The sequence below is a fragment of the Allobosea sp. GW822-FHT03F07 genome, from assembly GCF_058801345.1.
Genome location: NZ_JBXAND010000003.1, coordinates 222,159 through 277,524, shown reverse-complemented (window position 1 = coordinate 277,524; position 55,366 = coordinate 222,159). Strand labels below are relative to the sequence as shown.

The 55,366-nt window shown below is 67.2% G+C and carries 52 protein-coding genes and 1 tRNA gene (2 of these 53 only partly in view); 23 read left to right on the top strand and 30 right to left on the bottom strand.

Annotated elements, in window-relative coordinates:
• The 6 genes from AC1RMY_RS12695 to pheS all read right to left on the bottom strand — a co-directional run.
• Positions 1-454: the 5' portion of a TerC family protein gene (locus AC1RMY_RS12695; RefSeq protein WP_492864906.1), read on the bottom strand. The gene continues 251 nt to the left of window position 1, outside the view; the window shows 454 of its 705 coding nt (coding positions 1-454); its start codon is at positions 452-454; its stop codon lies off the left edge, out of view.
• A gap of 134 nt (positions 455-588) precedes the next feature.
• Positions 589-1,665 (bottom strand): tartrate dehydrogenase, encoded by a 1,077-nt coding sequence (locus AC1RMY_RS12690; protein WP_492864904.1) that lies wholly within the window; start codon positions 1,663-1,665, stop codon positions 589-591.
• Positions 1,662-2,573, bottom strand: coding sequence for an alpha/beta fold hydrolase (locus AC1RMY_RS12685; RefSeq protein ID WP_492864902.1), 912 nt, complete (start codon positions 2,571-2,573; stop codon positions 1,662-1,664). Before AC1RMY_RS12685 ends, AC1RMY_RS12690 begins: the two co-directional genes overlap by 4 nt.
• A 262-nt stretch (positions 2,574-2,835) precedes the next feature.
• Entirely contained in the window at positions 2,836-5,259 is a 2,424-nt protein-coding gene (gene pheT / locus AC1RMY_RS12680) for a phenylalanine--tRNA ligase subunit beta (protein ID WP_492864900.1), read from the bottom strand.
• A 96-nt stretch (positions 5,260-5,355) separates the two neighbouring features.
• The gene (locus AC1RMY_RS12675) at positions 5,356-6,489 is read right to left on the bottom strand and encodes a ceramide glucosyltransferase (RefSeq protein WP_492865314.1); all 1,134 of its coding nucleotides are present in this window, start codon (positions 6,487-6,489) and stop codon (positions 5,356-5,358) included.
• Between the two features lie 76 nt (positions 6,490-6,565).
• The gene (gene pheS / locus AC1RMY_RS12670; RefSeq protein ID WP_492864898.1) at positions 6,566-7,648 is read right to left on the bottom strand and encodes a phenylalanine--tRNA ligase subunit alpha; all 1,083 of its coding nucleotides are present in this window, start codon (positions 7,646-7,648) and stop codon (positions 6,566-6,568) included.
• Between the two features lie 136 nt (positions 7,649-7,784).
• Between pheS and AC1RMY_RS12665 the strand changes: the two genes are divergently transcribed.
• Positions 7,785-8,546, top strand: a complete 762-nt coding sequence (locus AC1RMY_RS12665) for an LOG family protein (RefSeq protein WP_492864896.1) — start codon at positions 7,785-7,787, stop codon at positions 8,544-8,546.
• Between the two features lie 74 nt (positions 8,547-8,620).
• Here AC1RMY_RS12665 and rplT read toward each other — a convergent pair whose 3' ends face one another.
• The 3 genes from rplT to pdxR all read right to left on the bottom strand — a co-directional run bounded on the left by rplT (position 8,621) and on the right by pdxR (position 10,820).
• On the bottom strand, positions 8,621-8,995 hold the full coding sequence (gene rplT / locus AC1RMY_RS12660; protein WP_492864894.1) for a 50S ribosomal protein L20: 375 nt from the start codon (positions 8,993-8,995) through the stop codon (positions 8,621-8,623).
• 28 nt (positions 8,996-9,023) lie between these two features.
• Positions 9,024-9,224 (bottom strand): 50S ribosomal protein L35, encoded by a 201-nt coding sequence (gene rpmI / locus AC1RMY_RS12655; protein ID WP_108044779.1) that lies wholly within the window; start codon positions 9,222-9,224, stop codon positions 9,024-9,026.
• Positions 9,225-9,398: 174 nt separating this feature from the next.
• Positions 9,399-10,820 carry a MocR-like pyridoxine biosynthesis transcription factor PdxR gene (gene pdxR / locus AC1RMY_RS12650; RefSeq protein WP_492864891.1) on the bottom strand — a complete coding sequence of 474 codons (1,422 nt, stop codon included), beginning with the start codon at positions 10,818-10,820 and terminating at the stop codon, positions 9,399-9,401.
• Positions 10,821-10,896: 76 nt separating this feature from the next.
• On the opposite strand from pdxR, the gene AC1RMY_RS12645 reads away from it, so the two are divergent.
• Together AC1RMY_RS12645 and AC1RMY_RS12640 are read left to right on the top strand one after the other, a co-directional pair.
• Complete coding sequence (locus tag AC1RMY_RS12645; RefSeq protein ID WP_492864889.1) at positions 10,897-11,523, top strand: FMN-binding negative transcriptional regulator; 627 nt, start codon at positions 10,897-10,899, stop codon at positions 11,521-11,523.
• Between the two features lie 41 nt (positions 11,524-11,564).
• Positions 11,565-12,212, top strand: coding sequence for a LysE family translocator (locus AC1RMY_RS12640; protein WP_492864887.1), 648 nt, complete (start codon positions 11,565-11,567; stop codon positions 12,210-12,212).
• Between the two features lie 109 nt (positions 12,213-12,321).
• Here the strand turns inward: AC1RMY_RS12640 and AC1RMY_RS12635 are convergent, their stop codons facing one another.
• Complete coding sequence (locus AC1RMY_RS12635) at positions 12,322-12,576, bottom strand: hypothetical protein (RefSeq protein WP_492864885.1); 255 nt, start codon at positions 12,574-12,576, stop codon at positions 12,322-12,324.
• Positions 12,577-13,067: 491 nt separating this feature from the next.
• The gene (locus AC1RMY_RS12630; protein WP_492864883.1) at positions 13,068-15,650 is read right to left on the bottom strand and encodes a chemotaxis protein CheW; all 2,583 of its coding nucleotides are present in this window, start codon (positions 15,648-15,650) and stop codon (positions 13,068-13,070) included.
• 369 nt (positions 15,651-16,019) lie between these two features.
• Here AC1RMY_RS12630 and AC1RMY_RS12625 point away from each other — a divergent pair, with 369 nt between their 5' ends.
• The 4 genes from AC1RMY_RS12625 (at position 16,020) to AC1RMY_RS12610 (ending at position 19,807) form a co-directional block, all read left to right on the top strand.
• Positions 16,020-16,913, top strand: a complete 894-nt coding sequence (locus AC1RMY_RS12625; RefSeq protein WP_492864881.1) for a MurR/RpiR family transcriptional regulator — start codon at positions 16,020-16,022, stop codon at positions 16,911-16,913.
• A complete protein-coding gene (locus AC1RMY_RS12620; protein WP_492864879.1) occupies positions 16,910-18,241 on the top strand; it encodes an aspartate aminotransferase family protein in 1,332 nt (443 codons plus the stop codon). Before AC1RMY_RS12625 ends, AC1RMY_RS12620 begins: the two co-directional genes overlap by 4 nt.
• A gap of 43 nt (positions 18,242-18,284) precedes the next feature.
• On the top strand, positions 18,285-19,313 hold the full coding sequence (locus tag AC1RMY_RS12615) for an amino acid ABC transporter substrate-binding protein (protein WP_492864877.1): 1,029 nt from the start codon (positions 18,285-18,287) through the stop codon (positions 19,311-19,313).
• 200 nt (positions 19,314-19,513) lie between these two features.
• A complete protein-coding gene (locus tag AC1RMY_RS12610; RefSeq protein WP_492864875.1) occupies positions 19,514-19,807 on the top strand; it encodes a GYD domain-containing protein in 294 nt (97 codons plus the stop codon).
• A 248-nt stretch (positions 19,808-20,055) separates the two neighbouring features.
• On the opposite strand, the gene infC is transcribed toward AC1RMY_RS12610, so the two are convergent.
• Together infC and AC1RMY_RS12600 are read right to left on the bottom strand one after the other, a co-directional pair.
• Positions 20,056-20,598, bottom strand: coding sequence for a translation initiation factor IF-3 (gene infC, locus AC1RMY_RS12605; RefSeq protein ID WP_327529183.1), 543 nt, complete (start codon positions 20,596-20,598; stop codon positions 20,056-20,058).
• A gap of 99 nt (positions 20,599-20,697) precedes the next feature.
• The gene (locus AC1RMY_RS12600; RefSeq protein ID WP_492864873.1) at positions 20,698-21,915 is read right to left on the bottom strand and encodes a glycosyltransferase family 4 protein; all 1,218 of its coding nucleotides are present in this window, start codon (positions 21,913-21,915) and stop codon (positions 20,698-20,700) included.
• 166 nt (positions 21,916-22,081) lie between these two features.
• On the opposite strand from AC1RMY_RS12600, the gene AC1RMY_RS12595 reads away from it, so the two are divergent.
• Positions 22,082-22,876, top strand: coding sequence for an alpha/beta hydrolase (locus AC1RMY_RS12595; RefSeq protein WP_492864871.1), 795 nt, complete (start codon positions 22,082-22,084; stop codon positions 22,874-22,876).
• Positions 22,877-22,883: 7 nt separating this feature from the next.
• On the opposite strand, the gene AC1RMY_RS12590 is transcribed toward AC1RMY_RS12595, so the two are convergent.
• The 5 genes from AC1RMY_RS12590 to AC1RMY_RS12570 form a co-directional block, all read right to left on the bottom strand.
• Positions 22,884-23,150 (bottom strand): BQ00720 family protein, encoded by a 267-nt coding sequence (locus AC1RMY_RS12590; protein ID WP_492864869.1) that lies wholly within the window; start codon positions 23,148-23,150, stop codon positions 22,884-22,886.
• A gap of 106 nt (positions 23,151-23,256) precedes the next feature.
• Complete coding sequence (locus tag AC1RMY_RS12585; RefSeq protein ID WP_492864867.1) at positions 23,257-23,685, bottom strand: Hsp20 family protein; 429 nt, start codon at positions 23,683-23,685, stop codon at positions 23,257-23,259.
• A gap of 188 nt (positions 23,686-23,873) precedes the next feature.
• A tRNA-His gene (locus tag AC1RMY_RS12580) sits at positions 23,874-23,950 on the bottom strand.
• 136 nt (positions 23,951-24,086) lie between these two features.
• Positions 24,087-25,148 (bottom strand): phasin family protein, encoded by a 1,062-nt coding sequence (locus AC1RMY_RS12575; RefSeq protein WP_492864865.1) that lies wholly within the window; start codon positions 25,146-25,148, stop codon positions 24,087-24,089.
• Between the two features lie 286 nt (positions 25,149-25,434).
• Positions 25,435-25,830, bottom strand: coding sequence for a phasin (locus AC1RMY_RS12570; protein WP_492864863.1), 396 nt, complete (start codon positions 25,828-25,830; stop codon positions 25,435-25,437).
• A 274-nt stretch (positions 25,831-26,104) separates the two neighbouring features.
• On the opposite strand from AC1RMY_RS12570, the gene AC1RMY_RS12565 reads away from it, so the two are divergent.
• Both AC1RMY_RS12565 and AC1RMY_RS12560 read left to right on the top strand, forming a co-directional pair.
• A complete protein-coding gene (locus AC1RMY_RS12565) occupies positions 26,105-29,056 on the top strand; it encodes an ATP-binding protein (protein ID WP_492864862.1) in 2,952 nt (983 codons plus the stop codon).
• 304 nt (positions 29,057-29,360) lie between these two features.
• Positions 29,361-31,022, top strand: a complete 1,662-nt coding sequence (locus tag AC1RMY_RS12560; protein WP_492864860.1) for a GGDEF domain-containing protein — start codon at positions 29,361-29,363, stop codon at positions 31,020-31,022.
• A 10-nt stretch (positions 31,023-31,032) separates the two neighbouring features.
• Here AC1RMY_RS12560 and mgtE read toward each other — a convergent pair whose 3' ends face one another.
• A complete protein-coding gene (mgtE, locus tag AC1RMY_RS12555; protein ID WP_492864859.1) occupies positions 31,033-32,433 on the bottom strand; it encodes a magnesium transporter in 1,401 nt (466 codons plus the stop codon).
• 390 nt (positions 32,434-32,823) lie between these two features.
• Here mgtE and AC1RMY_RS12550 point away from each other — a divergent pair, with 390 nt between their 5' ends.
• The 9 genes from AC1RMY_RS12550 to AC1RMY_RS12510 all read left to right on the top strand — a co-directional run bounded on the left by AC1RMY_RS12550 (position 32,824) and on the right by AC1RMY_RS12510 (position 40,573).
• Positions 32,824-33,486, top strand: a complete 663-nt coding sequence (locus AC1RMY_RS12550; protein ID WP_492864858.1) for a glutathione S-transferase family protein — start codon at positions 32,824-32,826, stop codon at positions 33,484-33,486.
• An 80-nt stretch (positions 33,487-33,566) separates the two neighbouring features.
• Positions 33,567-34,496, top strand: coding sequence for a DMT family transporter (locus tag AC1RMY_RS12545; protein WP_492864857.1), 930 nt, complete (start codon positions 33,567-33,569; stop codon positions 34,494-34,496).
• 150 nt (positions 34,497-34,646) lie between these two features.
• Complete coding sequence (locus AC1RMY_RS12540) at positions 34,647-35,636, top strand: LysR family transcriptional regulator (protein WP_492864856.1); 990 nt, start codon at positions 34,647-34,649, stop codon at positions 35,634-35,636.
• Complete coding sequence (locus tag AC1RMY_RS12535) at positions 35,636-36,154, top strand: tripartite tricarboxylate transporter TctB family protein (RefSeq protein WP_492864855.1); 519 nt, start codon at positions 35,636-35,638, stop codon at positions 36,152-36,154. The genes AC1RMY_RS12540 and AC1RMY_RS12535 overlap by 1 nt, the downstream gene beginning before the upstream one ends.
• Positions 36,155-36,158: 4 nt before the next feature.
• A complete protein-coding gene (locus AC1RMY_RS12530; RefSeq protein ID WP_492865312.1) occupies positions 36,159-37,712 on the top strand; it encodes a tripartite tricarboxylate transporter permease in 1,554 nt (517 codons plus the stop codon).
• Between the two features lie 65 nt (positions 37,713-37,777).
• Complete coding sequence (locus AC1RMY_RS12525) at positions 37,778-38,749, top strand: tripartite tricarboxylate transporter substrate-binding protein (RefSeq protein WP_492864854.1); 972 nt, start codon at positions 37,778-37,780, stop codon at positions 38,747-38,749.
• Positions 38,750-38,971: 222 nt separating this feature from the next.
• Positions 38,972-39,418: a DUF1236 domain-containing protein gene (locus AC1RMY_RS12520; RefSeq protein WP_492864853.1), complete on the top strand. Its 447-nt coding sequence runs from the start codon at positions 38,972-38,974 to the stop codon at positions 39,416-39,418.
• A 149-nt stretch (positions 39,419-39,567) separates the two neighbouring features.
• Positions 39,568-39,966 carry a DUF1236 domain-containing protein gene (locus AC1RMY_RS12515; protein ID WP_492864851.1) on the top strand — a complete coding sequence of 133 codons (399 nt, stop codon included), beginning with the start codon at positions 39,568-39,570 and terminating at the stop codon, positions 39,964-39,966.
• Between the two features lie 169 nt (positions 39,967-40,135).
• Positions 40,136-40,573 (top strand): DUF1236 domain-containing protein, encoded by a 438-nt coding sequence (locus AC1RMY_RS12510; RefSeq protein ID WP_492864850.1) that lies wholly within the window; start codon positions 40,136-40,138, stop codon positions 40,571-40,573.
• 82 nt (positions 40,574-40,655) lie between these two features.
• Here AC1RMY_RS12510 and upp read toward each other — a convergent pair whose 3' ends face one another.
• The 6 genes from upp to AC1RMY_RS12480 form a co-directional block, all read right to left on the bottom strand.
• Entirely contained in the window at positions 40,656-41,297 is a 642-nt protein-coding gene (gene upp, locus AC1RMY_RS12505) for a uracil phosphoribosyltransferase (RefSeq protein WP_492864849.1), read from the bottom strand.
• A 158-nt stretch (positions 41,298-41,455) separates the two neighbouring features.
• The gene (locus AC1RMY_RS12500; protein WP_492864847.1) at positions 41,456-42,673 is read right to left on the bottom strand and encodes a URC4/urg3 family protein; all 1,218 of its coding nucleotides are present in this window, start codon (positions 42,671-42,673) and stop codon (positions 41,456-41,458) included.
• A gap of 11 nt (positions 42,674-42,684) precedes the next feature.
• The gene (locus AC1RMY_RS12495) at positions 42,685-43,947 is read right to left on the bottom strand and encodes a GTP cyclohydrolase II (protein ID WP_492864846.1); all 1,263 of its coding nucleotides are present in this window, start codon (positions 43,945-43,947) and stop codon (positions 42,685-42,687) included.
• Positions 43,948-44,142: 195 nt separating this feature from the next.
• Complete coding sequence (locus AC1RMY_RS12490; RefSeq protein WP_492864844.1) at positions 44,143-44,304, bottom strand: Thivi_2564 family membrane protein; 162 nt, start codon at positions 44,302-44,304, stop codon at positions 44,143-44,145.
• Positions 44,305-44,522: 218 nt separating this feature from the next.
• Positions 44,523-46,844 (bottom strand): glycine--tRNA ligase subunit beta, encoded by a 2,322-nt coding sequence (gene glyS, locus AC1RMY_RS12485; protein ID WP_492864843.1) that lies wholly within the window; start codon positions 46,842-46,844, stop codon positions 44,523-44,525.
• The gene (locus tag AC1RMY_RS12480) at positions 46,844-47,746 is read right to left on the bottom strand and encodes a glycine--tRNA ligase subunit alpha (RefSeq protein ID WP_492865310.1); all 903 of its coding nucleotides are present in this window, start codon (positions 47,744-47,746) and stop codon (positions 46,844-46,846) included. Before AC1RMY_RS12480 ends, glyS begins: the two co-directional genes overlap by 1 nt.
• 245 nt (positions 47,747-47,991) lie before the next feature.
• Between AC1RMY_RS12480 and AC1RMY_RS12475 the strand changes: the two genes are divergently transcribed.
• Together AC1RMY_RS12475 and AC1RMY_RS12470 are read left to right on the top strand one after the other, a co-directional pair.
• On the top strand, positions 47,992-48,279 hold the full coding sequence (locus AC1RMY_RS12475; protein WP_492864841.1) for a hypothetical protein: 288 nt from the start codon (positions 47,992-47,994) through the stop codon (positions 48,277-48,279).
• 156 nt (positions 48,280-48,435) lie between these two features.
• A complete protein-coding gene (locus AC1RMY_RS12470; RefSeq protein ID WP_492864840.1) occupies positions 48,436-48,744 on the top strand; it encodes a hypothetical protein in 309 nt (102 codons plus the stop codon).
• A 30-nt stretch (positions 48,745-48,774) separates the two neighbouring features.
• On the opposite strand, the gene AC1RMY_RS12465 is transcribed toward AC1RMY_RS12470, so the two are convergent.
• Together AC1RMY_RS12465 and AC1RMY_RS12460 are read right to left on the bottom strand one after the other, a co-directional pair.
• Positions 48,775-49,530, bottom strand: coding sequence for a tRNA1(Val) (adenine(37)-N6)-methyltransferase (locus AC1RMY_RS12465; protein WP_492864838.1), 756 nt, complete (start codon positions 49,528-49,530; stop codon positions 48,775-48,777).
• On the bottom strand, positions 49,523-49,747 hold the full coding sequence (locus AC1RMY_RS12460) for a putative signal transducing protein (protein ID WP_492864836.1): 225 nt from the start codon (positions 49,745-49,747) through the stop codon (positions 49,523-49,525). Before AC1RMY_RS12460 ends, AC1RMY_RS12465 begins: the two co-directional genes overlap by 8 nt.
• A 150-nt stretch (positions 49,748-49,897) precedes the next feature.
• On the opposite strand from AC1RMY_RS12460, the gene AC1RMY_RS12455 reads away from it, so the two are divergent.
• A complete protein-coding gene (locus AC1RMY_RS12455; RefSeq protein WP_492864834.1) occupies positions 49,898-50,938 on the top strand; it encodes a polyprenyl synthetase family protein in 1,041 nt (346 codons plus the stop codon).
• A 172-nt stretch (positions 50,939-51,110) separates the two neighbouring features.
• On the top strand, positions 51,111-51,512 hold the full coding sequence (locus AC1RMY_RS12450) for a GFA family protein (RefSeq protein WP_492864832.1): 402 nt from the start codon (positions 51,111-51,113) through the stop codon (positions 51,510-51,512).
• A 12-nt stretch (positions 51,513-51,524) separates the two neighbouring features.
• Here the strand turns inward: AC1RMY_RS12450 and AC1RMY_RS12445 are convergent, their stop codons facing one another.
• The 3 genes from AC1RMY_RS12445 to AC1RMY_RS12435 form a co-directional block, all read right to left on the bottom strand.
• Positions 51,525-52,412: a 4-(cytidine 5'-diphospho)-2-C-methyl-D-erythritol kinase gene (locus AC1RMY_RS12445; protein ID WP_492864830.1), complete on the bottom strand. Its 888-nt coding sequence runs from the start codon at positions 52,410-52,412 to the stop codon at positions 51,525-51,527.
• 20 nt (positions 52,413-52,432) lie between these two features.
• Positions 52,433-54,187, bottom strand: coding sequence for a tetratricopeptide repeat protein (locus AC1RMY_RS12440; RefSeq protein WP_492864828.1), 1,755 nt, complete (start codon positions 54,185-54,187; stop codon positions 52,433-52,435).
• Between the two features lie 352 nt (positions 54,188-54,539).
• Positions 54,540-55,366, bottom strand: the 3' end of a protein-coding gene (locus AC1RMY_RS12435; protein WP_492864826.1) for an electron transfer flavoprotein-ubiquinone oxidoreductase. 853 nt of this gene lie beyond the right edge of the window; the window shows 827 of its 1,680 coding nt (coding positions 854-1,680); its start codon lies off the right edge, out of view; it ends in the stop codon at positions 54,540-54,542.

Sequence of the window (55,366 nt, the reverse complement as noted above, 5' to 3'; positions counted from 1 at the left end):
TCGAAATGACGAGCCCGCCGACTAGCAGGGGAATCGAATCCTTCGCGACGGCGGCGATCGCCAGCACGTTGTCGAGGCTCATGACGATGTCGGCGATGGCGACCGTCTGGACGGCCCTCCAGAGCTTGCTGCTGGCGGCGATCGAATCCTCGTCGCTCTCGCCATCCTCGACGATCAGCTTGACCGCGATCCAGACCAGCAACAGCGCGCCTACGATGTGCAGGAACGGCATGTTCAGAAGCGAGGCGATCAGCACGGTGAACACCACGCGCAGCACGACCGCGACGCCGGCCCCGAGCGCGATGCCCTTCGCCCGCTGGTCTGGCGCAAGCGCACGGCAGGCGAGCGCGATCACCACCGCATTATCACCCGACAGCACGATGTTGAGCGCGATGATCTCGACCAGCTTGCCCCAGAGAGCCGGATCGAACAGCGGCAGCGACGACAGGTCCATTCCAGCCCCTTGCTTGCTCCCCCGCCACCCGGCAGCCCAGCGCCGCGAATGGAGCCGCGTTCTCGCGCGGCGGAGGATCGATGCCCCAATATGTGCGGCTTGTCACGGTGATGCCGCGAAAAGCCGGGAATTAATCACAGAGCCTGCTCGACGGCCTTGCCGGCGGCTTCCGTGCCGAGCGAGCCGCCGAGATCGCGGGTGCGGGTGCGGGCATCGCCCAGCGCCCGCTCGATCGCGGCCTCGATGCCCTTGGCGGCTTCGGTCTCGCCGAGATGGTCGAGCATCATCGCCGCCGACCAGATCTGGCCGATCGGGTTGGCGATACCCTGGCCGGCGATGTCGGGCGCCGAGCCGTGGACCGGTTCGAACAGCGAGGGATGATCGCCGGTCGGGTTGATGTTGCCGGAGGGCGCGATGCCGATCGTCCCCGTGCATGCCGGGCCGAGGTCGGAGAGGATGTCGCCGAACAGGTTCGAGGCGACGACGACGTCGAAACGGTCCGGATTCAGCACGAAATGGGCGGTCAGGATGTCGATATGGTACTGGTCGACGGCGACGCCGGGGTAGTTCTTCGACATCTCCTTCACGCGCTCGTCCCAGTAGGGCATCGTGATGGCGATGCCGTTCGACTTGGTGGCCGAGGTCAGCTTCTTGCGCGGGCGGCGCTGGGCCAGCTCGAAGGCGTATTTCAGCACGCGATCGACGCCGACACGGCTCATCACCGTCTCCTGCATGACGATCTCGCGCTCGGTACCGGCGAACATCTTGCCGCCGACCGAGGAGTATTCGCCCTCGGTGTTTTCGCGCACGACGAAGAAGTCGATGTCGCCGGGCTTGCGGCCGGCGAGCGGGCCGGGCACGCCGGGCATCAGGCGGACAGGGCGCAGGTTGACATACTGGTCGAATTCGCGCCGGAACAGCAGCAGCGAGCCCCAGAGCGAGATGTGGTCCGGCACCTGGGCGGGCATGCCGACGGCGCCGAAGAAGATCGCGTCATGGCCGCCGATCTGGTCCTTCCAGTCGTCGGGCAGCATCTTGCCGTGCTTGGCGTAATAGTCGCAGGAGGAGAAATCGAACTCGTCCAGGCGCAGCTCGAAGCCGTACTTCTTCGAGGCGGCCTCGAGGATGCGCAGGCCCTCGGGCATGACTTCCTTGCCGATGCCGTCCCCGGCGATGGCGGCGATGCGATAGACGCGATTGGTCCGGCTCATGACTTCTCTCCGAAGAATGCGGTGAATTCGGCTGCGACGAGATCGGGAAGCTCCTCGGCCAGATAATGCCCGCCCGGCAGGCCGCGGCCTTGGACGTTCTCCGCGCGCCGGCGCCAGAGTTCCAGCGGGTCGAAGCATTTGCCGATGATGCCGTTTTCGCCCCAGAGCGCCAGAAGCGGCTGGGTCAGCCTGCGCTCGCCATCCTCGTCGTCATGGCGGATGTCGATGGTCGCGGCGGCGCGATAATCCTCGCACGAGCCATGGATCGTCGCCGGATCGGAGAAGCAGCGGATGTATTCGGCCATGGCGTCGGCCGTGAAGGGCGTCAGCCCGGCGGAACCCGAGCCGCATTTCTTGCGCCAATAGGCTTCCGGATCGGCCCCGATCATCCGCTCCGGGAAGGGGGCAGGCTGGATCAGGAAGAACCAGTGCCAGTAGGCGCGGGCGAAGGCGTCGGTGGTGCCGGCATACATCTCGCGCGTCGGCGCGATGTCGAGGGTCGCAAGCCGCGTCACCCGGTCGGCATGGTCGAGCGCGAGGCGGTGCGCGACGCGGGCGCCGCGGTCATGCGCGCCGACCATGAAGCTGTGATGGCCGAGTGCCGTCATGACCTGCGCCATGTCGAGCGCCATGGCGCGCTTGGAGTAAGGGGAGTGCTCGGCATCCGTCGCCGGCTTGTCGCTGTCGCCATAGCCACGGAGATCGGCGCAGACGAGCGTGAAACGGTGCTTCAGGCGCTGCGCCAGCTTGTGCCAGAGCACATGCGTCTGCGGATAGCCGTGCAGCAGCAGGAGCGCCGGCCCCTCCCCGCCTGTCCGCACACGGATGCGCGCACCCGACGTCGCGACGTCGAGCAGGCGGAAGCCGGGGAAGAGGGTATCGCTGACAGGAAGCTCGGTGACGGACATCACGACCGGATCATGGAGAGAGTGTCAGGCCGATAGCCCGAAACGCGGGCGATTGCGTGCTCGGATTATTACACAATTCACATCAATAACATGCTGCACTGCAGCAATAATAAGACACAGCAGGCGCCGTGCTCCGTTATGCTCGCCCTTGTGGCGAGCATCCGCGTCTTGAACGCCGCCCTGCCCGGAGGAAGACGTGGATGGTCGGGACGAGCCCGACCATGACCGTTGGCCCACCCGCGGGGATGCCCCTGCGTCGGGATCAGCCGCGTAGCGCCGCCCCATACCGCTTGGCCATCTCCGCCACGATCTTGGCACCGACCGCCTCGATCTCGGCTTCCGTCAGCGTCTTCTCGAACGGCTGGAGCGTGACCGCGAGCGCGACCGACTTCTTGCCCGCCTCGACGCCCGGCCCTTCATAGAGGTCGAAGACCGAGACGTCCGAGATCAGGGCGCGGTCGGCGTTCTGGGCCGATTTGACCATCTCGCCGGCGGCCGTCGCCTTGTCGACGATGAAGGCGAAGTCGCGCGTCACCGGCTGGAAGCCGGAAAGGGCCAGCTTCGGCTTGACCTTGGTCGGCTTGAATTTCGGCAGCGGGAGCGCATCAAGATGGATCTCGAAGGCGACCAGCGGGCCCTTGACGTCGAGCGCCTTGAGCACGCGGGGATGGATTTCGCCGAAGGCGCCGATGACGCCCTTGGGGCCGAAGCGCAGCGTGGCCGAGCGGCCGGGATGCGCCCAGTCCGGCCCGCCCGGAACGACCTGCAGGCCGCCGACCGGCACGCCGAGCCCGGCGAGCAGCGCCATCACGTCCGCCTTGGCGTCGAAGGCGTCGACGGCTTTTGCCGCGCCGTCCCAGTGGCGGCCGGCCCCCTCGAGACGGGCAGTGCCGCGACGCAGGCCGGCGGCGGCGATGAGCTGGCCTTCCGGCTCGTCGCTCTGGAAGACTTGCCCGACCTCAAAGAGCGCGACATCGGGATAGCCGCGATCGGCATTGGCCTGGCCGGAGCGGATCAGCCCGGGCAACAGCGAGGGCCGCATGTCCGAAAGATCGGCCGCGATCGGATTGGCGAGCGCGAGCTGGCGCGAGCCGCCGCCGAAGAGCTTGGCCGCCTCCTGCGAGATGAAGGACCAAGTCACCGCCTCGACCATGCCGCGGCTGGCGAGCTGGCGCTTGGCGGCGCGGGTGCGCTTCTGGAGTACAGTCAGGACCGGCTTGATGACCTCGCCCTTGATCCGCGGCAGCGGCGTCGAGACGACGCGGTCGAGCCCGACGATGCGCAGGATCTCCTCGACGAGATCGGCCTTGCCACCGACATCGGCGCGCCAGGACGGCGCCGCCACCTTGACGCGATCGCCGGTGCCCGAAACGTGGAAGCCGAGCGAGGTCAGCGCCAGCTTCATCTCCACTACAGGCAGTTCGAGCCCGGTCAGTCGCTTGACCTCCGTCCAGGGGAAGTCGATGGCCGGAGCACTCTCGGGGAGTTCGCCCGCGAAGACCATTTCCGAGGCCTCGCCGCCGCAGAGTTCAAGGATCATCGCGGTGGCGAGATCCAGGCCCGGCCGGCAGAAATCGGGATCGACGCCGCGCTCGAAGCGATAGCGCGCATCCGAGGTGATGCCGAGTGCCCGGCCCGAGCGGGCGATGTTGAGCGGGTCCCAGAGGGCGCTCTCGACCAGCACGTCAGTGGTGCCCTCGTCGCAGCCCGAGGCCTCGCCGCCCATGATGCCGGCCAGCGATTCGACGCCGTGCTCGTCGGCGATGACGACCTGCTCGTCGGTGAGAGTATAGGTCTTGCCGTCGAGGGCGAGGATCGTCTCGCCGGCCTTGGCGCGGCGGACGGTGAGGTCGCCAGAGACCTTGGCCGCGTCGAAGACGTGCAGCGGCCGGTTGCGGTCGAGCGTCATGAAATTGGTGATGTCGACCAGCGCATTGATCGGACGCAAGCCCACGGCGCGCAGGCGCGCCTGGAGCCATTCCGGCGAGGGGCCGTTCCTGACGCCGCGCACCAGCCTGAGCGCAAAGGCCGGGCAGAGCGCCTTGTCCTCGGGAGCGAAGTCGAGCTTCACATCGACCGGGCAGGGATAGGCACCGCGCACCGGCTGAATTGCCGGCGACTTGACCTTGCCGAGGCCGGCGGCCGCGAGATCGCGCGCGATGCCGGCGACACCCAGCGCATCGGCTCGGTTGGGAGTCACCGCGATTTCGATCACCGGATCGCCGAGGCCGGCATAGGCCGTGTAGGACTGGCCAACGGGCGCATCCGCCGGCAGATCGATAATGCCGTCGTGATCCTCGGAGAGCTGCAGTTCGGCGGCCGAGCAGAGCATGCCGTTGGATTCGACGCCGCGGATCACGCCCTTGCCGAGCGTCATGTCCTTGCCGGGAATGTAGCTGCCGGGCGGCGAGAACACGCTCTTCATGCCGGTGCGGGCATTGGGCGCGCCGCAGACGACCTGCACCGGCTCGCCCGAGCCGGTATCGACCATGCAGACGCGCAGCCGGTCGGCATTGGGGTGCTGCTTGGCCTCGATGACATAGGCGATGGTGAAGGCGGCGAGCGCCTTGGCCTTGTCCTCGACGCCCTCGACCTCGAGCCCGACGCGGGTCAGAGCCTCAGAGATGGCATCGACGGAAGCGTCGGTGTCGAGATGGTCCTTGAGCCAGGAAAGCGTGAATTTCATCGTTCGTCGTCCATCAGGCACCATGCTGGCGGGGATAGCCGGCAGGCGCACATCGTCATCATGATCATGTCGGAAGGGGTCGGGCCGGAAGGCATGTCAGCCGCCATCCCGCGCGACCTGGGAGGACATGGCCGGCACGGCATCGTTCAGTTCGCTGACGCCGTCCGTCTTGATCTTCATGGCATTGCCGCGCCAGCTCACTTCGCCGCCGACGAAGGCATAGGCCCAGACACCGGGGAAGGCGATGTCGCGCACCAGCAGGGCGAGCGGCGTGCGCCAGTTCGCGAACCAGCCGACACCGTGCGACACGGCGATGTCACCGGCATACCAGATCGCGAGCGCCAAAACGGGGCCCAGCCAAAACGGCAAGCCGAGAGCCGGCGCCCCCAGGCCAGCGAGCACCGCCGGCAGGATCGGGGCGGCCAGGATCTCCAGCGCGAAGAAGGGCAGGAAGGTGACGCGACGCAGCCGCGCCCAGCGGAACTGGCGCTGCACCGCGTCCGCCAGACGACGTGGCCCGAGCGGCTGCTCGAAGGGTTGCCCCACCAGGTGGACATGCTTGCCGGCCCGGCGCACCAGCTTGGTCGCCGCCGCATCCTCGGCGATTTCCTGCCCCAGCGCGGCGATGCCGCCATTCGCGTCGAGGAAAGGCTTGTTCCAGAGCATCGACTTGCCCTGCGCGAAGCCGAGGCCGAGCGCCTCGCCGACATATTGCCAGCGCGCCTGGAACGGATTGAGGAAGGCACATTCGACCTCGGCGCCGAAGCTCTCCGGCCGCGATCCGGCCGGCGTCGAGCAGACCAGCCCGGTGTCGGGCCGCCACACCGCCAGCATGCGCTGGATATAGTCCTTCGGCATCAGCACGTTGGAATCGGCGAGGATGACCCAGTCGGTCTCCGCCGCCTCCCAGCCGCGCACGCAGTTGTTGAGCTTCGGATTGGCGCTGACGGCGACATCGCCCACGATTAGCCTAACCTTGTCGGCGCCGTAGACGCCCGCCAGTTCCTCGATCAGCGGAATGATCGGGTCATCGGCATCGGCGACGCAGAAGATCGTGCTGTAGCGCGGGTAATCGAGCTCGAGCCCGGAGATCGTCGTCTCGCGGCTGAAGGCTTCGATGCCGCGCACCGGGCGCACGATCGTGACCGGCGGCAGCGCGTCGAGCAGCGCCGAGCGCGCGAACGTCTTGCGAAAGCGCCAGAAGGCGATCGCCTGGCTGAGCAGGTTCATCGCGAGCAGCAACCCGGCGAAGAGGGCAGCCCAATGCGCCGGCGTCACGCCGCCCTCCCTTTTGCGAGACCAAGACTCACGACGACAGCCCGCCGGTCAGCGTCGGCAGGTCGAGCGGGCGGAAGCCGTAATGCGAGAGCCAGCGCACATCCGCCTCGAAGAAGGGGCGCAGGTCCGGCATGCCGTATTTCAGCATGGCGATGCGGTCGATGCCCATGCCCCAGGCGAAGCCCTGATAGACCTCCGGGTCGAGCCCGCAATTCCTGAGGACGTTGGGGTGGACCATGCCGCAGCCAAGGATTTCGAGCCAGTCGTCGCCCTCGCCGAAGCGAATCTCGCCGCCCTTGCGCGAACACTGGATGTCGACCTCGACCGAGGGCTCGGTGAAGGGGAAGAAGGACGGCCGGAAGCGCATCTTGACCGTATCGATCTCGAAGAAGGCCTTACAGAACTCTTCCAGAATCCATTTCAGGTGGCCCATATGGGCGTGTCTGTCGATGACGAGCCCCTCGACCTGATGGAACATCGGCGTGTGGGTCTGGTCGGAATCCATCCGGTAGGTGCGGCCCGGGCAGATCACGCGGATCGGCGGTTCCTGGGACAGCATGGTGCGGACCTGGACCGGCGAGGTATGGGTGCGCAGCAGCTTGCGCTCGCCATTGGCGTCGGGCGCGAAGAAGAAGGTGTCGTGCATCTCGCGGGCGGGGTGACCGACCGGGAAGTTCAGCTTGGTGAAGTTCAGGTCGTCGGTCTCGACATCCGGGCCTTCCGCGATCGAGAAGCCCATATCGCCGAAGATCGCGGTGATTTCGTCGATGACCTGGCTGATCGGGTGGATGCGGCCACGCGCTTCCGGCCCCTCGCGCACCGGCAGCGAGACGTCGATGGTCTCCGAAGCGAGCTTGGCTGCGAGCGCCGCTTCTCCCAGCGCGTCCTTGCGGGCAGCCAAGGCCGTCTGGACCTTGTCGCGCAGGCCGTTGATCAGCGGCCCCTTTTCCTTGCGCTCGTCGGGCGTCATCGAGCCCAGCGTCTTGAGCAGCGCCGAGATCGAGCCGGCCTTGCCGAGAGCGGAAATGCGCAGCTGTTCGAGCGCGCCCTCGTCGGAGGCGGCGTCGATGGCGGCGAGAACGTCGCGTTCCAGGGTGGTGAGATCGGTCATGAAGGGTCGCAACGTGCTGAATGCGTGGGAACGGCCGCGTTCTAGCGGGAACGGCCGGCATATGCCAGAGCGAAGCGGCACTTGCTGCCGCCCAAGACGGATGCAGCCCGGAAATGCCGGCGAGGACCTGAAGACCATGCCCGACAGCACCGCCCAGAAGAATTCGCCCTCCTATCGCCTCGCTGCGCTCGACCACGATTTCTTGCTCGGCGATTCGACGCGTGGCGCCCGCTTCATGCTCGAATACCAGAAGGCCGAGGACCATCTGCGAGCACGGGGCGTGGTGTCGACCATCGTCGTCTTCGGCTCGGCGCGGGTGCGCGAGGGCGATCCCTGGTACGAGGCCGCGCGGGCCTTCGCTCGCCTCGCCTCCGAGCGCGGCGGCGCGCTCGCGGAAGGCAGCAGCGGACGTGACCATGTCATCGCCACCGGCGGCGGGCCGGGCATCATGGAGGCGGCCAATCGTGGCGCGACCGAGGCCGGAGCGCTCTCGATCGGCTTCAACATCACCCTGCCGCATGAGCAGGAGCCGAACCCCTGGTCGACGCCGGACCTGACCTTCCGCTTCCACTATTTCGCGATGCGCAAGATGCACCTGGCGATGCGGGCGGCGGCGCTGGTGGTCTTCCCGGGCGGCTTCGGCACGCTGGACGAATTGTTCGAGATCATGACGCTGGTGCAGACCGGCAAGATGGGGCCGGTGCCGATCGTGCTCTATGACGGCGCCTACTGGAAGGCGCTGCTCAACCTGCAGACCATGGCCGATGCGGGGATGATCCGAGCCGAGGACCTCACCCTGTTCTGCTATGCGGATTCGCCCGAGGAAGCCTATGCCCGCATCGTCGAAGGCGCGGGTGACAGTTGGCGGCCGGCGACGGAAGACAGCGTCGAGACGTGAGGGCCGGCGCAACCGCCAACGAAAAAGGCCGGCAGCGATGCCGGCCTTTTCCATATTCTCAAGGAACCGAAGGCTCAGGCGGCCTTGGCTTCCGAGCCCAGCGCAGCCTTGACCGACTCGACCACTGCCGCGAAAGAGGCGGCATCGTCGATGGCCATGGCCGAGAGGGTCTTGCGATCGAGCTCGATGCCGGCCTTGTTCAGGCCGTTGATGAACATCGAGTAGACGAGGCCGTGCTCGCGCACCGCAGCGTTCAGACGCTGGATCCAGAGCGCGCGGAAGGAGCGCTTCTTGTTCTTGCGGTCGCGATAGGCGTACTGCATCGAGCGATCGACGGCCGCCTTGGCGGCGCGGATCGTATTCTTGCGGCGGCCATAGAAGCCCTTGGCGGCCTTGAGTGTCTTCTTGTGCTTGGCGTGGGACGTTACGCCCCGTTTCACGCGAGCCATGTGATGATCTCCGGAAGGTTAGGGGGCGTCAGCCGTTGGGGAGGAAGTACTTCTTCACGTTGGCCGCATCGCCCTCGAACAGGGCGGTGGTGCCGCGGTGATTGCGGAGCTGCTTATTGGTCCGCTTGATCATCCCGTGACGCTTCCCGGCCTGGGCGTACATCACCTTGCCGGTTCCGGTGATCTTGAACCGCTTCTTGGCGGCCGATTTCGTCTTGATCTTGGGCATTTTAGCTCCTCATAGGTCGCGAGCGCGCAGATTGCGCCGCTTCATGTTTTGCTTGCTGGAAGCAAAGAACGACCGCCACGGCAGCCCTTATCAGCCGGGCGATCGAAGGCCGGGCGTATGACAGAAAAGGGCGGGCGTGGCAAGCGAAGCGATGACGGCATCGCATCGAGCCGCTCAGCGATGCTTCGCCAGCACCTCCGCCAGCATCGCGACGCCGCGCCGCAGCGCATCGATGTCGAGCGCAGCGTAGCCGAGGACGAACCCTGCCGTCCCGGCCTTGCGAGCCGCCGCGTCATAGAGCGGCGATACCGGATGGAGGCCGAGCCCGACGGTGCGCGCGGCCTCGGCAATCTCGCTCTCGCGGTCGGCAGGGACACAGTCGACCCAGATCACGAGGTGCAGCCCGGTATCGGCGCCCTCAACGGATACGGCCGCGCCGCATTCGGCCGACAGCGCCTGGAGCAGGACGCTTCGGCGCTCCGCATTCTTCCGGCGAATGCTGCGGACATGGCGCTCATAAGCGCCGCTGGCCAGCAGTTCGGCCAGCGCCTCCTGCTCGAGGAGCGGGGCATGCCGGTCCGTCAGGCGCTTGGCCTCGGCGAACACCTTCACCAGGCCGGCGGGCAGGACGAGATAGCCCAGCCGCAAGGTCGGCGACAGGATCTTGGAGACCGTGCCGACATAGATCACGGATTGCGGATCCAGCGTCTGCAAGGGCGGGATCGGCGCGATGTCGTGCCGGTACTCACCGTCGTAGTCGTCCTCGATGAGGTAGCCGTTGGCGGACGCGGCCCAGGCCAGCAGCGCGCGACGGCGCGGCGCGGACAGCACGCCGCCGAGCGGAAACTGGTGGGAGGGTGTGACATAGGCGAGCCGGGCGGGCGGCAACGCATCCGTCACCAGACCGTCGCCATCGACGGAGATCGGCACCGCCTTGCCGCCTGCCGCGACGAAGGCATGCCGGGCCAGGATGTATCCCGGGTTTTCCATCAGGAAGGGATCGCCGGGATCGAGCAGCAGCCGCGCACAGAGGTCGAGTCCCTGCTGGGAGCCGTTGACGACGAGGATGTCGTCGGCGGAGCAGGCGATGCCCCGCGACCGCCAGAGATAACTTTGCAGCGAGGTGCGGAGGTCATGGTCGCCCTGCGGATCGGCATAGCGCAGCCTCGCCTTGCGCCTGAGCGCGACCTTGGTCAGCGCGCGTCGCCAGGCCAGCACCGGAAAATCGGCGCCCGACAGGTCACCATAGCGGAAGTCGGCGAGCTTGAACGATCGCGTTGGCGCCGGCGCGGGCAGGTCGAGCAGGCGTTGCGCGAAGCCGGAGAGAGGTCGCCCCGGAGCCGCCGGAACGGGCGATGCTTCCGGCCTTGCCGCGAGGCCCTGCGCAACGACCGGACGGGCGCCCGGCCGCGTGACCAGATAGCCCTCCGCGATCAGCTGCCCATAAGCTGCCGTGACGGTGGTGCGGGATGCGCCCCACTCCGCCGCGAAGGCCCGGCTCGACGGCAGCCTATCCCCCGGACGATAGGCGCCGCCATGGATCCGCTCCTTGATCGCCGCCACGATACGGCGTCCGACGCCTTCCAACTGGCCCATCCCAATCTCGCCGAACTGGCTATTTCGTCCAAACCAGTTTGGGGGCATTGACCAAGCCGACGCAAGGAGAACCGCGATGTACACGCCTCCCGCCTTTCGCGACGACGACAGGGACAGCATTCTGGCGACTATCCGCGCAGCACGGCTGGCCAATTTCATCACGGCGACGGAATCCGGCGTGCTGGCTACGCCGCTGCCGCTGTTCCTCGCCGAGAGCGAGGGCGAGCATGGCGTGCTCTACGCTCATCTCGCGAAAGCCAATCCGCAGTGCCGGACGCCCGCCCTGGGCGATGGGCTCGCGATCTTCATGGGTCCGGACGCCTATATCACCCCGTCCTGGTACGAGACCAAGCAGGAGACCGGGAAGGTCGTGCCGACCTGGAACTATGTCGCGGTTCACGCCTACGGCCGGGTCGAGTTCTTCGACGACGCCGCGCGGCTGCTCGAGGTCGTCACGCGGCTGACCAACCTGCATGAGGGCGAACGGCAGGCGCCCTGGGCGGTATCCGACGCGCCGCCGGACTTCATCCAGGCGCAACTGCGGGGAATCGTCGGGATGCGCATGCCGATCACGCGGCTGGAGGGCAAGCGCAAGATGAGCCAGAATCGCCCCCTCGGCGACCGCGCGAAGGTCGCCGCCGGCCTTGCGGACAGCGCCCGGCCTTCGGAGCGCGCAGCCGCTTCGCTCGTCTCCGTCGATTGATCGCGAGCGCAGACCTTCCTTCCAACTCCGGTCCAACCACCATGCCCGGACTCAGCCATCTCGCGCTCTATGTCGCCGCAACGTTTGTGCTCGCGATCACGCCGGGTCCCGGCATCTTCTATGTCGCGGCCCGAACACTAGCGGGCGGCCGCAGCGAAGGCATCGCGTCCAGCTTCGGCACCGGGCTGGGTGGCATGGTCCATGTCGTCGCCGGCAGCCTGGGAGTGTCCGCCATCGTGCTGGCGAGCGCGGAGTTCTTCACAGCGCTCAAGCTAGTGGGGGCGGCCTATCTCGTCTGGCTCGGCTGGCGCACCTTCCAGGCGGCGCGGCGGGACGCGGCGAACGTGCTCGGCGGCGGCGCGGCCGAGCCGGCCATCGGCGTGGCAAGGGCCTTTCGCGAAGGCGTCGTCGTCGAGGCGCTGAACCCCAAGACGGCCGCCTTCTTCCTCGCCTTCATTCCCCAGTTTGTGGACGGCACGGGAAGCGTCGCGTTGCAGTTCCTGATGCTGGGATTCGTCTCCGTCCTGCTCAACACCCTGGCCGACATCGTCGTCGCCTTTGCAGCGAGCGGCATCCGCGAGGGCGCAGCCGCCCGCCCCGGCCTGATCAAGCGCCTCCGCGAGGCCTCGGGCGGGGCGATGATCGCGCTCGGCGTCGGGCTCGCTTTGACCAAGCGGCCTGCCATCTGAGCGCGCCGCCCCCTCGCCGGGCCTCGGGCGATGCCCGGCACGGCGAAGCGCTGGCCTGACGCACCGGCCAGATCGTCTCGCCATCAGCGTTCGTCGTGCGAAGGGCTGCCTAGCGCCTGCCCGCCCGATTGACCGGACCGCCACGGTTCATCGGCGTTCCCGGGCGCACGCCCACGCCCGGCGCGCCGACGCCCGGCGTCACGGCGGCACGCGCGACCGGCCGCGGCCGCAACACGACACCCGGCCTAACGATGCAGCCCGCGGGATAGTTGACGTATTGGCAGTAGACGACGGCACCGACCTCGCCGGTACCTGTGGCCATGAAGCCCGCCACCAGGACGGGTAACGCAATCAGGAACTTCATTGTCGGCTCCCTCAACTGTCTTCAGGCAGGAACGACGAGTAGATCGAGATTGGCGTCTTTGAACTGCCCGATGTTCACGAGTTGCCGGCGGCGCAGGGGCACCGCAGCGCGCGGTCTTGAGGAATCCCGAATGGCTCAACGGCCCCGGCGCGCTCCATCAAAACTGGGCGCAACCGCCATGTTGCCGGAGGAGAGTTGCCTCAACTATTGTCCCTGGGGACAATGCAGCCTCTCACGCCTTGATCTCCGGATCTGGAGGCAAGTGAACCGCGGCCAAGTCTACCGCGGCCATCGCGGCCACCCCGTCATGCGCCACCAGCACAGGCCGGGACGTGTCGTCGTCCATCCCCGTCGTCACCGGAACCGGCGCGGCGCGATCGCGGCAAGTGCTGCGATCGGGCTATTGCCGGTACGACACCACACCGGCGCGGACGACCGGCTTCTGGGACTGGTGCCCGGTCCACCGAGGCGGTGGGCGCAAGCCCGCGCCGCTACTCTGCCGCGCGGATGAAGTGTTCGCCGCCGTCGCCCTGAAGGCGCGCGCCGAGCCGGTCGACATCGAGCACCATCAGCATGCCGGCGGGCTCGCCCTTGGCGTCGCGCGCCGCGACGACGCCGAGGGCTGGCACGTCGGCCTTGGCCGAGAGGTCACGCAGCGCCTGCAGTTCCGAGACGGCGATCTCGGGGATCAAGCCGAGCGCGTCGACGATCAGCCCCAGTGTCCGGCCGGCGGCGCGCACGATGACGATCTGCTGCTCCTCGGATGACGCATCGGGAATGCCGAGCAGGCGCGCGAGCCGAAGCACCGGCACCGGCTGGCCCTCGTGCAGTTTGTAGCCGGCGAGCAGACCGTCGTCGGCCTTGCGCGCCGATGGCTTCAAGCCGGCGATGTCGACCGCCTCGATGACGTCGCGAGCCTTCACGCCGAGCCAGTGCCGCCCGATATGGAAAGTCGCGACCTCGAAGGCCTCGACGCCATTGGCCGGCTTGTGTGCGGCGAGCGTGCCGCGCCCTGCCCCACCCGCCGCCGGCCTGGCGTGCGCGCCGCTCGCGACCTCGCCCAGCGGCACGGCGCAGAGCGCCACGACATCGGCACGGTGGCCGTCGCTGGTCTTGTATTCGCGATAACCTTTCGAGAGCGCGGCGCCGACGGCCATATGCTTGCCCTCAAAGCTGCGGATGCAGGCGAGGTCGCCGTCGCGTTCCAGGCTGACGGGATCGACCGGCAATGGGCTGTCGGAGCCGATCGCGAAGCGTGGATCGCTCGAAGAGATCACCCGTCCGTCGCTGTCGACCAGGATCGTGAAAGCGCCGGACAGCGCCGCGCCATCCTCGTCGGTCGGCAGGGAATCCGTCAGGATCGCGGAGAATTGCGGAGTCGAGTCGAAGACGATCGCGATGCCGCCGAGCGCCTTGCCGCCTGACGGCGCCTGCACCGCCGCCGTATAGACCAGCGTCGCGGCATCGTCATAGAGCGGGCTCGGCTCGAAAGCGGAGACCGCATAGTGCTGGCCGGAGCGAAGCGCCAAGGTCCGTGCCACCCATTCGGCATCGAGGGTACTGCCGACGAGATGGGCCTGCGAGGACTGGGAGACGGCGATAACGACGCCCTGTGCATCGAACAGAATGAGGTTGCTGTAGACCGTGTAGAGCGCGTTGATCGTCGCGAGTATCTCGCCGCACAGCCGCCTGCCCTCCGGCGACGGCGCAGCCAGCACGCGCGCAAAGCTCGCATTCAGCGCCCACCAGCGGCAATCATTGGCGCGCTCGTAGAGATTGCGGTCCATCACGTCGATGGCGAAGGCGGCACGCGAGCGGCACTTCTCCATGATCGCGGCGACGACTGTGCGATGCAGATCGCCGATCGAGGCATCACAGACGGCCTGCGTCTTGCGGCCGGCGCTGGAGATCTCCCAGAGCAGGATTTTCGAGAACGCGGCGTTTGCGGCGGTCGAACCAGCCTGCCGGATCGAGCCGTTCCAGACCGAGCGGTTGAGATCGCCCTGGATCGCCGCGGCCTGACGGGAGACGCTGCGCAGTTCCGCCGAAAACAGGCCGGCCTGGCTGGTGACCGCGGCGAGCAAATCGTCGCCGATACCCTTGCCGAGTTCGCCATCGTCCTGGTCGAAGGCGGCCTCCAGCGGAATCAGGCCGAGCCCGATCCAGCCCGGGCCCATATAGCCCTGGTAGCCGGAGGTCTTGCAGGCCATGGCGAGATATTGCCGCCCGCCGAGCCGGATAATGGGATCGCGCCCCTGCAGCGCCGCCGGCGAGAGCTTCAGCCCGGCCGGCATCTGGATCGGGCAGGAGCCGGCGATGACGTCCCCGGCAGGCGAAACGCAGCCCAGCACGGTCCAGTCATGCTCCGGCAGGAGCTTGCGGAAGATGCCGGCCATCTCGTCGGCCAGACGGAAGACCAGCACGAGCACGCCCAGCGGGCGCTTGGCGGCATCCTCGACCCGCCATGCATAGACCAGCTTCTGCTCTTCGGAGACGAAGTCCATGACGCCGTAATGTTCGACATAGGCGCCGTGCGAAGACAGCGCCTCGTCGATGATCGGATGCCGCGCGCTCTGCGCCTCATGCGGCGCGAGCCTGGCGCGGATCGCCCCCTCGCAATCGACCAGCACGATATCGGAATAGACCGAGTACTTCGCGACATAGTCGCGGAAGCGAGCCTCCATCGCGATACGGGCATCGGCGGAGGGCTTGGCCTCCAGCATCTCGCGGATATCGGTGTCGGCGGCGAGGAAGCCGATATCGGCCGTGCGTTCGAACAGGTTGCGGACCAGCACGTCGATGGCGTTCTGCGCCTTGATGCGCAGATCGGCCATGACCTTGTCGCGCGTCTCCTTGGCAAGATGGCTGAGCAGGCTCGCGGTCAGCTCCTCGAAGGCCGAGCGCGTGCCCGACATCTCGGTAGCATTGCCGGACAACTGCCCGAGCAGGGTCAGGGTGTCCCAGGATGCCTGCAGGCGATCGAACACCTGACGATAATCGTCGATCGCGCGCATATGCCGGATCAGGCCCGCCAGTGCCGGTTCGATCTCGATCCCCTTTTGCAGAGTCGACACGTTCAGTAGCCCTCTCGTCAGGCTGCCCCGCCGCCCGCAAGGGCGCCGCGAAGGACGTAGAATCCGGGCATGACGAAAACTGCCCCCCGCGCGGAATGAGATCACCAACGCCGTTGATTCGCACCGGGTCGGCACTCTCGGAATCGCATAAATTTGCAGCAAATGCAGCGCTCATCCGCAGCGCCCGGGCCAACGCGGCGGGATTGCGGCCCTCACGGGCGATTCGGGCGCGGCGCAGGCACAGCGACGCCGGCGCCGCGCGGACAAGCCGCGGGCTGCAGACACGACATTAGATCAATCCGAACGTTTCATATCACGTCATACGATATATATGTTTCATTCGACCAAAGTCTCCGCTAAACCTTCGGCATGGATCAGAGCGACGTCGCCACCGCGCTGGATGCGCAATTCGATGAGCTACCGACGCAGTTGCGAGCGGTGGCACGTTGGGTGCTCGACCACCCCGCCGATGTCGCCCTGCTGACGACCCGCGAGCAGGCGCGCCGTGCCGGCCTCGCGCCAGCGACGTTCACGCGGCTGGCGCAGCGGCTGGGGCTCCCCGGTTACGACGCGATGAGGGCGGCCTATGCGGCCTCGCTGCGCCAGCGACCCGACGGCTTCGCCAACCGCGCCACGGAATTGCTGGCGCGCCATGGCGAGGAAGGCGAGAGCGCCGTCGCACAGGATATGTTCGCAGCGCTGGCCGAGCATATCCGTGCCTTGCGCGAACCCGACTGCGTGACCCGGCTCGAACGCGCGGCCGCGCGGCTGGCCGATGCATCCAGGGTCTTCTGCTTCGGCCTGCGCTCGGCCTTTCCGGCCGCCTACATGCTCGACTACATCCGTGCGTTGATCGGCGCCGACTCCATGCTCGCCGACGGGGCCGGTGGACGCGGCATCGACGCGCTGCGCAGGATCGGTTCGGGCGACGCGCTCTTCGTCGTCTCCGTCTCGCCCTATACGAGCCTCACCGTCCAGGCTGCCGCCCATGCCCGCGACAAGGGCGCCATCATCATCGCGCTGACCGACAGCGCGCACTCGCCGCTCGCCGCTCTCGCCGACGAACTCGTGCTGGTGCGCACTGAGACGCCCTCCTTCTTCCACACGATGACGCCGGCCTTCGCGGCCGTCGAATGCCTGGCGGCACTGATGACGGCGCGGCGCGGCCAGCCCGCGCTCGACGCCATCGCCGCATCCGAGGCGCAGCTCGACGCCTTTTCAACCTTCGAAAGACCGCGCCGCACGAAACGGAGACCCGCATGAGCCATCTGCTTCATCGCAGCGTGAGAGGGACCTACCCCGTCGCCACCGGCGGCAAGGGCGTCACCCTGATCGACGCCGACGGCAAGAGCTATATCGACGCCAGTGGCGGGGCGGCCGTCTCCTGCCTCGGCCACGGCCATCCCGACATCCTCGCCGCGATGCACGCCCAGATCGACAAGCTGGCCTATGCCCATACCAGCTTCTTCACCTCCGACCCTGCCGAGGAACTGGCCGACCACCTCATCGCACGCGCGCCGAAGGGGCTGGGCAACGTCTTCATCTGCAGCAGCGGCTCGGAGGCGATCGAGGCCTGCCTGAAGCTGGCACGGCACTACTTCGTCGAGACAGGCGAGGTGCGCCGGACGAACTTCATCTCGCGCCGGCAGAGCTATCACGGCATCACCGTCGGGGCGCTTTCCGTCGGCGGGCGGATGAAGGACCGCGCCCCGTTCAAGGAGATGCTGCTCAACGGCCACCATATCGCGCCCTGCTACGCCTATCGCGGCCAGAGCGCGGACGAGACGCCCGAAGCCTACGGGCGGCGCATGGCCGACGAGCTGGAGGCCAAGATCCTCGAACTGGGTCCTGAGACCGTCGCCGCCTTCGTCGCCGAGACGGTCGTCGGCGCGACGCTGGGTGCCGTGCCCCCGGCGCCGGGCTATTTCAAACGCATCCGCGAAATCTGCGACCGCCATGGGGTGCTGCTGATCCTCGACGAGGTGATGTGCGGCATGGGCCGGACCGGCACGTTGCATGCTTGCGAACAGGAGGGTGTCGCGCCCGACCTGATGGCGATCGCCAAGGGGTTGGGGGCAGGTTATGCGCCGATCGGTGCGATGCTGGTCGCTAGCAAGATCGCCGAGGCGATCCGTCAGGGCTCGGGCGCCTTCCCGCACAGCCAGACCTATAACGGCCATCCGCTGGCCTGTGCGACGGCGCTCGCCGTGCAGAAGGTGATCGAGCGCGATGATCTGCTCGCCAATGTCCAGCGCCAGGGCACTCATCTCGAACGCCGGCTGAAGGAGCGCTTCGGCAACCACCACCATGTCGGCGATGTCCGCGGCCGCGGTCATTTCTGGGGGATCGAGCTAGTAGCCGACCGCACTGCGAAGACGCCGTTCGAGGCGGGGCTGAAGCTCAACGCCAGGGTCAAGCAGGCGGCGATGGCGCGCGGGCTGATGGTCTATCCGATGGGCGGCTGTGCAGACGGCGTCTCCGGCGATCATGTACTGCTGGCACCCCCCTTCATCGCCGATGAGGCGGTTATGGACACGATCGTCGAACGGCTCGGAGAAGCCGTCGACGCCGCAATCGCAGATGCGCACTGACGCTCTGCGACAGATCTCAGAAGCAAAAACAGGGGAATTATCCATGACAATCAAACATTGGCTGACCGGCGCCGGGCTCGGCTTCGTCGCCATCGCGGCCGCAACCATGGCCAGCGCCCAGACCTCGACGCTCGAGCGCGTGAAGGCGCGCGGAGAACTGAACTGCGGCAACCACATCGCCCTGCCGGGCTTTGGCCTGCAGGGCCCGGATGGACGCTGGGACGGGCTCGACATCGACCTGTGCCGCGCGGTCGCGGCGGCGATCTTCAACGATCCCAACAAGGTCAAGTTCGTGCCGACGACGCCGCAGATGCGCTTCGTCGTGGTGCAGTCCGGCGAGGTCGACATGCTCGCCCGCAACGCCACCTACACGATGTCGCGCGACACCACCGCCGGCATGTCCTGGCCGATCATCAACTATTTCGACGGCCAGGGCTTCATGGTGAAGAAGGCGCTCGGCGTCACCGAGGCGAAGGGGCTGAACGGTGCCTCGATCTGCGTCACGCAGGGCACCACGACCGAACTCAACCTCGCCGACTTCTTCCGGGCCAACAATCTGAAATACGAGATCATCGGCTTCGCGACCAATGAAGAGGGCGTCAAGGCGCTCGAGGCCGGACGCTGCGACGCCTTCACCACCGATTCCTCAGGGCTGGCCGCCGAGCGGCTGAAATTCTCCAAACCGGACGATTTCACCATCCTGCCGACGCTGATCTCGCGCGAGCCGCTGGGACCTGCCGTCAAGCGCGGCGACGAGAGCTGGTTCGCACTGGTGAAATGGGTCCATTACGCCATGCTCAACGCCGAGGAGTTCGGTGTGACCAAGACCAATGTCGACGAGATGCTGAAGTCGCCCAATCCCGAGATCAAGCGCCTGCTCGGCGTCGAGGGCAAGTTCGGCGAGGGACTGGGCCTGACAAATGACTGGGCCTATCGCATCGTCAAGCATGTCGGCAATTACGGCGAGAGCTTCGAGCGCAATGTCGGCATGGGCTCGCGCCTGCAGCTCAAGCGCGGCCTGAACGACCTGGCCTCGAAGGGCGGGCTGCAATACCCGCATCCGATCAGGTGAGATGCCTGCGCATGCAGGCGCCGCGTCCCGATGGGGCGGCGCCTGCATGCTGCCGGCTGCCTCGGCAACACCCGACCATCATGCTAGATTGCGCCCGCCCGGCGGGCGCTCCAGCGCCCGATCCGGAACCGCGCGGCGACAATCGGGCCGCCGCATGTCGCTTCCGACGAACAGGCCGGGCCTTGTCGGGGAGAAGTGCCATGACGACCTACATCATGCTGGCGAATTGGACCGACCAGGGCGCGCGCAACGTCAAGGATTCGCCCAGCCGCCTCGATGCCGCCAAGAAGCTGATCGGGAGCATGGGAGGCGAGTTCAAGTCCTTCCACATGACGATGGGCGAATACGACCTGGTCATCGTCTGCGAAGCCCCCGACGACGCGGTGCTCGCTCGCTTCTGCCTGCAGCTCGCCATGCTCGGGAACATCCGCACGAAAACCCTCAAGGCCTTCCCCGAGGCCGCCTATCGCGAGATCATTCGCTCGGTGAGCTAAAGTCTTCGGCTCTTGCGAGGAAACCCGGCGGCCTCCCGGACAAGCGGCGAAGCCGCGCCGATCCGGGATCCATGCCGGAACGGTTCAGGCATGGATCCCGGGGCTTCGCTGCGCTACGCCCGGGATGACCTCTATGGACTCAGGTGTCGGCAACAAGTCCCCGCCCGCAGCATCGCGAGGCCAGATATGACAAGGCCCGGCACTGGGGCCGGGCCTGATGCAAGTCGCGTATTGCGGTCGGAGAATGCTTACTTGGGGGCCAGAACCATGACCATCTGGCGACCCTCGAGCTGCCAGTCGCTCTCGACCTTGGCGGTCTCGGCCAGATCGGCCTTGACACGCTCGAGCACCTTCACGCCGAGGTCCTGATGCGCCATCTCGCGGCCGCGGAAGCGCAGGGTCACCTTGACCTTGTCGCCCTCCTCGAAGAAGCCGAGCATGGCCTTCATCTTGACGTCGTAGTCATGCTTGTCGATGCCCGGACGCAGCTTGATCTCCTTGATCTCGATGGTGCGCTGCTTCTTGCGCGCCTCGGCAGCCTTCTTCTGCTCAAGGAAGCGGAAGCGGCCGTAATCGAGAATCTTGCAGACCGGAGGCACAGAGTTGGGGGCGATCTCGACCAGATCGAGACCGGCATCCTCGGCAATCTTCAGGGCCTCGAAGAACGAAACCACGCCACGGTTGGCGCCGGTATCGTCGATGAGCTGGACGTCGCGGACGCCGCGGATGTCGCGGTTGGAGCGCGGGCCGTCTTTGGTCGGGGTCGGGGCAGCACGGAAAGGACGACGAATGGTGGTATTCTCCTGTGAATGGCGCGTCTCGCGCCCGTGAGCAGACACATTGCACAAAGATGCGCGTTGTCAATGGATGAGGCGGATTTGGTCAGATGGTTACCGACCGAGCAGCGCGCAATAGACGTCGAGTGTCTCGCTAACCATCGTCTCCAGAGAAAAATGGCGCTCGACATGCTGGCGCGCCCGCAAAGCCAGATTGTCGCGGGCTGAAGGACGCAAGGCCAGCGCGCCCTCCAGCGCAGAGGCCAGCGCCGGCGCATCGCCCGGCGGCACGCGCCACCCGGTGCGTTCGCCCGGGCTCACCTGCGGCGGGGCGAGCACGGTTTCGGGCACGGCGCCGAGATCCGACACGACGACGGGCGTGCCCATCGCCTGCGCCTCGACCGCGACCCGCCCGAAGGCCTCCGGCTCGGTCGAAGGCACGGCCACGACCGAAGCTGCGAGAAGGGCCGCGGGCATGTCGGCACAATGTCCGACGCGTTTGACGCGCCCTTCGAGCCCGGCCTTGGCGATGAGCTGGTCGAGCTCCCTGACATAGCCCTCGCGGCCCTGCGGATCGCCGGCAAGGATGAAGGCTGTGTCGCTGTCACCGCCATCGCGCAGGATGCGGGCGGCCTCGATCAGAACGCGCTGGCCCTTCCAGTTTGTCAGGCGCCCCGGCAGCAGCACGATGCGCTGGTGCGGCTCGACGCCCCAGGCCCGGCGCAGCGCCTGGATACGCTCCGGCGTCACCGCCTGCGGGGCGAAGGCCGCGAAATTCGTGCCGCGGTTGACGACACGGATATGATCGCGCGCGAAGCCATGCTTCGCCAGGATCAGCTCGGCCGTATAGGCGGAGTTGGCGATGACGACGTCGCCGCGCGCCATCACGGAATTGTAGAGCGTCTTCACCGTCGAGCGGCTGGCATACGAGCCGTGATAGGTCGTGACGAAGGGCAGCTTGAGGATGCGCGCCGCCGCGAGCGCAACCCAGGCCGGCGCCCGCGAGCGGGCATGAATCAGCTCCACGCCCTCATGGCGACAAAGCAGCACGAGCTTGCGCACGTTCAGCGCCATGGCGAGCGGATTCTTGGAGGCCGCCGGAAAGGGCAGCCAGACGCCGCCCTTGGCCTGCAACTCGGCGACGAGCCTGCCGCCCTCGGTCGCGACCAGCGCGCGCGCGCCGACATCGGTCAAACCCTTGGCGATGTCGACCGCCGTGCGTTCGGCGCCGCCCGCCTCGAGATCGGGGATGATCTGCAGGATCGTCCGCCCGACGAGCGGGTGGGACTCGGTGGAGGGCAGCGAGAGATGCGCGCCTGGCTGGAAGGACATACTCACCGTTTCGCGACGACGCTTTCGTTTTGCGCGAGGATACCCGCGTGGCCTTAAGGTTCACGCGCCTGTAGCCCGCACGCTGTGCGCGCGAGTATGCCTGCGTATGGGCCGAAGTTGCAGCCTATATTCGCCCGGCACCGCGATTCGTCACAGGAGATTTGAGTTGGAGAGAGAGGCACCGCAATGGCTGGAGGTCGGGAACGGCGATGAAATCCGCCGCCTCGCAGTCCTGACGCAGGCCGGCTCGGCTGCCCCGGTGGTCTGGCTCGGCGGTTTCCGCTCCGACATGCGCGCGACCAAGGCCGAGGCGCTGGCGCAGTGGGCCGGCGAGGCCGGGCGGGCCTTCATCCGCTTCGACTATGCCGGGCATGGCGAGAGCGCGGTTCCGGACGAAAGGGGAAGCGACTTCGCGCGCTGGACCCTGTCGCACTGGCTGGAAGATGCGCTGGCCGTGATCGGCGCCCACTGCGAACGGCCGCCGATCCTGGTGGGTTCCTCGATGGGCGGTTGGATCGCCCTGCTGGCGGCAAGGCGCCTGCTCGGCAGCGCGCTTGCGCCGGCGGGACTGGTGCTGATCGCGCCGGCCGTCGATTTCTCGGAAGAACTGATGTGGGCGCAGATGCCCGAGGCGATCCGCCAGACCATTCTGCGCGAGGGCGTCTGGCTGCGCGCTTCGGAATATTCGCCGGAGCCGACGCCGATCACGCGGGCACTGATCGAGGATGGCCGCAAGCATCTGATGTTCGGAGGAGAGATCAGGACGGGATGCCCTGTCCATATCCTGCAGGGCATGCGGGACCCCGATGTTCCCTGGCGCCAAGCGCTCAAGCTGGTGGAGCATCTGAGCGGCGACCCGGTCGTGCTGACGCTCATCAAGGACGGCGATCACCGCCTCTCCGGCGCGGACGACATTCGCCGCCTGCAGGCTGCGGTCGCGGGAATCGCGACCGCGCCTTGAACTGGCGTCAGTGGACGCTCACCATCCGGAGATCGTGCTCCCACGCATTGGCGGTGGCTGCCTCGCGCGAATCGGTCACCAGGATTGGCGCGCCGTCGGCCGAGAGCAGCGCGAAGAGCTGCAGGCCGGACTGGATTTCCGGAGCCTGCGGAAAAATCCGCAGCAGCTCATCCGAGGTCATCGGCTTGAGATAGGCGACTTCGCCCGTGCCCAGCGCCGCGAATTCGGCGGGCGTCAGGGGGGTCGTCTGGATCATCGTCCTGTCTTCGTTCATCGCGCCCTCCTTCAGAGCAGTGCGAGTGCGGTTATCAAGATACGACTGCAATTATGAACGGATGCAAAAACCGCGCTTGCGTCCTTCAACCGTCGTTTAGTCACCTTCAGTCACGGCTCACGATATCGATACGCCGGATAAGCCGTTCTGGTTCCGGTCGGACCAGGTCTATCGCCAGCAGGCCGTTCGACAGATCGGCTCCCAGAACCTGCATGCCCTCCGCCAGGAGGAAGCTGCGCTGGAACTGGCGCGCTGCGATTCCGCGATGCAGGAACTGCCTGCTCTTGTCGTCGCTTTGCCGGCCACGAATGGTCAACTGGCTCTCCTCGAGCGTGATCTCAAGCTGTTCGCGCGAGAATCCCGCCACCGCCAGTGTGATGCGAAGCCGGTCCGGCTCGTCGTCACAACGCGGCATACGCTCGATATTGTAAGGCGGGTAACCCTCGCTGGCGCCCTTGGCGACCCGGTCGAGCGCTCTTTCGATATCGTCGAACCCCAGCAGAAACGGGTGCGACAGACTGGGCGTACGCGTCATTTCAGGGCCTTGCCTGACCTTGCCGAAGCCCCCGGAGGGCGCTTCCGATCTTCCGAGGCCCGCCAGCGCAGCGCCCCGCAGGCGAAAGGCGAAGCCCTTCCGCTTGACCAAGATATGGCGAAGGCCAGCGGCGGCTTCAAGGGTCGCGTGGACCCAGCCGAGTTGTTCGGGAGGCGGGCGGGGACGGGTGGTACAGCCACCCCGGCTTGAACGGGGGACCTCTAGATCCACAATCTAGCGCTCTAACCAACTGAGCTATGGCTGCCCGCACCCGGCGCTTGGCGATCATCGCTTTCGCGAGATCGGCGGCGGCGCGGAACCTAGTGCCGACGCCTCGCGATTGCAACCGGGGAATTGCGGTATTTGTCGGAAGCTTCCGCTCCGCCTGCGATCAGCCCTCCTCAGCCGTTGCCCTTGTCTCCGGCCCCCAGCGCCTTGCTGGCGATCCGCGCCAGCTCCTTCAGGTGCTCGGCATAGGATTCGTAGGAGCGGCGCACGGCCTTGGCCTGCAGCGCGACCGCGTCGGCGGCGCTGTCGGTGCGAGCCAGCGTCTCGGCGTCTCCGAGCGTCGCCTTCAGCTCGGCGCAGGCGTGATCCAGCATCTTGGCCTGCAGCGCGCCGAAAGCCTTCGCCATCACCAGCGCCTGCGTCATCACGGTGGTCGAGGTGATCGCGGCGAATTCAGGTGGGCGCGGCAGCGGCAGCGCGCTCAGCGAGGGCGCCGGCGCAGCCTTGGCCGGAACCGGCGTAGCCGCCTTGACGGCAGCCTCGACGACCTGCGCGACGGTCTTCACCGGAGCAACCACGGCCTTGGCTACGGCTTCGCTCGCAACCGGGGTGACGGTGGCGGCCGGTACTGGCACGACGACCGGCTTGGATACGGCAATCGGCTTTGGCGCAGGGGCCGCCTTGGCAGCAGAAGCAGCTTTGGGTGCAGGGACAGATTTGGGCGCGGCAACAGGTTTGGCAGCCGCGACGGACGCAGCCGTAGCAGGCTTGGCTGCCGGCTCGGGCTTCTCGATACGGATCTTCGACGAAGCGACCCGCGTCTCGGCCTTGGGCTTGATCGACCGCGCCGCTTGCTTCGCGGCGGGGGTCTTGGCCGTCGGTTTCGTCTCGACCGGCTTGGTCTCGGTCGGCTTGGCAGCAGCAGATTTGGCAGCAGCAGGCTCAGGCGGCACGGGCCTTGTCTCCGCGGGTGCGGCCGGTTTCGCCTCGAGCGGCTTGGATTCGGGCGCTTTGGCTTCGGGCGCCTTGACCTCCGGCGGCTTTGCTTCCGCGGGCTTGCTTTCGGGCGGCTTTGGCGCGGGAGCCAGTGCGGGAGCGGCAGCGACAGGCGGCGTCGGCGGCGCGCTGGCGGCCGGCTTGGCAGGCTCGGCCGGCACGGCGCCGGAAAGCGCATTGACCGGCGCAAGGCTGATCGGGGCCTTGGATTTGATCCGGGTCGGAGCAGGCTTGACCATCTCGATTCTCCTTCGGCGCTGAAGCGGCCGGACCGGACGGGCTGCCCGGTCTTCCGCTCGTTATGGGGCGCGCCGGCGCTGTCCGGATGATCAGATCGGCGCAGTCACTCAGATCGGTACAGTCACCTGGAACGGACCGCTCTCGAAGCGATCCGTTCCCTCGGTATTGCTTCGCCAGGATCGACTTGGGCTTGCAGGACCACCTGAGCCCGCCCGAACCTGGCCTTGAAGATCACTTGGTCTTGCAAGACCCCTTGGCCTTGCAAGACTACTTGGCCTTGCAAAACTACTTGGGCTTGGCCGCCTTCGTCACGGTTTCGGCCGCCTTGGCCGCGACCTCCTGCGCCGCCGCGCCGATCTCCTTGAACTGCGTCTGGAGCGCGGCCAGCTGCGCCTTCATGAATTCAGACTGATGCGTCATGACCTCGGTCAGATCCTTCGCCTGCACCAGCTTCTGGGCGAGGTCGAAAGCGGCGGCAACATTGGTCTCGGCATAGGAGATCGCCTTGCGGGCGACGTCATGAGTGTTGATGCGGGCGCTTTCAGCGGAGCCGTGAGCGGTGTCGACGGCCTTCTGGGCCGCGTCGATGAAGCCGTCGAAGGCCTTGCGGGCCTGCTCGACGCTGCGCTCGGCGAATTCGCGCATTTCGGTGGGGACTTCGTAGGGGGTCTTGGCTGCCATCGGGTCGTCCTCCTGGTTGGGGTCGGCTATGCTTGGCCGTCTGCTTCTGATCGGTCTCCCGGAGAGGCATCGCGCCATCTTATTGTGCGATGCAATATCATTGCTGCGTTGCGATGACAATCATAGCGTGAACCGGGCCGCGCGTTAACGCTGTTTCGATGCGGGCGGGGACGGCCAGACGCGCCGCATGGCGTTGCAAGCATTTGGCCGCTATTAAATCTTTGTTAGCCATATTGGCGCGGACCATGATGGCAGGAAGCTAGAGCGGGCAGGCATGAGCGAAGCCGGACAGGACTGGGCGCGGCTGGGCGCGGCGGCGGCGGAAGATGCGAGCCTCGCTTCCTTCGCGGCCGGCGGCGCGCTGCTGCTCTGGGACCGGCAGGCGGAACGGCCAGGTTTTGCCAACGCCGCCGGCCAAGCCCTGCTGGGCGTCCCTGCCCTGCCTTCAGCGACGCGCCAGCGCCTGGCCCTGCTCGCTGGCGGCCTCGCATCGCGCCAGGGCGTCCGGCTGGAGCGGCTGCGGCTGACTTCAGGCTTCGCCGCGACGCTCGTGACCTGCGGCTGCAAGCTCGTTAGCGATGGCGAGGCCGAGCCGGTTCTGGCCATCGCGGTTCAGGCCTCTGAATTGCGGCGCCTCGGCATCGTCGTGCCGTCGGCGCCCGAGCCGGCCCGGCCGGAGGTGACGCCTCCCGTACAGGCGGTCGTGGCCGAAGCGCCGCACGCGGCCTCCATTCCTGCGACCGACAGGGCGATCCGTTTTCTCTGGCAGAGCGATGCGACCGGGCGAATCACCAGCCTGTCGCCCAACATGGCCGAGCTGGTCGGAACGCAGGCCGCAGCCGCGTTGCCCGGCCGCGACTGGGCCGAGCTGATCGGGACAGAGATCATCGACCGCAGCGGCGACCTGCTCGCGCGCCTCGCCGGCACCGCGACCTGGAGCGGCCATGAAGTGCTGTGGCGGACGGCGACGACCGGCGAAGGGGCCCGCGTCGAGCTGTCCGGCGTGCCCGTTCTGGATGCGGCACGACAGGTGACCGGGTTCAAAGGCTTCGGCGTCGTGCGCCCCGGCGGACGCGAGCCCTTCGTCCTGCCCGCCCCCGTCGCGCTGCCGGCCGAGGCCGAACACGAAGACGCGCCGGAGGCCGCCGTCGAGCTGATCTCCGACGCAGCGCTCTTCGAAGCGCTCGACGCCGCCGTGGTCGCCCCCGCTCAGGACGAAGCCGAACCCGAGACCATCACCGAGACCGACGAGCATCCCTTGGTCGATGAGCCCGGGAGCGAGGCCGCCGCAGAAGGACCTGTCGACCGGTACGAGCCCGAGGCGATCGACGCCGGCGGGACGGCAGAGGAAGCGTCGGTCGCATCCGCACCGGCGCCGCAGGTCCCCGACAAGGCCAATATCGTGCCGCTGCGCAACGGCCATCTGGCTGCGGTGCGGCCGGTACTGGAGCCCTCGAAACCGAATCTGAGTTCGGCGGAGCGCAACGCCTTCCGCGAGATCGCCAAGGCGCTGGGCGCGCGGATCGCCGGCGACGACGAGGCGCTGGCGCCGCGGCTTCCTCCCGTCGCACCGCTGCGGCTGAAGGAGAGCGAGGCAGCGACCGAAGCGCTCCCGCCCGTCGACGTGACACCGACCGAAGCTGCGGCCGAGGCCGAGAAGGCCGCGATCCCCTCCCGGCCGCGCCTGCCCAATTCTCATGCCGATGTGCTCGACAAGCTGCCGATCGCGGTTCTGGTCAATCGCGGCGAGGAGGCTCTCTACGCCAACCGGACGCTGCTCGACCTGCTCGACTATGCCGATCTCGCCGACCTCACGGCGGGCGGCGGCGTCAGTCGGATGATCAAGGAAGCCGCCCGCACCGATGGCGGCAGCATGATCCTGATTGACCGGCTCGGCCATCTCGTCAGCGTCGATGCGGTGCTCTCCAGCGTCGCCTGGCAGGGCGAGCAGGCGACGCTGATGGCCTTCCGCCACCCCAATGGCGGCGGCGAAGTCAAGGTGCTGTCGCCGGAGGAGGCGGAAGAGGTCGAACTTGCAGCCGAGTTCGAGGCCGAGGACCGTGAGAGCGCGGCGCGCGTCGAGGCGCTCAGGCTGGATGCCGGCGCCCGCGATGCGCGCATCAACGAATTGGTCGCCATGCTCGACACCGCGACGGACGGCGTCGTCACGGTCGACGAACGCGGTCGCATCCTGTCGCTCAACAAGACCGCCGAAGCCCTGTTCGGTTACGACCAGCGCGAGGTCACCGGCGAATTGTTCACGCTGCTCTTCGCGGCCGAAAGCCATGCGCCGGCGCTGGATTATCTCGAAGGGCTCAAGGGCGGCGGCGTCGCCTCGGTGATGAATGACGGCCGCGAGGTCGTGGGCCGTGTCAGGCAGGGCGGCAAGATCCCGCTGTTCATGACGATGGGCCAGATCGCCGAGGGCGCGGAACGCCGCTTCTGCGCCGTGCTGCGCGACATCACCGCCTGGAAGAAGACCGAGGGCGAACTGGTCGAGGCGCGCAAGGCCGCCGAGAAGGCCAGCGCCCAGAAGTCCGACGTGCTCGCCAAGATCAGCCACGAGATCCGCACACCGCTGAACGCGATCATCGGCTTCGCCGAGGTGATGGCGGAAGAGCGCTTCGGGCCGATCGCCAACGAGCGCTACAAGGAATATCTGCGCGACATCCACCAGTCGGGCGGCTACGTCATCAGCCTCGTCAACGACCTGCTCGACCTCGCCAAGATCGAGGCCGGCAAGCTCGATCTCGACTTCGTGAGCGTCAACCTGAACGAGATCGCGCTGTCGGCTGTGAGCCTGCTACAGCCGGAGGCGCAGCGCGGCCGCGTCGTGTTGCGCTCGGGGCTCTCGCCCAAGCTGCCGCCGGTGGTGGCCGACCAGCGCTCGATCCGCCAGATCGTGATCAACCTGCTCTCCAATGCGGTGAAGTTCACCGATGCGGGCGGGCAGGTCATCATCTCCACAGCGCTCGGCGACCAGGGCGAGGCGATCCTGCGTGTGCGCGACACCGGCATCGGCATGGACGACAAGGAAATCGAGCTCGCGCTCGAGCCCTTCCGCCAGGTGCCGACGACGCGCCGCGCCGGCGGCACGGGCCTGGGCCTGCCGCTGACCAAGGCGCTGGTCGAGGCCAACCGGGCGGCGATGTCGATCACCAGCGTCAAGAAGGAAGGCACGCTGGTCGAGATCACCTTCCCACCGCAGCGGGTGCTGGCCGGCTGAGCCGGTTCACCGGACCGGCGCCGCTCTGTTCCAGACGCTGCCGAGTGCGGCGCGACGGCAACGGCCGCTTTTTCTCCTGCCCCCGTTGCTGACGCTGGATCAATCTGCCAAGAGCAGGCGGTCAATCGCCTTGGTCTTGTCTCTGTTCCGCCGGAAGGCCCCGCGTCCAGGGCCCTGGGGCGCAGATATCTGGATGAGTTCCGTCCTTATAATGCGTCCAGATTGCAAGAGCCCCGCGAGACGCCGTCTCTCCCTGAGCAACACCACGCTGCAGCACCGATTCCTGGCCGCGATTGCCATCATCATGGCCTGCTCGCTGGCGCTCGGCTGCACACTCATCGCAAGCTTCTATCGCAACCTCCAAGCCAACGACGCCAGCCTCGCCCGGCTGGTGGCCTTCCGCGAGGTCATGGCTGCCGCCAACAGGCTGTCGGCCGAGCGTGGTCCGACCAATGCGGTGCTGGGCGAGGAGCCCGTGTCCGAGAGCCCTTCGCGAGAGAGGTTGCGGGCCTTTCGGGCCGCGAGCGATGCCGCGCTGGCGCGGGTGGCCACGCATCCTTCCTTGGCCGACGCCACCGCCATTCTGCGACAACGGCTGACGCTGGCGCGGCGGCAGGTCGATGCACTGTCCGGGCTGCCGTTTCCGGCGCGCAGCACGGCCGATATCGAGCGCGTCATCGAGGGCATGTTCGGCGTGTTCGACGCGTCGCAGCCACTCATCGATGCCGCCATGACCAGCCTGCTGGCCGATGACCCCGCCCTGATCGGCCGCGCCCTGATCGCCCGCATGCTCAGCGACCTGCGCGAGCATGCGGGCCGCATGGGCTCGCACCTCGTCATCCCGATCGCCCACGCCCGACCCATCGAGCAGGAGCGACGTGCCGCCTTCGAGCAGACGCGCGGGCGGGTCGTCGCGCTCTGGCACCTCGCGCAGCAGCAGACGGGCACGCATGTCGATCCGCTGATCGGCGCCGCGCATCGCGCCGTCGTCGAGCGCTTCTTCGGCGAGGGGATGCCACTGCTGCAACGAACGCTCGATGCCGGCGACAGCGGCCGGTTCGGGCTCAGCCCGGCCGAGTTCACCAACGCGATCGTGCCGAGCTTCGCGCCGCTCGAACAGCTCCGCGACGCATTCGTCGATGCCACCACGACGCAACTTCAGGCGGAAGGCGCAGCCGCCCGTAGAGCGCTGATCATGGTCAGCGCGGCGACCGGCCTCGTGCTCCTGGTCGAGCTTGTGCTTCTTGCCGCCAGCCAGGCGCTGCTGTTTCGCCCCTTGCTCGCCGCGCGCGGTCGCATCGTGGCGCTCGCCGCGGGCAAGGTCGAAGAGCCGATCGTCGGCCGGGGCGCACAAGGCGAGATGCGCGGCCTGTTCCAGGCGCTCGATGCGTTGCGGCTCCAGTTGATCGAGCGCAACGGGCTCGACCGGGAACGCACGGCCCTCGCCGCCCGGCTGAAGCAGCAGGCCGACACCGACGGACTGACCGGCGTGCTGAACCGCGGCGCCCTGGAAAGGCTGGCCGCACATCTCGCCGAGACCGGAACGACCCCCAGGCGGATCGGGCTCATCCTCCTCGATATCGACCGCTTCAAGACGATCAACGACGCCTTCGGCCATGCCGCTGGCGACGAGGTTCTCAAGGAAACGGCGCTGCGGCTGCGCGCCGCGCTCAGGCAGGACGACGTCATCGCCCGTTTCGGCGGGGAGGAGTTTGCGGTCCTGCTGCTCGGCCAGGACGGCGAAGCGCCGTTCGACATCGCCGAGCGGCTGCGGCTGGCCTTGCAGGTTCCGCATTACACGCTCGAGGGCGGCCGGAGCCTGGAGGTGACCGCCAGCTTCGGCACCGCACTGATCAAGGACCGGCCCTGCGCCTGGCCGAAGCTGGTCGCAGCCGCCGACCGCGCCCTCTACCGGGCGAAGGCAGCCGGCCGCAACCGCGTCGTCGCGGATGGCGGCGACGCGTGAGCTTCGGCGCTCAGAGCAAAGTTCCGCTCAGGATCGTCGCCGCGACGCCGAAATAGATCACAAGGCCGGTGACATCGACGAGGGTCGCCACGAAGGGCGCCGAGGCGCTGGCCGGGTCGAAGCCCAGCCGCTTCAGCGCAAAGGGCAGCATCGAGCCGGTCAGAGAGCCGAAGGTGACGATGCAAACCAGCGTCGCGCCGATCGTGGCGGCGACGAGCCCCCAATGCGGGCCGTAATCGTAGAAGCCCACCTTCTGCCAGAGCACGATGCGGGCGATGCCGATCGCCCCCAGGATGGCGCCGAGCGTCAGGCCCGTCGGCAGTTCGCGCAGGGCCACGCGCCACCAATCCCGCAGCGAGACCTCGCGCAGCGCCAGCGCGCGAATGATCAGCGAAGTCGCCTGCGAACCCGAATTGCCGCCAGCCGACATAATCAGCGGCACGAACAGGGCGAGCACGATCGCCTTCTCCAACTCGGCCTCGTAGACCTGCATGGCAGAGGCGGTCAGCATCTCGCCGACGAGCAGCACGGAAAGCCAGCCGGCGCGCTTCCTGATCATCGGCAGGAAACCGATCTGATCGTAGCGCGCGTCGAGCGCTTCCATCCCGCCGAGCTTCTGCACATCCTCAGTCGTCTCCGCGATCATCGCATCGATGACGTCGTCGACGGTGACGATGCCGATCACATGTCCGGCCGCATCAACGACCGGCACGGCCAGGAGGTTGTATTTCGAAATCAGCCGCGCGACGTCCTCGCGATCGACCTCAGGGCCGACCGTGAGGGGCTTGTGCTCGGGCGCGAGCGTGGCGATGGCCGCCCCCGGGTCACCGCTGATCAAGCGCCGCAGCGGCACGGCATGGAGCAGCGCGCCGCCGACCGGATCGACGACATAGATCGCATAGACCGTCTCGCGCGAGCGCTCGACATGTCGGATATGGTCCAGCGTCGCCTGAACCGTCCAGCTCGAGGGAACGCTGACGAACTCCGTCGTCATCAGCGAGCCGGCGCTGTGCTCCGGATAGCTCAGGAGCCGCGTCACGGCCGCATGGGTCTCGCGGTCGAGATGCCTCAGCAGGCGTGCGCGCACCGGCTCGCCGACCTCGTCGACGAGGTCGGTGACACGATCGGTCGACATCGCGCCGAGAAAGGCGGAGGCGCGCCCGTCGGGCAGCAAGGCGAGCACCGCCGGCGCCGCCATGAATTCGGGCTGGTCGAGCACCTCGACGGCGCGCTCGAACGGCAAAGCAAGCAGCACCGCGGCGGCGGTCTCCGCATCCTGGTCGTCGAGCGCCTCGACGATATCGGCGACATGCTCGCCGGCGAGGCTGACGGCCAGCGTCCGGGCGAGCAGATCGGCTTTGGGGTCGATACGCAGTTCGACCCGATCCTTGAAATCAGTGGTGTCGTTCATCGGCTTGTTCCTGTGAGCGGCCGTCATCGGCCGATCACAGGCGAGCCGGCTCCCCGGTCAGGCCCGCTTCTCGGCGGCAGACGGCATCGACTGTCGACTGGGACTGTCGCTTGGCATCGGGGTGAAGGTTCCTGTTGAGCGGGCGGCCTGAAACGGTCGCCTCGCCGCCGCATTGGACCTGCGCGCGCCGCGCGTCAACCGGAATTTCCGCTGGCCTTGCGCTGCGTGCGCCGACAGGGTGAGCGTCCGGAGAGCGCAGGCGCCGCCCGAGTTCAGCCATCCCGCAAGCGCGTTTTCGCAGGGCAAATATTCTTCCAAACGTGATGCGTGGAGATCGTCTCTCCTGTAACGACAGGACCCGTCGCATCTCTTCCGCAAAGGCACCTGCCCATGACCCTGACGATCTATGGCTGCTATCGCTCGCGTGCCACGCGCAATGTCTGGCTCGCCAATGAACTGGGCCTCGCCTTCAACCATGTCCCGGTGATCCAGGCCTACCGCCTGCCGGACCCGTCGGTGGCGGATGCGCCGCTACATACGAAGAGCCCCGACTTCCTGAAAGTGAACCCGAACGGGCATATCCCCAGCATCGACGATGACGGGTTCAAGCTGCACGAATCGCTCGCGATCAACCTCTACCTCGCCCGCAAGCATGGCGGCCCGCTGGCGCCCAGGGATGCGCAGGAGGAGGGCCTGGCCGTGATGTGGTCGCTCTGGGCCGCGACCGAATGCGAGACCCATGCGCTGAACCTGCAGTACCACATGGCAGCCTATCCGCCCGAGAAGCGCGATCCGAAGCTGGTCGAGGCGGCGCTCGCCGCCCTGCCGGGCCCCTTCGCCGTGCTCGACAAGACATTGGCCGAGGGTGGCGGCTTCGTCATGGGCGGACGTTTCACCGTTGCCGACATCAACGTCGCCGAGATCATCCGCTATGCGAAGCCCGCGACACAGCTCTTCGAGGCCGCGCCGCATGTGAAAGCCTGGCTCGAGGCCTGCCATGCCCGCCCGGCCTTCAAGGCGATGTGGCAGGCGCGCGAAGCGGAAGCGGCCTGAGGCCGGAAATCGGGTGGCCGGGCCATGCCCCGGCCACCTACTGACGCAGGATGACCCGCCCTGCGAGCACAGATCCCGCCATGACACAGCCTGCTCACGCTCCTTCGCCGCGCATGGGCCCGACCGAGTGGCTCCTGCTCGTCGTCCTGTCGATCCTGTGGGGCGGCTCGTTCTTCTTCAACAAGCTCACCGTGACGGAATGGCCGCCCTTTGCCGTGGTCCAGGTGCGCGTCGGGCTGGCGGCGTCGGCTCTGCTCGTCGCGGTGCGGATCAGCGGGCAGTCGATGGCGGTGGGGCGCAGCGTCTGGCTCGCCTTCTTCGGCATGGGCATCCTCAACAACCTGATCCCATTCAGCCTGTTCCTGTGGGGCCAGCAGCAGATCGCCAGCGGCCTCGCCTCGATCCTGAACGCGACGACGCCGATCTTCGCCGTGCTGGTGATGCATTGCTTCGGCGATGAGAGGGCCACCGGGCTGAAGCTCGGCGGCGTTCTGGCCGGCCTCGTCGGCGTCGGCATCCTGATGGGCCCCGATGCGCTCGGCGGCCTCGGCTCCAATCTGGCCGCGCAACTAGCCTGCGTGCTTGCCGCAGTCTCCTATGCCTTCTCCGGCCTGTTCGGGAAGCGTTTCCGCGGCCTGTCGCCGCTCGTCGCCGCCACCGGCCAGCTCTCCGCCTCGACGCTGATGATGCTCCCGATCGTCATCATCCTGCATCCGCCCTGGACGCTGCCCGTGCCCTCGCAACAGGCTGTCCTCGCAGCAGTAGGCCTGGCGCTGATCTCGACGGCTCTCGCTTACATCATCTTCTTCCGGATCATGCGTATCGCCGGGCCGAGCAACGTCATGCTGGTAACCTTCCTGATCCCGGTCAGCGCCATCCTGCTCGGCGTCGGGCTGCTCGGCGAGAGCCTGCTGCCGCGCCATTTCGCCGGCATGGCGGCCATCTTCGCCGGGCTCGCCTTGATCGACGGCCGAATTTTTCGCCGTTCACGGCCGATCGCGACGACCTGATCGCGGCGGCGTCCGGCGACGCCCAGCTTTGTTGCCAAAAAATTATGAATTGTTCTAGGGTCGCTTTCGCGGCCTGAGCCGCTAATCGGCTTGAGGCAGTAACTGGAAGATATCGGGCAACGATACGCCAGAGGGGATCAGAGGGACGTCATGGATGTTCGGCAGCTGCGATGTTTCATCGCGGTGGCGGAGGAGCTTCACTTCGGCAGGGCCGCCGAGCGGCTCGGCCTCGCGCCACCCGCCCTTTCCCGTCAGATCAGCACGCTCGAGGAAGAGCTCGGCTGCGTTCTCCTGACCCGCACGACGCGTCAGGTGGCGCTGACGCGGGCGGGGCTGATCATGCTCGAGGAAGCCAAGGGCATCCTCGGCCGGATGGAGCACGCCTCGCGGGCTGTGCGCGAGGCCTCGCTCGCCTCCGGCAAGGTGTTGCGGATCGGGGCGATCGACGCGGCCTCGTCGAGCTTCGTGCCCGAGGCGCTGGTCGCCTTCCGCGAGCGCTATCCCGGCGTCGAGATCAAGTTCGTCGAGGCGATGACGGCGCCGCTGATCCAGATGCTGGAGGCCGGCAAGCTCGACCTCGCGCTGTCTCGCCCGCCGCGCAAGCCGACCGACTGTGCCTTCGAGGTGCTGCGCGTCGAGCGGCCGATCGTGGTGCTGAACGAGAAGCACCCGCTCGCGGCCCGCGACCATCTGACGATGCAGGACCTGGTCGGCCAGCCCTTCGTGGTGCCCTCCAAGCGCATCCGGCCCTTCGCCTATGACTTGGTGATGGCCTATTTCGAAAGCGTCGGCACCGTGCCGAACGTCACCATCGAGGCGACCGAGAAGCCCGCCATGATGTCGGCGGTCGCGGCCGGCCTGGGCATGGCGCTGGCGCCGGACTGGGTCAGCCGGCTGAGCTTCCCCGGGGTGACGATGCGGCGCCTGCGCGGCGCGCTGCTAGACCCGCCGCCGCCCGGGGCGCTCGTCGGCATCGCCTGGCGTCCGCAGCAGCGCCTTGGGCCGCGCGACGATTTCCTCGCGATCCTGCGCGAGAGCGTCACCCTGATCGACGAGCGCCATGTGCTGCCGTTCGCCGTCCCCGCAACGAAGCTGAAACGAACGGCCCGCATCGTCGGGTCCGCAGTCGGAGGAGCCTGATGAGTTTGAACCAGATCGAAAAGGCGCAGGGTCTGCGAATCCGCTCAACGCAGGACATGGCGGCCGGGCTGTTCATGATCCTGCTCGCGGGCGTCGCCCTGCTGCTGTCGAGCGACCTGTCGTTGGGCACGCTCCGTCAGATCGGCCCGGGCATGCTCCCCAAGGCGTTCGCGGTGATCTGCGCCGCCCTCGGCCTGCTGCAGTGCCTGGCGTCGCTGCGCTACAACGGCGAGAAGCTGGCCGGCTGGTCCTGGCGTGGCGTCATCTTCGTGCTCGGCGGAGCCTGCCTGTTCGGCCTGACGATCCGCGGCTTCGACCTCGGCCCCATCAAGGTGCCGCAGCTCGGCCTCGTCGTCTCCGGCCCTCTCGTCGTGCTGGTCGCGGGCTGCGCTGCGGAAGACGTGAAGTGGAAGGAGCTGATCATCTTCGCCGTGGCGATGACGACGTTCTGCGCCCTCCTGTTCAAATATGCGCTGAGCCTGCCGATCCCGCTCGCGCCCTGGCTGCTGGGAATCTGAGGTCATCATGGACGTTTTTGCCAATCTGAGCCTCGGCTTCGCCACGGTCTGGAAGATCGTCTGGTGGTCGCCTGCCTTCCTGCAGGGCGCCGTCGCCATCCCGCTGCCGATGAACATCCTGCTCTGCTTCGTCGGCTGCCTCGTCGGCACGCTGATCGGCGTGCTGCCCGGCGTCGGTCCGATCGCGACGATCGCCATGCTGCTGCCGATCACCTTCGGGCTCGACCCCGTCGGCGCGCTGATCATGCTCGCCGGCATCTATTACGGCGCGCAATATGGCGGCTCGACCACCGCGATCCTGGTCAATATTCCCGGCGAGGCCACCTCGGTCGTGACCACGCTGGACGGCCACCAGATGGCCAAGCAGGGTCGCGCCGGCGTGGCGCTCGGCACAGCGGCGCTGGGCTCCTTCTTCGCCGGCTGCGTCGCCACCGTCGTCATCGCCGCGCTCGGTGCCCCGCTGACCAAGCTCGCACTGCTGTTCGGCCCGGCCGAGTATTTCTCGCTGATGGTGATGGGCCTGTGCTTCGCGGTCGTTCTGGCACGCGGCTCGATCCTCAAGGCCTTCTGCATGATCATGCTCGGCCTGCTGCTCTCGACCGTCGGCACAGACCTCGAAACCGGACAGGAACGCATGACCTTCGGCTTCGCGCCGCTGGCCGACGGCATCGACTTCGCCGTGCTCGCCATGGGCGTGTTCGGCTTCGCCGAGGTTCTGCGCAACCTCGAAAACCCCGAGACGCGCGACGTGGTGAAAACCAAGATCGGGCGGCTGCTGCCGAACTGGAACGACATCAAGCAGTCGACCAACCCGGTGCTTCGCGGCACGGCAATCGGCGCCATCCTCGGCATCCTGCCGGGCAATGGCGCGGTGCTCGGCCCCTTCGCCAGCTATACCGTCGAGAAGAAGATCGCCAAGGATCCGTCGCGCTTCGGCAAGGGCGCGATCGAGGGCGTGGCCGGGCCTGAATCGGCCAACAACGCCGGCGCTCAGACCGCCTTCATCCCGCTGCTGACGCTCGGCATCCCGCCGAACGCGGTCATGGCGCTGATGGTCGGCGCGATGACGATCCACGGCATCATCCCCGGCCCGCAGGTCATGACCAAGAACCCCGACCTGTTCTGGGGCATGATCGCCTCGATGTGGATCGGCAACCTGATGCTGCTCGTCATCAACCTGCCGCTGGTCGGCCTCTGGGTGAAGCTGCTGCAGGTGCCCTATCGCCTGATGTTCCCGGCGATCCTGATCTTCTGCTGCATCGGCATCTACTCGGTGAACAACCAGCCGGTCGACGTCGCCTTCACCGCCATGTTCGGGCTGTTCGGCTACATCCTGATCAAGCTCGGCTTCGAACCGGCTCCGATGCTGCTCGGCTTCGTGCTCGGCAAGCTGATGGAGGAGAAGCTCAGGCAGGCCCTGATCATCTCGCGCGGCTCGTTCCTGACCTTCATCGAGCGGCCGATCTCCGCCGGGCTGTTGCTCGTGGCCGTCGTCATTCTCGTCATTGCGCTGCTGCCGTCGATGTCGAAGAAGCGCGAAGAGGTCTTCACCGAATGACGGGGTTGCCGCGTCCCGGGCGCGGCACCACCTTGTCCCCAACGATAAAAGAGGAAGGATCCGCCATGAAGAAACTCGCACTCGGCCTCGCGGCCGCCGTCTCTCTGGCTTTCGCGGGAAGCGCCGGCGCCCAGGGCTATCCGACGAAGCCCGTCACCATGATCGTTCCGTTCGCCGCCGGCGGACCAACCGACATCATCGCCCGCATCGTCTCCGACCACATGTCCAAGACGCTCGGCCAGCAGATCGTGATCGAGAACGTCGCCGGCGCCGGCGGCACCACGGGCATCACCCGCGCGCTGACGGCGGCGCCCGATGGCTACACCATCGCCATGGGCCATCTTGGTACCTTCTCCGCTGCGCCCGCCACCTACGCCAACCTGAAATACGACCCGCTCAACGGCATGCAGACGATCGGCCTGGCCGGTGGCACGCCGATCCTGATCGTCGCGCGCAAGAATCTCGAGGCGCCCGATCTCAAGGCCTTCGTCACCGCCGTGAAGGCCAATCCGGACAAGTTCAACGAGGCCCATGCCGGCCTCGGCTCCGTTTCGTGGACAACCTGCACTCTGCTGAAGGGTCAGCTCGGCGTGCCCAAGCTGAACGCCGTCGCCTATCGCGGCACAGGCCCGGCACTGAACGATCTCGTCTCCGGCCAGATCGACTTCATGTGCGACCAGATCGTCAGCGTGGCCGAGCAGGTCAAGGCCGGCACGATCAAGGCCTACGCGATCGCCTCGGCGCAACGCTCGCCGGCCCTGCCGGACGTGCCGACGACGACCGAAGCCGGGCTGCCTGAGTACCAGATCGAGGCCTGGAACGGCATCGCGGCGCCGAAGGGTACGCCAAAGGAGATCGTTGACCGGCTCGTCGATGCGCTGAACAAGGCGCTGAATGACGAGAACACCAAGAAGCGCCTGCTCGAGCTTGGCACCGTGCTGCCGACCGCCGCCGAGCGCACCCCGGACGGCTTCGCCGCCCTGATCAAGCGCGACGCAGCCAAGCTCGACCCGGCCCTGAAGGCCGCTCCCAAATAGGCTCGATCGTATCGGGATCATCGTGACGGCGGGCTTCGGCCCGCCGTTTTCGCTTGGAGCGAGCCATCTCGTCCGCTGCGCCGATCACGTCTCAACCGCTTGATAAACCGCATATTCCGAGCGCGCCCTGCGCGACTGTTACACGTCGTGACCGATTTTTGCGGAACCGCGGCCGCCTGCGCCGGTTGTCCCCCCGAACTTTCTCTCGGAAGGAGAACAACCATGATCAAGAAGCTTGCTCTTGTCGCCGCCGTCGTCGCCATCCCGGCCACAGCCTTTGCACAGACCCAGGTCCAGACGCAGACCCAGCCCTCGGGCGGCGCGGCCGGCGGTGCCGTCAGCGGCGCGACCTCGGGCGCCATCGGCGGCGCGATCGTCGGGGGTCCGGTCGGTGCGGCGGTCGGCGGTGTCGGCGGCGCGGTCGTCGGCGCCATCATCGGCGATGCCGCCACGCCGAAGTTCCGCACCTATGTCGTCGAGCAGAACGTGCCGTCCTACACTTATGCGCAGCCGGTCGCGGTCGGCACAGTGCTGCCCGAGCAGGGCCTGACCTATCGCGAGGTCCCTGCCGAATATGGCGCCCCGGCCGGCTATCGCTACACGGTCGTGAACGATCGCACGGTGCTGGTCGAGCCGCGCACCCGCCGCGTCGTTCAGATCATCCAGTGATCGAAACAGCCGCGCCTTCGGTGCGGTTGCACGGCCCGCCCCGGCAACGGAGCGGGCCTTTTTCATGCCCGTTTCGCGCAGTTTTGTCGGAACATCGGCGTCGCGGCTTCGTTTGTTGGGCAAACCCCATCCGTCGAGGAAGACCGACCATGATGAAGAAGATTGCCTTCGCCGCAGCGCTCGCCGTGCTGCCCGCCACCGCCTTCGCCCAGAGCAGCGGCGCGATCATCCGCGATCCGACGGGCGGCGCGACGCGCGATCCCGCGCTCGGCGTCGTGGCGCCGGGGCCCGAGTTGAAGCGCGATCCTGCCGGCGGCACGATGATCGACGATACGCCGCGCTTCCGCTCCTATGTGATCCAGCAGGGCGTCCCTTCCTACACTTATGCGCAGCCCGTCGTCGTCGGCACGGTGCTTCCGGAGGAAGGCATCGTCTATCGCGAAGTCCCGGCCGAATACGGCGCGCAAGGCTATCGCTATACGGTGGTCAACGACCGCGCCGTAGTGATCGAGCCGCGCACGCGTCGCATCATCCAGATCATCGAATGAGCCAGTGATCCTCCGCACGGTCGCGTCATCGCGACCTGGCCGTGCGGCCGGATAGCGGCCCGCTCCCGCAAGGGGGCGGGCTTTTTCCGACCCAACTGGCTCATCGCGGAACCGCAACGGGAACGGCTGCGTTGATCCGGCTGCGCCCAGCACTGCCAGGAGGTCAGCCATGATGAAGAGCATCGCATTTGCGGCCGCGCTCGCGATCATTCCGGCGAGCGTTCATGCCCAGAGCACCGGGCCGGTCATCCGGGACCCGGCAGGCGGGGCGATCCGCGACCCCGCGCTCGGCTACGGTCCATATGGCGTTTATGGGGCGTATGGCACCTACGGCTTCTACGACGAGCGCCCGCTGACGCGCGACCCCGCCGGCGGGACGATGGTCGACGACTCACCACGCTTCCGGACCTATGTCGTTGAGCAGGCTCCGCGGCTCTATCGCTATGGCCAGCCTGTCATCGTCGGCACGATCCTGCCGCGTGAGGGCGTCGTCTATCGCGACGTCCCGGCCCAATACGCCGCGCCTGGCTATCGCTATACGCTGGTCGACGACTACATCGTCGTCGTCGCACCGCGCAGCCGCCGCGTCGTCCAGATCATCGACTGACCGGCTGGGCTCCGGAGCGCAGCCTGGTGTTTGCCCGGACGAAGGACCGCTCCTCCGAGGTGGTGGGCCTCCGAAGTGCCGCTCAGCGCGTGCCGAACATGCGGTCCCCGGCATCGCCGAGGCCGGGCACGATATAGCCGTGATCGTTCAGTTTTTCGTCGATCGCCGCCGTCCAGATCCGAACGTCCGGATGGGCGCCGCGCAGGCGCTCGATGCCTTCCGGTGCCGCGAGCAGGCAGACGAAGCGCAGATCCTTCGCGCCGCGCTCCTTCAATCGGTCGATCGCTGCGACAGCGGAATTGGCAGTCGCCAGCATCGGGTCCATCACCACGATCATGCGCTCGGCCACGTCGGAGGGCGCCTTGAAGTAGTATTCCACCGCCTGCAGCGTGTCGGGGTCGCGATAAAGGCCGATATGGGCGACGCGGGCCGCAGGAACCAGCTCCAGCATGCCGTCGAGGAAGCCGACGCCGGCGCGCAGGATCGGCGCGAAGACCATCTTCTTGCCGGCGATGATCGGCTGCATCGACTTGGTCAGCGGCGTCTCGACCTCGATCAGTTCGGTCGGCAGGTCGCGCGTCACCTCATAGCAGAGCAGCATGCCGATCTCGTTGAGGAGTTGGCGGAAGCTCTTGGTCGAGCGATCCTTCTCGCGCATCAATGTCAGCTTGTGCTGGACCAGCGGGTGATCGACGACGGTGACGCCGTCCTGGCTTTTGGTCATTCGGTCCGTTTCCCTTCCTCTCCTCAGCACTCATCCTGAGGAGCCGCGCAGCGGCGTCTCGAAGGATGCTCCATGAGGCTCCGGAACCACCTGGAGCATCCTTCGAGACGCGATCTGCGATCGCTCCTCAGGATGAGGGCTGAGTTGGTTGTCCAGATTTAGAATACCGTGCCGTCGCTGATGATCGTCAAGGGCGGGCCGCCGCCCTCGCGCTTTTGCGCGGCGATGCGGCGCCCAGCCGCCCAGGTGCCGCCTTCCAGCACCTTGGCCAGCGGCAACTCTTCTCGCGTGCGCCCGAGCCGATTGCGGATCAGTTCGCCGATCTCGTCGAGCAGCGCGACCGTCAGCGCGCGCCATTCGACGACGAGCTCCGAGCCCGCCTCATGGGCGCGCTCGGCATCGGCCTCGTCCTTAAGCGCGATCACGCCCATGTCGAGGACAAGCCCGCCGTTGCGATATTCCGGCAGGCCCGTGAGTTCGTCGATGTCGATGACTGCGATACCCGCCCATTGCAGCGGCTCGATCAGCGAATAGGTCAGCCATTGCGACAGCTTGTGGAATGGCACGAGCCCGGCCGTCGTCGTGCCCTGCGCGATCAGCGGATGGCGCCAAGTATCGCCGAGCGCGATGCCCGCCAGCGTCAGCCGTGACGGCCAGATGCCGCCGAAGCAGGCGAGGACCTCGCCCAGCATGTGGCTGGCGCGGAGCGTGCCGGTTTCCGCTGCCGCGAAGAAGCGGTCGAACAGGTCGCCCGGCCGACTCATGCCGTGGCGCTCCAGTTCCTCGCCCAGCCGGTTGAGCAGGGCGGCGCGACCCTCGACCGCCAGCAAGGGATTCGCCGGGCCGGCCTGGAAACCGGCCGCGAGCGCCTCGGGCTCCAGCCGCTTCAGCGCGGCGGCATCGACCCGCAGCGGCTGCGCCGGATCGCCCGAGAACAGGCCGGCGGCGAACATGTCGAGCGAGGCGAGCGCCAGCCCTTCCGAGCGTGCGACCTGCTTGCCGCTGACCGCATCGCGATAGGACCAGTCCGGGCCGGCGCCCGCGTCGAGCAGAACGCTGACGATGGCGAGATCATAGGCGGCGCGGCCGCGCTCGGCCGCATCACGGAAATTCGCCCCACGGTCGAGCACGCTCCAGCGATCCATGCCGGCGACGACGAAATGGCGCCAGCGCGCGTGGAAGGGGATCTCGAGCGTCGGATAGCTCAGCCGGATCGTGTCGAGGACGTAGTCGGCGCAGGCCGCCAGTCGCTCGGGATGGACGGTGAAGTGCAGCAGCTTGCCGGCCAGCCCCAGCTCCAGCATTTCCTGGGCGCGGGCGCGGATGGTGGCGGGTTTGAGGAGGAGGCGCAAGGCCTCCGGATCACGATCGGGCATCGGCTCAGGATCTAAAACTTGTCGAGGTCGCGACCCACGGTCGCCTTGAGGGCGTTGTCGCCCGGCGCGCCATCGGGCGAATAATAGCCGGCCGCCTTCTTGGCCTCGATCTCGACCGAGGCATCGGGCGGGATCAGCTCGGGCGGGATTGCGACCCGTTCGCCGATCTCGATGCCGGACTGCACCATCGCATCGTATTTCATGTTCGACATCGACATTAGCCGGTCGATGCGAGTGACGCCGAGCCAATGCAGCACGTCGGGCATGAGCTGCTGGAAGCGCGCATCCTGCACGCCGGCGACGCATTCGGTGCGTTCGAAATAGGTCGCGGCGGAATCGCCGCCCTCCTGGCGCTTGCGGGCGTTGTAGACGAGGAATTTCGTGACCTCGCCGAGCGCCCTGCCCTCCTTGCGGTTGTAGACGATCAGGCCGACGCCGCCGCCCTGCGCTTCCTTCACCGCCTCCTCGATGCCATGCACGAGATAAGGCCGGCAGGTGCAGATATCGGAGCCGAACACGTCCGAGCCATTGCATTCGTCATGGACGCGGCAGGCAACGCGCTTCTTCGGATCGGTGATCGCTGAGACCTCGCCGACGACATAGGCCGTGATCGAGCCGATCGGCGGCAAAAAGACACGCAGGTCCGGCCGCGTCACCAGCTCGGGATACATGCCGCCGGTCTGCTCGAAGAGCGTGCGGCGCAGTTCGTTCTCGCTGGTGCCGAAGCGCTCGGCGATGCCCGGCAGATGCCAGACAGGGTCGATCGCGATCTTGGTGACGCTGATGTCGCCGGAGGCATGCAGGATATGGTCGTCCGGCGCCAGCCGGTGGGCCGCCATCGCCGCCAGGATCTCGGGCAGGTTGAGCCTGGCCTTGGTGATCGCGATGGTCGGGCGGATGTCGATGCCCTCGCCGATCCACTGGCCGAAATCTTGCGCGACGCGATGGCCGAACGGGTCCATCGACACGATCTTGCCGGGCTGGAACCATTGCGGCTGCTCGGGGATGTCGACGGTCGGATGGGTGTTGTGCAGGTCAGGCCGCTGCGAGGGGTTCATCGCCCGGGCCGAGATGGCGAGCGCGCGATAGACCGAATAGGAGCCGCCATGGGCGCCGATGACGTTGCGGTCCCCCGGCGTCGTGGTCGAGGCGATGATCGGGCCGCGCTCCGCCGCCGTCGCCGCGCCCCATCGCACCGGAAAGCGCGTTGCGGCGCTGCCGGGCTCGGGGTGCGAGGTCAGCCGGATATGGGTCGTGCGGTTCGGCGCGTTCATCGCGATATTCGCCCTGCAATAGGAAAGGGCCCCGCGACGCGAAACGTCCGGGGCCCTCTGGACCTATCGAAGTGTGCATGAGTGCAGGCAAGGCGTCAATTGCGTCGTCATTCTCGGCCGCGGCGCAGCGGAGAGCCGGGAATCTTTTGCAAGAGATGCTCGGGTCTTCGCCCGAGCATGACGCCGTGCTGCCGCTCAGAACACCGCGAGATAGCGCAGCAGCGAGATGATGCCGATGACGATGACGATGATCTGGACGATGTTCTTGATCTGGGCGTCGAGCGGCAGCATCCGCACGAGATAGAGCACGAGGCCGATGACGAGAACCGTAATCAGCAGCGAAATGAGAATGCCCATTGAAATGAACCTTTGAAATCGGCCGTCAGCCGGCCCCCCGGAGCCGATGCCGCGACGCATTCGCGGCACCCCAATCCGATGACAGAACGTCGCAGGGTGGGAATAGGTTCCGTTGGGGTGGTTTTTGGCGGCAAAGGTGCGGGCGAGGCAGGGAGCCAAGACGGAGAACCCCTCTCCCTCCGGGAGAGGGGTTCTCCCGCGTTTCTCTCGGTCAGGTCTCAGCCCGCAATCCGCCCGAAATCCGCAACCGCACGGGTCGCCTCGCGGAGCTGGTTCAGCAGCTTGAGGCGGTTGGCGCGCAAGGCCGGATCGGGGTCGTTGACCGTGACCTTGTCGAAGAAGGCATCGACCGCCGGGCGGATTTCGGCGAGCGCCGACATCGCGCCCTCGTAATCCTCGGCAGCGACGGACTCCTGCGCCTTCGGCGTCGCCTGGGAGAGCGCGACCGCCAGCGCCTTCTCCTCGATCAGCCCGGCATCGGCGATGAGCTGGAGATCGGCTGCGCCCGCGAATGCGCCCTCGCCGTCCTTCTTCTCCTCGATCTTGAGGATGTTGGCGGCGCGCTTGTAGCCGGCGAGCAGGCTCCTGCCGTCCTCGGTTTCGAGGAAGCGCGAGAGCGCCGCGACGCGGCGGGTGATGAGCAGGAGGTCGTCGTTGCCCGAGGCGCCCTCGCCCAGCACGGCGTCGACCAGATCATGCTGCGCGCCCTGATCGCGGAGCATGACCTTCAGGCGGTCGTGGAAAAAGGAGAGGAGGTCAGAGGCTTCAGGTCGGATTTGGCCAAATCGACTAATCCAGAGATCATCCGAGCGAGTGTTCGCTCCTACGATCACTTGATAATGAAGTTCATCAGATAGCAGTCCCGAGCCAACTATGCGGCGTACTAGTTCAGCCTCAGCTTCTACGCCGCGCCATGCCTGAAACGCGTGCACAAGCGCACTGGCCGATCTGCTTGAAGGCAGCAGGCTCAGCCGAACCCCGTTTTCAACCACCAGCCGGATCACGCCCAGCGCCGCCCGCCGCAACGCATAGGGGTCCTTGCTCCCGGTCGGCTTCTCGTCGATCGCCCAGAAGCCGACCAGCGTGTCGAGCTTGTCGGCGAGCGCCACCGCCACGGAGACGGGGTCGGTTGGGACGCGGTCGGAGGGGCCGAGCGGCTTGTAGTGCTCCTCGATGGCCGCGCAGACGCTCGGATGCTCACCCTGCAGTTCCGCGTATTTGCGGCCCATCAGGCCCTGCAATTCCGGGAACTCGCCGACCATTTCGGTCGGCAGGTCGGCCTTGGCGAGCTTGGCAGCACGCTCGGCGAGATCCGGATCGGCACCGACGATCGGCGCCAGTTCGCGCGCCAGCGCCGCGATGCGCTGCACCCGCTCGCCCTGCGTGCCGAGCTTGGCGTGGAAGACGACACCGAGCTTGTCGAGCTTGGCCATGCGCTGGTCGAGCGGTTTGGCGAGGTCGAGCCCGAGCTTGTCGGCGCTCTCCTTGAGCGTGTCGAGATCGGGCAGATTGCCCTTGTCGGTCGCGAAGAAATAGGCGGCGTCGGACAGGCGGGCGCGCACGACGCGGCCATTGCCGGCGGTGATCGCCGCGCCGCCATCGCTGGCGATCAGGTTCGAGGTCAGCAGGAAGCGGTTGGCGAGGTTGCCTGTGGCGGGATCGCGCAGCACGAAGCATTTCTGGTTGGCGCGGATCGTGGCGCGGATCGCCTCGCCGGGGATCTCCAGAAAGCGCTCCTCGAAGGAACCCATCAGCACGACCGGCCATTCGACCAGCCCCGCGACCTCCTCGAGCAAGCCCTCGTCCTCGACGAGTTCGAGGCCCTGCGCGAAGGCCAAGGTCTTGGCGTCGGCGAGGATGATCTCCTTGCGCCGGTCGGCATCGAGCACGACCTTGGCCCGTTCGAGCGAGGCGACGTAATCGTCGAAGCGCTTCACGGTGATGGCGCCCGGCGCATGGAAGCGGTGGCCATAGGTGACGTTGCCGGAGGCGATGCCGTCGACATCGAAGGGCACCACCTCCGGTTCCTCCGTCTCCGCCCCGAAGGTGCAGAGGATCGAATGCAGTGGGCGGACCCAGCGCAGGCTGGCGCCCGCCGCCGAGGCCTTGCCCCAGCGCATCGATTTCGGCCAGGGGAAGGACCGGATCACCGCCGGCACGATCTCGGCGATGGCCGCGACGGTCTCCTGGCCGGGCTTCTCGACGACGGCGATGTAGCTGTCACCCTTCTTCGGGTCGCTGACGATCGTCGCCTGGTCGAGCGAGGACAGGCCGGAGGCCTTGAGAAAGCCCTGAACAGCCGCATCGGGCGCGCCGACGCGCGGGCCCTTGCGCTCCTCGCGGATGTCGCGGCCGCGCACGGGGAGACCCGCGATATGCAGCGCCAGCCGACGCGGCGTGGCGAAGGCTTTTGCGCCCTCATAGACGAGGCCGCGCTCGACCAGCGCATCGGTGACGAGCTTGCGAAGATCGTCCGCCGCCTTGCGCTGCATGCGGGCGGGGATCTCTTCGGAGAAGAGTTCGAGCAGGAGATCAGGCATCAGTTCGCTCCCCCGCCCGCCGTCTTCAGCCAGGCGGCGCCACAGGCCTTGGCGAGTTCGCGGACGCGCAGGATATAGCTCTGGCGCTCGGTGACAGAAATCACGCCGCGCGCATCGAGCAGGTTGAAGGTGTGACCGGCCTTCAGGCACTGGTCATAGGCCGGCTGCACCATCAGGTGCCGCTCGCCATCCTCGCCCTTTTCGAGCAGAGCCCGACACTCGGCCTCCGCTTCGGCGAAGCGCCGGAACAGGGCGGCCGTGTCGGCATGCTCGAAATTGTACCGCGAATACTCCTGCTCAGCCTGGAGGAAGACGTCGCGATAGGTGACCTTCTGACCTCCTTCGAGGCCGTTGAAGTTGAGCTCCATGATGCTCTCGACGTTCTGCAGGTAGCAGGCGAGGCGCTCGAGGCCATACGTCAATTCACCTGAGACCGGCGCGCATTCGATGCCGGCGACCTGCTGGAAATAGGTGAACTGGCTCACCTCCATACCGTCGCACCAACACTCCCAGCCCAGGCCCCAGGCGCCCAGCGTAGGGTTTTCCCAATCATCCTCGACGAAGCGGATGTCGTGCACGGCCATGTCAATGCCGATCGCCCTCAGCGAATCGAGATAGAGTTCCTGCAGGTTTGGCGGGTTCGGCTTCAGGATGACCTGGAACTGGTAATAATGCTGCAGGCGGTTGGGGTTCTCGCCATAGCGGCCGTCCTTGGGGCGGCGCGACGGCTGGACATAGGCCGCATTCCAAGGCTTCGGCCCAAGCGAACGCAGCATCGTACCCGGATGCGAGGTGCCGGCGCCGACCTCCATGTCATAGGGCTGCAGCACGACGCAGCCGCGCTCGGCCCAGAAGCGCTGCAAGGTCAGCAGCAGGCCCTGGAAAGAGCGGGTCGGGTCCATCGCGGGCGAGGACGCGGCGGCGGAATGCGAGGCGAGGACGGACAAGGTGTCGAAGCCTTCCAAAACGACGGGAATGGCCGCGTGCTTAGGGGCTGGCGGTGGCTGCGGTCAAGCGCGTGAGGGAACCGGACCCGGACAGCTTCCGTTCATCCTCAGCACGGTAACCTCCAACCATCCGCTGGATTCGCGGCGTTCGGGGCGAGCGCTTGAGCCGGATCGGCGGCCTGTCCGAGTAGGAGACCACCATGCTGTCATCCCGTATCGCCGCTGCTGCTTTCGGCGCCTTCACTCTTGCCGCGTCTGCCTTCGCCGTCGCCCCGGCCCATGCCGCTCCGATCTCGGCCGGTAGCTTCCAAGCCACGTCCGCCGAGGGAGGCCTCGTCCAGAAGGCACAGTATTACGGCCCGCGTCGCTATTATGGCCCGCGCCGCTATTACGGCCGCCCGGTCTATCGTCCGCGCTGCTTCATGACCGACCGTCGCGTCTGGAACGGGTATCGCTGGGTGATCCGCCCGGTGCGCGTCTGCCGCTGAACCCAAATTGCGCGCCGAGATCTGGCCGCAATATGAAGACAAGCTGAACGGCGCGACATCGCGCCGTTCAGTTCCGAGGGTCTAGCCTCTCGCTCAGGACGGTGGTTGACCGCGCAGCGGGAGCTGGCGGCGCCCTTATCGAGGAGGACCAAGTCCATGTTCCGCAAAACGCTTCTCGCCATTGCAACCGCCACGACCCTGGGTGGACTGTCGCTCGCCGCAGCACCGGCCGGCGCGGCGCCCGTCGCCGCCGGTCAGAGCGTTCAGACCGACGCCGGCCTATTCGAACAGGCGCAGTACTACTATGGGCCGCGGCGCTACTACGGTCCGCGGCGCTATTACGGGCCGCGCTACTACTACGGCCCGCGGCGCTATTACGGGCCGCGCTACTACTACGGCCCGCCGCCGCCGCCGGTCTTCGTGCCGCCGGTCGTGCCGTTCTACGGGCCGCGCTACTATTACTGATCGCGAGGACGCCGCAGCTGAAGCCTCGTTTTAGAGCCTCGCCACGCCCCGATGCAGCGCCTCGCTCTCCGGCGTAAAGCCGCCATCGGGTGTGTTGAGAACGAAAGCCGGCAGCAAAGCTGCCGGCTTTCTGCTGTTTAGGACCGCGGTTACGACGATGCGGATCGCCGGGCGGTCAGCGAGCGCATGGACGGGGCGAACCGCGACATCGCCGAAACCGGTGGCGAGCCCATCCAGCACTTCCGCCAACGCCTCGGCGCGGTGGATCAGCGCGATCCGCCCGCCCGGCCGCAGCAGCCGCCGCGCCGCCTTGAACCAGGGATCGAGCGCACCTTCCGCGACATGGGCGGCGCGCCGGTTCGGCACCGGCGAGGCCTTGTGCTCGCGTGGCGGATAGAAGGGCGGGTTCATCGCGACGCAGGCGAAGCTCGCCGGACCCAGCCCAAGCGCCGCGGCCGGGCCGGCAATGTCGCCAGCGACGGCCAAGACCCGATCTTCCAGATGGTTCAGGGTGATGTTGCCGGCGGCGAGCGCCGCAAGCTGCGGATCGCGCTCGACCAGCACGACGCGCAACCCCGGCTGCGCCAACGCAACCGCGAGCCCGATCGTGCCGACGCCGGCGCCGATGTCGAGCAGTGGCCCCTCGCCGAGATCAGGGATGGCGGCGGCGAGCAGGATGGCGTCGCTGCCGGCGCGGTGGCCGCGCCTCGGCTGGCGCAGGACGAGCCGGCCGTCGAGCAGCCTGTCCTCGACGATCTCGCCCAGGCCGGGCAGCGTCTCACTCATCGCGCAATTCGGCGCCGAAGCCGGCCTCGATCAAAAGGGCGCGAGCGCGCATGCGGTCGGCATCGCGCACGAGCAGGCGGCGCGGGAAGGCGCCGATCATGCCTTCGAGCGCGCTGATATGCTGGTCGGCGATCAGGCAGTCGAGATTGGCCGAGGCCAAAAGGGCCTCGATGGCGCCGAGCAGGACGATGTCGTTGGTGCGGACGAGTTCATGCATCGACTGATGGAGCCTATCCGCTGGCCTGCGCGCAAGTCCCGGCTTGCGCCTGCGGCGTCATCTCCGGTGCGCGGGGGCTGGTCACGCATGCGACGGATGTGGCAAGGCTTCACAGCGCTGCAAGCTGCGCAGGCCGCCGGAGTGGATGATATGGGCGTCGTCGTCGCGTTCGAAGACAAGGAAGCCGGCCAGGGTGCCCCCCAGGGGTCTGGCCATGCCCGGATCGAGACGCTGGTCGACCTGGTGCGCGCCGACATGGAGCGCGTCAATGCGATGATCCTGTCGCGGACCGGCTCGGACGTGACAATGATTCCCGAGGTCGCCAATCACCTGATCTCGTCGGGCGGCAAGCGGCTGCGGCCGATGCTGACGCTGGCGACGGCGGGGCTTTGCGGCTATCGCGGCGAGGGCCATGTCAAGCTCGCGGCCTCCGTCGAGTTCATGCACACCGCGACATTGCTGCATGACGACGTCGTCGACCAGAGCGACATGCGCCGCGGCAAGCTCGCCGCCCGCATGCTCTGGGGCAACGAGGCCAGCGTGCTGGTCGGCGACTTCCTGCTCGGCCAGGCCTTCCGGATGATGGTCGAGGTCGGTTCGCTCCGGGCGCTCGACATTCTCTCGACGGCGGCGGCTGTGATCGCCGAGGGCGAGGTGCTGCAGCTTTCCGTCGCCAAGAACACGCAGACGACCGAGGACGAGTATCTCGCCGTGATCCGCGGCAAGACCGCGGAGCTCTTTGCCGCCGCCTGCGAGGTCGGGCCCGTCATCGCCAACGGCTCCAAGGCCGACGCCGCCGCCTGCCGCAGCTACGGCCTCAATCTCGGCATCGCCTTCCAGCTGATAGACGACGCGCTCGACTATGGCGGCGTCGCGACCAAGCTCGGCAAGAACACCGGCGACGATTTCCGCGAGGGCAAGATCACGCTCCCCGTCGTGCTCTCTTTCCGGCGCGGCAGCGATGCCGAGCGCGCCTTCTGGAAGCGCACGCTCCAGGACGGCGAGATCCGCGACGGCGACCTCGAAGAGGCGCAAGCGATCATGAAGCGCCACCGCGCGCTGGACGACACGATCGAGCGCGCCGAGCACTATGCCAAGATGGCGAAGGACGCGCTCGGCCTCTTCCCGGCCTCGCCGATGAAGCAGGCGCTGAACGAGACCGTCGATTTCTGCGTGGCGCGGGCGCATTGAGATCGGGCTCGCGCGGGAGAGCAGCATGTGAAACATCCGGATACTCCATCCGGATAGGTCTCAGCCCGCCGCCGCCGATCTATGTGCCAAGGCCCGACGGCCCGGAACCCCGCCGTCTCCGACGCCGTTGATCTCCTGCCGATGATGGCCGATGCTTTCAGCGGGGATGACGATGCGATTTTCCGGCGGCTGCAACTGCGGACAGGTCCGTTACGAACTCGACGGCGCCCCCATCCGCGTCGGAATCTGCCATTGCGAAACCTGCCGCAAGGGCTCCGGCTCGGCCTTCTCCTTCTTCGGCATCTGGCCGCGAGGCAGCGCGAGCCTGTCGGGCGAGCTTGGATGCTGGCAAAGCCGGGCGGGAGGCGAGCGCTTCTGCCCGCAATGCGGCTCGCCGCTGTTCTGCTGGGCCGAGGATTCGGACGAGATCGAGATCAAGCTCGGCACGCTGGACGGCGGGCCCAGCGCATTGGCGCCGGCCTATGAGCTCTGGACCATCCGCCGCGAGCCGTGGTTGAGGCATCTGCCGGACACCGAACAGCATCTGCAGGATCGGCTAGCTCCCGGCGGCTGATGGGGGCAGCCGTCAGCGCAGCATGGTCGCCTTCACCCACCAGCCGGGCCGTGCCCGCGCCAGCGCCTTCCCGGCCGCAGCGCTCGCCCGGCAATCGTCGAAGAGGGCGAAGCAGGTCGCGCCCGAACCGGACATGCGGGCGAGCCGGCAGCCGGGCAGGTCGCGGAGGCTGCCGAGCACCGTATCAAGGATTGGTGCGACGCGCCTGGCCGGCGCTTCGAGATCGTTTCCGCCTTCGGCCAGCGAAGCGATCAGGACGGCCATGTTTTCGTGCCGAGGTGCAGTCGCCTGCCCCGCTCCTGGGCTGGCCTCGCCGGCTCGCAGCCCAAGCGCCTTGAACACGGCCACCGTCTCGACGGCCAGGCCCGGATTGACCAGCAGCGCAAACAGAGGCGGCAGGGCGAGCGGTGGGCCGAGGCGCTCGCCGATGCCGGCCATGATGCGGGCGCGCGATTCGAGGCAGACCGGGACGTCGGCGCCGACGCTCGCCGCCGCGCGGAGCAATGCGGCGTCGTCCGCTTTGAGGCCGTTCAGCCGGGCCAGCAGCCGCAGCGCGCCGGCAGCATCGGCCGAACCGCCGCCTATCCCCGACGCCACCGGCAGCCGCTTGACGAGGTGGAAATTGCCTGAGCGAAGCGGCCCGTGAGCGTCGAGCGTTTCGGTCGCGAGCGCCCGCGCCGCGCGCAGGATCAGGTTGCCATCATCAGCGGGCAGCCCGGCCCCCTGCGGGCCGGCGATGGTCAGGGCGAGTTCGGGCCCGGGTTCGAGCGAAAGCGCGTCGCCGACACCAGCGAAGGCAACTAGGCTTTCCAACTCATGATAGCCGTCGGCCCGGCGGCCGAGCACGCGCAGCGCCAGGTTGACCTTGGCGCGGGCGCGGGTGGTCAGCGGTGCAGTCACGCGAAGGCCGGCGACAGCGTTCAGCCGCCGTCCTTCTTCGGCTCGGCCGGGTCCTTCGGCTCGACCGCGTTGGCGTTGGGGCCGTCTTCCATGCCGCGCTCGATCTTGCGCTTGATCTTGACCAGATCATCCGGCTCGGGATTGAGGTCGCGCGCGTGGTTCCACTGGAAACCGGCCTCGAGCCGGCGCCCGACCTTCCAGTAGACGTCGCCGAGATGGTCGTTGATCACCGGGTCGGAGGGGCGCAGCTCCATGGCGCGCTCCAGCTCGCGGGTCGCTTCGGCATAGCGCCCGAGGCGGTAATAGGCCCAGCCGAGCGAATCGATGATGTAGCCGTCGCGCGGGCGTAGCTCGACGGCGCGGCGCAGCATGTCGAGCGCCTCGTCGAGCTTGAGATGCTGGTCGACCAGCGAATAGCCGAGATAGTTCAGAACCAGCGCACGCTCGCGGCCGAGCGGCTCGGGCAGGAGTTCGAGCGCCTTGCGCAGATCGGCCTCGGCCTCGGGCCAGCGCTTGATGCGTTCGCGGGCGATACCGCGGAAATAGAACAGGTCCCAGTTGGCGCGGCCGGGTGATGCGAGCTTCGCGATCGCCTTGTCATAGGTGTCGGCGGCCTCCTGGAACATCTTGCGCGAGCGATAGATGTTGCCCAGCGCCGAAAGCGCGTCGATGTCGTCTGGCCGCTCGGCGATCAGCGCGCTGAGGTGTTTCACCGCCTCTTCGGACTTGCCGAGATTCTCCAGCGCGAGCCCGGCCTGGATCTCGGCATTGGGACGCAGCGGCGAGGTCGTAGGCATCTTCTCGTAGACCGCGACGGCGTCCTCGGGCTGGCGCGCGCGCTCCAGGATGTCGCCGAGCGTCAGGATCGCGAGGTCGTGATTCGGGTCGAGATAGATGGCGAGGCGCAGATAGAGCAGCGCCGCCGCCTCGTCGCCCTGGCGGTTGCCGGCGCTGGCGAGGCCATAGAGCACCTCGGCCGCGCCCTGCTGGGCGTTGCCGACCTGCCGGGGCGGCGTCTGCTTCGCGGCGACCTTGGCGAGGCCATCGCGGACGATCGGGTGATTCGGCAGCAGGCGGTCGAAATCGCCATAGGTCGTGGCGGCGGCCTCGAAATCACCATTGCGCGCCTGCATCCGGGCCCAGAGATCGACGAGACGAAGCGTCGTCTTCTCCGAATCATAGGCACTCTTCAGGCGCTTCTCGGCCTCGGCCTTGCGGCCGGCGGCATCGAGAATCAGGCCGGCGTGATAGTCGCGGAAAAGATTGTAGGAGGGTTCGCCCTTCAGACGCTCGAGCGTCTCGATGGCACGGGTCGCCTGGCCGGAGCCGAGATAGGACCAGGCCGAGAGCAGCGTCGCGGTGATGTCGGCGGCACGGCCGCGGCCACCGCGCTGGAGATGATTGCGGGCGGTCTGGTAGCTCTTCTGCTTGAGCGCGCGAATGCCGACAGCCAGTTGCGCCAGACCGTTGCTCGGATCGCGCTGGATCAGCTTGTCGGCGGCGCGGAAGGCGTCCGGCATCGCGCCATCGGCCAGAAAGGCCACGAAAGCACGCTCCAGCAGGTCGTTGTTCTGCGGATCACCCTTGATCGCCTCGCGCAGATAGACCGAAGCCGCGCCGAGATCACGTCCGGCGCCTGCGACGATCGCCGCGAGGTAGTTGCCCTCAAGGCTTTCGGCTGTGTCGAGGTTCTCGTTCGTGCGGGGAGTCGCACCCTGCGCCGCCGCACCGACGGGCAAGGCAAGGAGCAATGCCAAGGCAGTCGCCGTGATCAAGCCACGGCTCTTCATTCCAAATACCACGACTGCCATTCTCCCTCGGTCCGCCGCCAGGATCATCGCGGGAGGCGTGGTCTCTGAGCGGGACCGTGACCGCTTCGCGTATTGATGCAAGATGGCCCTTTCCAGGCAGGCGGGCAAGCCGTGCGCCGCCCGACGCGCCGCTTCGTAGCAGGCGTGCCACAGTGGCGCGAAACCGTGCATTTCCGCCGATATTGCCCGGCCGGAGACGTCGCCCCGGCCGATCCTCGCTGCCCGTAACAAAAAAGGGCGCACCATCATCGGCACGCCCTCTTCTACCCGCTGTTCGCGGCCGAACCGTGGTGGCTGGCCGCGATGATCAGCCGCATCACATATTCGCGTAGCCGGGCCCGCCGCCGCCCTCCGGCGTCGTCCAGGTGATGTTCTGGGCCGGATCCTTGATGTCGCAGGTCTTGCAGTGCACGCAGTTCTGCGCGTTGATCACGAAGCGCGGCTCGGTTTTCGCCTCCGCGTCCTTGTAGACGACTTCGTAGACGCCGGCCGGGCAGTAGAGTCGGGCCGGTTCGCCATAGAGGGGCAGGTTCTTCTCGATCGGGATCGACGGGTCGGTCAGCTTCAGATGCGCCGGCTGGTCTTCCTCGTGATTGGTCGAGGACAGGAAGACCGAAGACAGCTTGTCGAAGGAGATCTTGCCGTCCGGCTTCGGGTAGACGATCGGCGTGACCTCGGCGAGCGGCTTCAGCGTCGCGTGGTCGGGCTTGCCGTGCTTCAGCGTGCCGAAGGGCGACCAGCCGAAGAGCTGGTTCAGCCACATGTCGACGCCGCCCAGCACGATGCCGGCGAAGGTGCCGTATTTCGACCAGAGCGGCTTGACGTTGCGCACCGGCTTGAGATCGGCGCCGATGGCACTGTCGCGCCAGCTCGCCTCGATCTCGACGACCTCGTCATGTGAGCGTCCGGCGGCGAGCGCAGGCACCAGCTTCTCGGCCGCCAGCATGCCGGAAAGCACGGCGTTGTGGCTGCCCTTGATGCGCGGCACATTGACGAAGCCCGCCGCGCAGCCGATCAGCGCGCCGCCCGGGAAGGTCAGCTTCGGCACGGACTGGAAGCCGCCCTCGGTGATCGCGCGCGAGCCATAGGACAGGCGCTTTCCGCCTTCGAACACGTCCCGAATCAGCGGATGCGTCTTGAAGC

Excerpts from the sequence above, each read along its gene's own strand:
- AC1RMY_RS12690 (WP_492864904.1), bottom strand. The coding sequence starts at position 1,665 with ATGAGCCGGACCAATCGCGTCTATCGCATCGCCGCCATCGCCGGGGAC.
- AC1RMY_RS12685 (WP_492864902.1), bottom strand. The coding sequence starts at position 2,573 with ATGTCCGTCACCGAGCTTCCTGTCAGCGATACCCTCTTCCCCGGCTTC.
- pheT (WP_492864900.1), bottom strand. The coding sequence starts at position 5,259 with ATGAAATTCACGCTTTCCTGGCTCAAGGACCATCTCGACACCGACGCT.
- AC1RMY_RS12675 (WP_492865314.1), bottom strand. The coding sequence starts at position 6,489 with ATGAACCTGCTCAGCCAGGCGATCGCCTTCTGGCGCTTTCGCAAGACG.
- pheS (WP_492864898.1), bottom strand. The coding sequence starts at position 7,648 with ATGACCGATCTCACCACCCTGGAACGCGACGTTCTCGCCGCCATCGAC.
- AC1RMY_RS12665 (WP_492864896.1), top strand. The coding sequence starts at position 7,785 with ATGCCCGACAGCACCGCCCAGAAGAATTCGCCCTCCTATCGCCTCGCT.
- rplT (WP_492864894.1), bottom strand. The coding sequence starts at position 8,995 with ATGGCTCGCGTGAAACGGGGCGTAACGTCCCACGCCAAGCACAAGAAG.
- rpmI (WP_108044779.1), bottom strand. The coding sequence starts at position 9,224 with ATGCCCAAGATCAAGACGAAATCGGCCGCCAAGAAGCGGTTCAAGATC.
- pdxR (WP_492864891.1), bottom strand. The coding sequence starts at position 10,820 with ATGGGCCAGTTGGAAGGCGTCGGACGCCGTATCGTGGCGGCGATCAAG.
- AC1RMY_RS12645 (WP_492864889.1), top strand. The coding sequence starts at position 10,897 with ATGTACACGCCTCCCGCCTTTCGCGACGACGACAGGGACAGCATTCTG.
- AC1RMY_RS12640 (WP_492864887.1), top strand. The coding sequence starts at position 11,565 with ATGCCCGGACTCAGCCATCTCGCGCTCTATGTCGCCGCAACGTTTGTG.
- AC1RMY_RS12635 (WP_492864885.1), bottom strand. The coding sequence starts at position 12,576 with ATGAAGTTCCTGATTGCGTTACCCGTCCTGGTGGCGGGCTTCATGGCC.
- AC1RMY_RS12625 (WP_492864881.1), top strand. The coding sequence starts at position 16,020 with ATGGATCAGAGCGACGTCGCCACCGCGCTGGATGCGCAATTCGATGAG.
- AC1RMY_RS12620 (WP_492864879.1), top strand. The coding sequence starts at position 16,910 with ATGAGCCATCTGCTTCATCGCAGCGTGAGAGGGACCTACCCCGTCGCC.
- AC1RMY_RS12615 (WP_492864877.1), top strand. The coding sequence starts at position 18,285 with ATGACAATCAAACATTGGCTGACCGGCGCCGGGCTCGGCTTCGTCGCC.
- AC1RMY_RS12610 (WP_492864875.1), top strand. The coding sequence starts at position 19,514 with ATGACGACCTACATCATGCTGGCGAATTGGACCGACCAGGGCGCGCGC.
- AC1RMY_RS12600 (WP_492864873.1), bottom strand. The coding sequence starts at position 21,915 with ATGTCCTTCCAGCCAGGCGCGCATCTCTCGCTGCCCTCCACCGAGTCC.
- AC1RMY_RS12590 (WP_492864869.1), bottom strand. The coding sequence starts at position 23,150 with ATGAACGAAGACAGGACGATGATCCAGACGACCCCCCTGACGCCCGCC.
- AC1RMY_RS12585 (WP_492864867.1), bottom strand. The coding sequence starts at position 23,685 with ATGACGCGTACGCCCAGTCTGTCGCACCCGTTTCTGCTGGGGTTCGAC.
- AC1RMY_RS12575 (WP_492864865.1), bottom strand. The coding sequence starts at position 25,148 with ATGGTCAAGCCTGCTCCGACCCGGATCAAATCCAAGGCCCCGATCAGC.
- AC1RMY_RS12570 (WP_492864863.1), bottom strand. The coding sequence starts at position 25,830 with ATGGCAGCCAAGACCCCCTACGAAGTCCCCACCGAAATGCGCGAATTC.
- AC1RMY_RS12565 (WP_492864862.1), top strand. The coding sequence starts at position 26,105 with ATGAGCGAAGCCGGACAGGACTGGGCGCGGCTGGGCGCGGCGGCGGCG.
- AC1RMY_RS12560 (WP_492864860.1), top strand. The coding sequence starts at position 29,361 with ATGGCCTGCTCGCTGGCGCTCGGCTGCACACTCATCGCAAGCTTCTAT.
- mgtE (WP_492864859.1), bottom strand. The coding sequence starts at position 32,433 with ATGAACGACACCACTGATTTCAAGGATCGGGTCGAACTGCGTATCGAC.
- AC1RMY_RS12550 (WP_492864858.1), top strand. The coding sequence starts at position 32,824 with ATGACCCTGACGATCTATGGCTGCTATCGCTCGCGTGCCACGCGCAAT.
- AC1RMY_RS12545 (WP_492864857.1), top strand. The coding sequence starts at position 33,567 with ATGACACAGCCTGCTCACGCTCCTTCGCCGCGCATGGGCCCGACCGAG.
- AC1RMY_RS12540 (WP_492864856.1), top strand. The coding sequence starts at position 34,647 with ATGGATGTTCGGCAGCTGCGATGTTTCATCGCGGTGGCGGAGGAGCTT.
- AC1RMY_RS12535 (WP_492864855.1), top strand. The coding sequence starts at position 35,636 with ATGAGTTTGAACCAGATCGAAAAGGCGCAGGGTCTGCGAATCCGCTCA.
- AC1RMY_RS12525 (WP_492864854.1), top strand. The coding sequence starts at position 37,778 with ATGAAGAAACTCGCACTCGGCCTCGCGGCCGCCGTCTCTCTGGCTTTC.
- AC1RMY_RS12520 (WP_492864853.1), top strand. The coding sequence starts at position 38,972 with ATGATCAAGAAGCTTGCTCTTGTCGCCGCCGTCGTCGCCATCCCGGCC.
- AC1RMY_RS12515 (WP_492864851.1), top strand. The coding sequence starts at position 39,568 with ATGATGAAGAAGATTGCCTTCGCCGCAGCGCTCGCCGTGCTGCCCGCC.
- AC1RMY_RS12510 (WP_492864850.1), top strand. The coding sequence starts at position 40,136 with ATGATGAAGAGCATCGCATTTGCGGCCGCGCTCGCGATCATTCCGGCG.
- upp (WP_492864849.1), bottom strand. The coding sequence starts at position 41,297 with ATGACCAAAAGCCAGGACGGCGTCACCGTCGTCGATCACCCGCTGGTC.
- AC1RMY_RS12500 (WP_492864847.1), bottom strand. The coding sequence starts at position 42,673 with ATGCCCGATCGTGATCCGGAGGCCTTGCGCCTCCTCCTCAAACCCGCC.
- AC1RMY_RS12495 (WP_492864846.1), bottom strand. The coding sequence starts at position 43,947 with ATGAACGCGCCGAACCGCACGACCCATATCCGGCTGACCTCGCACCCC.
- AC1RMY_RS12490 (WP_492864844.1), bottom strand. The coding sequence starts at position 44,304 with ATGGGCATTCTCATTTCGCTGCTGATTACGGTTCTCGTCATCGGCCTC.
- glyS (WP_492864843.1), bottom strand. The coding sequence starts at position 46,844 with ATGCCTGATCTCCTGCTCGAACTCTTCTCCGAAGAGATCCCCGCCCGC.
- AC1RMY_RS12480 (WP_492865310.1), bottom strand. The coding sequence starts at position 47,746 with ATGGACCCGACCCGCTCTTTCCAGGGCCTGCTGCTGACCTTGCAGCGC.
- AC1RMY_RS12475 (WP_492864841.1), top strand. The coding sequence starts at position 47,992 with ATGCTGTCATCCCGTATCGCCGCTGCTGCTTTCGGCGCCTTCACTCTT.
- AC1RMY_RS12470 (WP_492864840.1), top strand. The coding sequence starts at position 48,436 with ATGTTCCGCAAAACGCTTCTCGCCATTGCAACCGCCACGACCCTGGGT.
- AC1RMY_RS12465 (WP_492864838.1), bottom strand. The coding sequence starts at position 49,530 with ATGAGTGAGACGCTGCCCGGCCTGGGCGAGATCGTCGAGGACAGGCTG.
- AC1RMY_RS12460 (WP_492864836.1), bottom strand. The coding sequence starts at position 49,747 with ATGCATGAACTCGTCCGCACCAACGACATCGTCCTGCTCGGCGCCATC.
- AC1RMY_RS12455 (WP_492864834.1), top strand. The coding sequence starts at position 49,898 with ATGGGCGTCGTCGTCGCGTTCGAAGACAAGGAAGCCGGCCAGGGTGCC.
- AC1RMY_RS12450 (WP_492864832.1), top strand. The coding sequence starts at position 51,111 with ATGCGATTTTCCGGCGGCTGCAACTGCGGACAGGTCCGTTACGAACTC.